The 53,301-nt window shown below is 71.5% G+C and carries 54 protein-coding genes and 1 riboswitch (1 of these 55 only partly in view); of the genes, 27 read left to right on the top strand and 27 right to left on the bottom strand.

Annotated features, from left to right (window positions below; all coding sequences use genetic code 11):
• A protein-coding gene (locus ABDJ40_RS20005) for a S1/P1 nuclease (RefSeq protein ID WP_347612295.1) crosses the window boundary here: on the bottom strand, positions 1-155 show its 5' end (the start). It extends 922 nt beyond the left edge of the window; 155 of the gene's 1,077 nt are visible here — the first part of the coding sequence; the start codon lies at positions 153-155; the stop codon falls past the left edge of the window.
• 223 nt (positions 156-378) lie between these two features.
• Here ABDJ40_RS20005 and ABDJ40_RS20000 point away from each other — a divergent pair, with 223 nt between their 5' ends.
• From ABDJ40_RS20000 to ABDJ40_RS19975, 6 genes are all read left to right on the top strand, one after another.
• The gene (locus ABDJ40_RS20000; protein WP_269631287.1) at positions 379-735 is read left to right on the top strand and encodes a YciI family protein; all 357 of its coding nucleotides are present in this window, start codon (positions 379-381) and stop codon (positions 733-735) included.
• Positions 736-837: 102 nt separating this feature from the next.
• Entirely contained in the window at positions 838-1,263 is a 426-nt protein-coding gene (locus tag ABDJ40_RS19995; protein WP_269631286.1) for a YciI family protein, read from the top strand.
• On the top strand, positions 1,260-1,787 hold the full coding sequence (locus tag ABDJ40_RS19990; RefSeq protein WP_347612294.1) for an SRPBCC family protein: 528 nt from the start codon (positions 1,260-1,262) through the stop codon (positions 1,785-1,787). Before ABDJ40_RS19995 ends, ABDJ40_RS19990 begins: the two co-directional genes overlap by 4 nt.
• Positions 1,788-1,798: 11 nt before the next feature.
• Positions 1,799-2,206 carry a VOC family protein gene (locus ABDJ40_RS19985; protein ID WP_269631284.1) on the top strand — a complete coding sequence of 136 codons (408 nt, stop codon included), beginning with the start codon at positions 1,799-1,801 and terminating at the stop codon, positions 2,204-2,206.
• A 16-nt stretch (positions 2,207-2,222) separates the two neighbouring features.
• Positions 2,223-2,648 (top strand): VOC family protein, encoded by a 426-nt coding sequence (locus ABDJ40_RS19980; RefSeq protein ID WP_269631283.1) that lies wholly within the window; start codon positions 2,223-2,225, stop codon positions 2,646-2,648.
• The gene (locus ABDJ40_RS19975; RefSeq protein WP_347612291.1) at positions 2,645-3,982 is read left to right on the top strand and encodes an RNA polymerase sigma factor; all 1,338 of its coding nucleotides are present in this window, start codon (positions 2,645-2,647) and stop codon (positions 3,980-3,982) included. The genes ABDJ40_RS19980 and ABDJ40_RS19975 overlap by 4 nt, the downstream gene beginning before the upstream one ends.
• Here the strand turns inward: ABDJ40_RS19975 and ABDJ40_RS19970 are convergent, their stop codons facing one another.
• On the bottom strand, positions 3,983-5,818 hold the full coding sequence (locus ABDJ40_RS19970) for a S8 family peptidase (protein WP_347612289.1): 1,836 nt from the start codon (positions 5,816-5,818) through the stop codon (positions 3,983-3,985). It abuts the gene before it with no gap.
• 58 nt (positions 5,819-5,876) lie between these two features.
• Positions 5,877-5,974: riboswitch (cyclic di-GMP riboswitch) on the bottom strand.
• Between the two features lie 128 nt (positions 5,975-6,102).
• The gene (locus ABDJ40_RS19965) at positions 6,103-7,893 is read right to left on the bottom strand and encodes a M14 family metallopeptidase (RefSeq protein ID WP_347612454.1); all 1,791 of its coding nucleotides are present in this window, start codon (positions 7,891-7,893) and stop codon (positions 6,103-6,105) included.
• A 154-nt stretch (positions 7,894-8,047) separates the two neighbouring features.
• On the opposite strand from ABDJ40_RS19965, the gene ABDJ40_RS19960 reads away from it, so the two are divergent.
• Positions 8,048-8,884 carry a class I SAM-dependent methyltransferase gene (locus ABDJ40_RS19960; RefSeq protein ID WP_347612287.1) on the top strand — a complete coding sequence of 279 codons (837 nt, stop codon included), beginning with the start codon at positions 8,048-8,050 and terminating at the stop codon, positions 8,882-8,884.
• Positions 8,885-8,899: 15 nt separating this feature from the next.
• Here ABDJ40_RS19960 and ABDJ40_RS19955 read toward each other — a convergent pair whose 3' ends face one another.
• Both ABDJ40_RS19955 and ABDJ40_RS19950 read right to left on the bottom strand, forming a co-directional pair.
• A complete protein-coding gene (locus ABDJ40_RS19955; RefSeq protein ID WP_347612285.1) occupies positions 8,900-9,250 on the bottom strand; it encodes a translation initiation factor Sui1 in 351 nt (116 codons plus the stop codon).
• Positions 9,251-9,260: 10 nt separating this feature from the next.
• On the bottom strand, positions 9,261-9,860 hold the full coding sequence (locus ABDJ40_RS19950; RefSeq protein ID WP_269631277.1) for a DUF2242 domain-containing protein: 600 nt from the start codon (positions 9,858-9,860) through the stop codon (positions 9,261-9,263).
• A gap of 258 nt (positions 9,861-10,118) precedes the next feature.
• Here ABDJ40_RS19950 and ABDJ40_RS19945 point away from each other — a divergent pair, with 258 nt between their 5' ends.
• Positions 10,119-11,243 carry an ABC transporter substrate-binding protein gene (locus ABDJ40_RS19945; RefSeq protein WP_347612283.1) on the top strand — a complete coding sequence of 375 codons (1,125 nt, stop codon included), beginning with the start codon at positions 10,119-10,121 and terminating at the stop codon, positions 11,241-11,243.
• Positions 11,244-11,274: 31 nt separating this feature from the next.
• Here the strand turns inward: ABDJ40_RS19945 and ABDJ40_RS19940 are convergent, their stop codons facing one another.
• Positions 11,275-11,763: a GNAT family N-acetyltransferase gene (locus tag ABDJ40_RS19940; RefSeq protein WP_269631275.1), complete on the bottom strand. Its 489-nt coding sequence runs from the start codon at positions 11,761-11,763 to the stop codon at positions 11,275-11,277.
• Positions 11,764-12,052: 289 nt separating this feature from the next.
• Here ABDJ40_RS19940 and ABDJ40_RS19935 point away from each other — a divergent pair, with 289 nt between their 5' ends.
• Positions 12,053-12,529 carry an Lrp/AsnC family transcriptional regulator gene (locus ABDJ40_RS19935; RefSeq protein ID WP_269631274.1) on the top strand — a complete coding sequence of 159 codons (477 nt, stop codon included), beginning with the start codon at positions 12,053-12,055 and terminating at the stop codon, positions 12,527-12,529.
• Here ABDJ40_RS19935 and ABDJ40_RS19930 read toward each other — a convergent pair whose 3' ends face one another.
• The 8 genes from ABDJ40_RS19930 to ABDJ40_RS19895 all read right to left on the bottom strand — a co-directional run bounded on the left by ABDJ40_RS19930 (position 12,530) and on the right by ABDJ40_RS19895 (position 23,771).
• Positions 12,530-13,870, bottom strand: coding sequence for an NAD(P)/FAD-dependent oxidoreductase (locus tag ABDJ40_RS19930; protein WP_347612278.1), 1,341 nt, complete (start codon positions 13,868-13,870; stop codon positions 12,530-12,532).
• A 107-nt stretch (positions 13,871-13,977) separates the two neighbouring features.
• Entirely contained in the window at positions 13,978-14,766 is a 789-nt protein-coding gene (locus ABDJ40_RS19925; protein ID WP_347612276.1) for a substrate-binding periplasmic protein, read from the bottom strand.
• Positions 14,767-14,792: 26 nt separating this feature from the next.
• Positions 14,793-15,608 (bottom strand): hypothetical protein, encoded by an 816-nt coding sequence (locus ABDJ40_RS19920; protein ID WP_347612274.1) that lies wholly within the window; start codon positions 15,606-15,608, stop codon positions 14,793-14,795.
• Entirely contained in the window at positions 15,605-16,327 is a 723-nt protein-coding gene (locus ABDJ40_RS19915) for a GNAT family N-acetyltransferase (protein ID WP_347612272.1), read from the bottom strand. Before ABDJ40_RS19915 ends, ABDJ40_RS19920 begins: the two co-directional genes overlap by 4 nt.
• Positions 16,328-16,396: 69 nt before the next feature.
• Entirely contained in the window at positions 16,397-19,474 is a 3,078-nt protein-coding gene (locus ABDJ40_RS19910; RefSeq protein ID WP_347612270.1) for a ligand-binding sensor domain-containing diguanylate cyclase, read from the bottom strand.
• A 74-nt stretch (positions 19,475-19,548) separates the two neighbouring features.
• A complete protein-coding gene (gene lnt, locus ABDJ40_RS19905; protein WP_347612268.1) occupies positions 19,549-21,999 on the bottom strand; it encodes an apolipoprotein N-acyltransferase in 2,451 nt (816 codons plus the stop codon).
• Between the two features lie 18 nt (positions 22,000-22,017).
• The gene (locus ABDJ40_RS19900) at positions 22,018-22,662 is read right to left on the bottom strand and encodes a hypothetical protein (RefSeq protein ID WP_347612266.1); all 645 of its coding nucleotides are present in this window, start codon (positions 22,660-22,662) and stop codon (positions 22,018-22,020) included.
• Between the two features lie 23 nt (positions 22,663-22,685).
• Positions 22,686-23,771: an SGNH/GDSL hydrolase family protein gene (locus ABDJ40_RS19895; protein ID WP_347612264.1), complete on the bottom strand. Its 1,086-nt coding sequence runs from the start codon at positions 23,769-23,771 to the stop codon at positions 22,686-22,688.
• Positions 23,772-24,047: 276 nt separating this feature from the next.
• Between ABDJ40_RS19895 and pxpB the strand changes: the two genes are divergently transcribed.
• From pxpB to ABDJ40_RS19860, 7 genes are all read left to right on the top strand, one after another.
• The gene (gene pxpB / locus ABDJ40_RS19890; protein ID WP_347612262.1) at positions 24,048-24,728 is read left to right on the top strand and encodes a 5-oxoprolinase subunit PxpB; all 681 of its coding nucleotides are present in this window, start codon (positions 24,048-24,050) and stop codon (positions 24,726-24,728) included.
• Positions 24,721-25,686: a 5-oxoprolinase subunit C family protein gene (locus tag ABDJ40_RS19885; protein WP_347612259.1), complete on the top strand. Its 966-nt coding sequence runs from the start codon at positions 24,721-24,723 to the stop codon at positions 25,684-25,686. Before pxpB ends, ABDJ40_RS19885 begins: the two co-directional genes overlap by 8 nt.
• A 26-nt stretch (positions 25,687-25,712) precedes the next feature.
• The gene (locus ABDJ40_RS19880; protein WP_347612257.1) at positions 25,713-26,483 is read left to right on the top strand and encodes a LamB/YcsF family protein; all 771 of its coding nucleotides are present in this window, start codon (positions 25,713-25,715) and stop codon (positions 26,481-26,483) included.
• A 33-nt stretch (positions 26,484-26,516) separates the two neighbouring features.
• Positions 26,517-27,227 carry a DUF969 domain-containing protein gene (locus ABDJ40_RS19875; RefSeq protein ID WP_347612256.1) on the top strand — a complete coding sequence of 237 codons (711 nt, stop codon included), beginning with the start codon at positions 26,517-26,519 and terminating at the stop codon, positions 27,225-27,227.
• Complete coding sequence (locus ABDJ40_RS19870; protein ID WP_347612254.1) at positions 27,224-28,234, top strand: 5-oxoproline transporter, DUF979 family subunit; 1,011 nt, start codon at positions 27,224-27,226, stop codon at positions 28,232-28,234. The genes ABDJ40_RS19875 and ABDJ40_RS19870 overlap by 4 nt, the downstream gene beginning before the upstream one ends.
• Positions 28,235-28,248: 14 nt before the next feature.
• Positions 28,249-28,908, top strand: coding sequence for a pyroglutamyl-peptidase I (gene pcp, locus ABDJ40_RS19865; protein WP_347612252.1), 660 nt, complete (start codon positions 28,249-28,251; stop codon positions 28,906-28,908).
• A 141-nt stretch (positions 28,909-29,049) separates the two neighbouring features.
• Entirely contained in the window at positions 29,050-29,868 is an 819-nt protein-coding gene (locus ABDJ40_RS19860) for an alpha/beta fold hydrolase (protein ID WP_347612251.1), read from the top strand.
• 2 nt (positions 29,869-29,870) lie between these two features.
• Here the strand turns inward: ABDJ40_RS19860 and ABDJ40_RS19855 are convergent, their stop codons facing one another.
• From ABDJ40_RS19855 to ABDJ40_RS19845, 3 genes are all read right to left on the bottom strand, one after another.
• A complete protein-coding gene (locus ABDJ40_RS19855) occupies positions 29,871-31,430 on the bottom strand; it encodes an oleate hydratase (protein ID WP_347612249.1) in 1,560 nt (519 codons plus the stop codon).
• 120 nt (positions 31,431-31,550) lie between these two features.
• Complete coding sequence (locus ABDJ40_RS19850; protein WP_347612248.1) at positions 31,551-31,733, bottom strand: oxidoreductase-like domain-containing protein; 183 nt, start codon at positions 31,731-31,733, stop codon at positions 31,551-31,553.
• Between the two features lie 33 nt (positions 31,734-31,766).
• A complete protein-coding gene (locus ABDJ40_RS19845) occupies positions 31,767-32,627 on the bottom strand; it encodes a LysR family transcriptional regulator (RefSeq protein ID WP_347612246.1) in 861 nt (286 codons plus the stop codon).
• A 77-nt stretch (positions 32,628-32,704) separates the two neighbouring features.
• Here ABDJ40_RS19845 and ABDJ40_RS19840 point away from each other — a divergent pair, with 77 nt between their 5' ends.
• From ABDJ40_RS19840 to ABDJ40_RS19830, 3 genes are read left to right on the top strand one after another with little or no spacing between them, the layout of a single operon-like run.
• A complete protein-coding gene (locus ABDJ40_RS19840) occupies positions 32,705-33,688 on the top strand; it encodes a DMT family transporter (protein ID WP_347612245.1) in 984 nt (327 codons plus the stop codon).
• A 24-nt stretch (positions 33,689-33,712) separates the two neighbouring features.
• Complete coding sequence (locus ABDJ40_RS19835) at positions 33,713-33,982, top strand: helix-turn-helix domain-containing protein (RefSeq protein WP_347612244.1); 270 nt, start codon at positions 33,713-33,715, stop codon at positions 33,980-33,982.
• Complete coding sequence (locus ABDJ40_RS19830) at positions 33,979-34,512, top strand: GNAT family N-acetyltransferase (RefSeq protein ID WP_347612242.1); 534 nt, start codon at positions 33,979-33,981, stop codon at positions 34,510-34,512. The genes ABDJ40_RS19835 and ABDJ40_RS19830 overlap by 4 nt, the downstream gene beginning before the upstream one ends.
• 15 nt (positions 34,513-34,527) lie before the next feature.
• On the opposite strand, the gene ABDJ40_RS19825 is transcribed toward ABDJ40_RS19830, so the two are convergent.
• Together ABDJ40_RS19825 and ABDJ40_RS19820 are read right to left on the bottom strand one after the other, a co-directional pair.
• Positions 34,528-35,682, bottom strand: a complete 1,155-nt coding sequence (locus ABDJ40_RS19825) for a radical SAM protein (protein ID WP_347612241.1) — start codon at positions 35,680-35,682, stop codon at positions 34,528-34,530.
• A complete protein-coding gene (locus tag ABDJ40_RS19820; RefSeq protein WP_347612240.1) occupies positions 35,675-36,076 on the bottom strand; it encodes a hypothetical protein in 402 nt (133 codons plus the stop codon). Before ABDJ40_RS19820 ends, ABDJ40_RS19825 begins: the two co-directional genes overlap by 8 nt.
• A 253-nt stretch (positions 36,077-36,329) precedes the next feature.
• Between ABDJ40_RS19820 and ABDJ40_RS19815 the strand changes: the two genes are divergently transcribed.
• Entirely contained in the window at positions 36,330-36,995 is a 666-nt protein-coding gene (locus tag ABDJ40_RS19815) for a TetR/AcrR family transcriptional regulator (protein WP_347612238.1), read from the top strand.
• Positions 36,996-37,088: 93 nt separating this feature from the next.
• Positions 37,089-37,499, top strand: a complete 411-nt coding sequence (locus ABDJ40_RS19810; protein ID WP_347612237.1) for a VOC family protein — start codon at positions 37,089-37,091, stop codon at positions 37,497-37,499.
• Positions 37,500-37,518: 19 nt separating this feature from the next.
• On the opposite strand, the gene gcvA is transcribed toward ABDJ40_RS19810, so the two are convergent.
• Positions 37,519-38,445: a transcriptional regulator GcvA gene (gene gcvA / locus ABDJ40_RS19805; RefSeq protein ID WP_347612235.1), complete on the bottom strand. Its 927-nt coding sequence runs from the start codon at positions 38,443-38,445 to the stop codon at positions 37,519-37,521.
• 201 nt (positions 38,446-38,646) lie between these two features.
• Between gcvA and ABDJ40_RS19800 the strand changes: the two genes are divergently transcribed.
• Positions 38,647-39,420 (top strand): SDR family NAD(P)-dependent oxidoreductase, encoded by a 774-nt coding sequence (locus ABDJ40_RS19800; protein ID WP_347612233.1) that lies wholly within the window; start codon positions 38,647-38,649, stop codon positions 39,418-39,420.
• Between the two features lie 16 nt (positions 39,421-39,436).
• Here the strand turns inward: ABDJ40_RS19800 and rtcA are convergent, their stop codons facing one another.
• The 4 genes from rtcA to ABDJ40_RS19780 all read right to left on the bottom strand — a co-directional run bounded on the left by rtcA (position 39,437) and on the right by ABDJ40_RS19780 (position 44,302).
• Positions 39,437-40,483 (bottom strand): RNA 3'-terminal phosphate cyclase, encoded by a 1,047-nt coding sequence (gene rtcA, locus ABDJ40_RS19795; protein WP_347612232.1) that lies wholly within the window; start codon positions 40,481-40,483, stop codon positions 39,437-39,439.
• A gap of 142 nt (positions 40,484-40,625) precedes the next feature.
• Positions 40,626-40,790, bottom strand: a complete 165-nt coding sequence (locus ABDJ40_RS19790) for a DNA polymerase beta superfamily protein (RefSeq protein WP_347612231.1) — start codon at positions 40,788-40,790, stop codon at positions 40,626-40,628.
• Positions 40,791-40,815: 25 nt separating this feature from the next.
• Positions 40,816-42,033, bottom strand: a complete 1,218-nt coding sequence (locus ABDJ40_RS19785) for an RtcB family protein (RefSeq protein ID WP_347612229.1) — start codon at positions 42,031-42,033, stop codon at positions 40,816-40,818.
• 694 nt (positions 42,034-42,727) lie between these two features.
• Positions 42,728-44,302, bottom strand: coding sequence for a vWA domain-containing protein (locus ABDJ40_RS19780; protein ID WP_347612228.1), 1,575 nt, complete (start codon positions 44,300-44,302; stop codon positions 42,728-42,730).
• 206 nt (positions 44,303-44,508) lie between these two features.
• Here ABDJ40_RS19780 and rtcR point away from each other — a divergent pair, with 206 nt between their 5' ends.
• The 3 genes from rtcR (at position 44,509) to ABDJ40_RS19765 (ending at position 48,110) form a co-directional block, all read left to right on the top strand.
• Positions 44,509-46,131, top strand: coding sequence for an RNA repair transcriptional activator RtcR (gene rtcR, locus ABDJ40_RS19775; RefSeq protein ID WP_347612225.1), 1,623 nt, complete (start codon positions 44,509-44,511; stop codon positions 46,129-46,131).
• 281 nt (positions 46,132-46,412) lie between these two features.
• Positions 46,413-47,510, top strand: a complete 1,098-nt coding sequence (locus ABDJ40_RS19770) for a hypothetical protein (protein WP_347612224.1) — start codon at positions 46,413-46,415, stop codon at positions 47,508-47,510.
• A 204-nt stretch (positions 47,511-47,714) separates the two neighbouring features.
• Positions 47,715-48,110, top strand: coding sequence for a hypothetical protein (locus ABDJ40_RS19765; RefSeq protein WP_347612222.1), 396 nt, complete (start codon positions 47,715-47,717; stop codon positions 48,108-48,110).
• 107 nt (positions 48,111-48,217) lie between these two features.
• On the opposite strand, the gene ABDJ40_RS19760 is transcribed toward ABDJ40_RS19765, so the two are convergent.
• Genes ABDJ40_RS19760 through ABDJ40_RS19750 form a run of 3 tightly spaced genes read right to left on the bottom strand, consistent with a single transcriptional unit; the run spans position 48,218 to position 51,500 of the window.
• Positions 48,218-49,504, bottom strand: coding sequence for a hypothetical protein (locus ABDJ40_RS19760; protein ID WP_347612221.1), 1,287 nt, complete (start codon positions 49,502-49,504; stop codon positions 48,218-48,220).
• Positions 49,501-50,550: a fatty acid desaturase family protein gene (locus ABDJ40_RS19755; RefSeq protein WP_347612219.1), complete on the bottom strand. Its 1,050-nt coding sequence runs from the start codon at positions 50,548-50,550 to the stop codon at positions 49,501-49,503. The genes ABDJ40_RS19760 and ABDJ40_RS19755 overlap by 4 nt, the downstream gene beginning before the upstream one ends.
• Positions 50,547-51,500: a phosphatidate cytidylyltransferase gene (locus ABDJ40_RS19750; protein WP_347612217.1), complete on the bottom strand. Its 954-nt coding sequence runs from the start codon at positions 51,498-51,500 to the stop codon at positions 50,547-50,549. The genes ABDJ40_RS19755 and ABDJ40_RS19750 overlap by 4 nt, the downstream gene beginning before the upstream one ends.
• Positions 51,501-51,693: 193 nt before the next feature.
• Here ABDJ40_RS19750 and ABDJ40_RS19745 point away from each other — a divergent pair, with 193 nt between their 5' ends.
• Entirely contained in the window at positions 51,694-52,323 is a 630-nt protein-coding gene (locus ABDJ40_RS19745) for a CDP-alcohol phosphatidyltransferase family protein (protein WP_347612216.1), read from the top strand.
• A gap of 265 nt (positions 52,324-52,588) precedes the next feature.
• A complete protein-coding gene (locus tag ABDJ40_RS19740; RefSeq protein WP_347612215.1) occupies positions 52,589-53,239 on the top strand; it encodes a nuclease-related domain-containing protein in 651 nt (216 codons plus the stop codon).
• The last annotated feature ends 62 nt before the right edge of the window (positions 53,240-53,301 follow it).

Here is a 53,301-nt window from a genome sequence, read left to right as displayed (position 1 = left end):
TTGATCAGCTGGGCGGCGATGTCACCGACGGCCGAGTGGCCCGTGGCACCCCAGGCGTGGGCGGCCTGCTGGGGGCCGACGGCCAGGGCGAGGGCCGCGAAGGCGGTTGCCACGGTGGACAGGGCATTCGGATGACGGGACGGTGCGTACGGCATGGCGAGACTTCCTTGACTGCTTTGACTGCTGACCGCCCCCCAACCTGCCACGGCGTGCCAGGTCCCCCGAGGGGGCCAGGGAAACTTGGGCGGTCCGGCGTTTCCTTGAGGGGCGATTCTCGACCAAGTCCATGCCTGCGCCAGGGGTGGATCCCCGGGGCGGCCGATGGCGTGGCGCAGGACGCACAATGCGCCATCCTTCTTTCATCCAGAGTACGCGCCCATGAGCTACATGCTGCTGATCCTCGAACCCCACGGCCAGCGGGCCGATCGCGGCCGGGATGCCGGCGAGCAGGTCTACGAGCGCATGCTGCAGTTCGGTGCCGAGCTGCAGTCCCGCGGCCAGCTGCTGGCCAGCCAGTCGCTGTCGGGCCGCAGCAGCCGCGTGCAGAAGCGCGACGGCAGCCTGAGCATCACCGACGGCCCCTTTGCCGAGAGCAAGGAACTGGTCGGCGGCTTCTTCCTGCTGGACGTGCCCACGCGTGAGGCCGCGCTGGAGATCGCCGCGCGCTGCCCGGCGGCGGAGTGGGCAACGATCGAGGTGCGCGGCGTGGGCCCCTGCTTCGAGGACGCCCTCTGACGGTTGCGCCAAAAAAATTGCTGGCCCGCTGTCGAAATGCGTGGACCGCCTTCGTCGTACAGGCATGAGGCCGCATGGGGCGGCCCGCCACAGGAGACGGACATGCGATTCATGATCATGGTGCGCGCCACCGCGCAGAGCGAGACCGGCGGCACGCCGGACCCCCAGGTGATGCTGGACATGGCGGCCTATCACGAGGCGCTCTCCCGCGCCGGCGTGCTGCTGGACGCCGCGGGCCTCAAGCCCAGCAGCGCCGGCTGGCGCATCGAGCACGGCCCCGAGGGCAGCCGCCTGCTGGACGGCCCCTTCACCGAGTCCAAGGAGCTGATCGCCGGCTACACCCTCATCCAGGTGCGCAGCCGCGACGAAGCCCTGGAATGGGCGCGCCGCTTCCCGGCGCCCTTCGGCGAGGGGCAGGCAGGCTGCATCGAGGTCCGGCCGCTGTATGACCTGGACGACTTCGCCGAGCTGGAAGGCATCCAGCGCTTCAAGGCCCTGGAAGCGGAGCGCCAGGGAGGCCAGGCATGATCAAGATGATCGGACTCATCGTCCTGCTGCTGGCCGGCGTGCTCGTGGCGGCGGCCTTCCGGCCCGACCACTTCCGCGTCGAGCGCCGCCTGCGCATCCAGGCCCCGCCCGATACGGTCTACGGCCTGATCCAGGACCTGCACCAGTTCAACCGCTGGAACCCCTGGCTGCGCAAGGAGCCGGGCGCCCAGGGCGAGTACAGCGGGCCGGCCGCCGGCATCGGCGCCCGCTACGGCTGGCAGGGCAAGGAGCTGGGCCAGGGCAGCATGGAGATCACCGGCCTGCAGCCCGGGCGCGAGGTGCGCCTGCGCCTGGACTTCATCAAGCCCTTCGAGGCCCACAACCAGGCCCTCTTCCAGATCCAGCCGCAGGCCGACGGCAGCTGCGAGCTGAGCTGGGCCATGGAAGGCCCCAGCCCCTACCTCAGCAAGCTGATGGGCCTGATCTTCAACATGGACCGCATGGTCGGCACGGATTTCGAGCAGGGCCTGAAGAACCTGCAGCAGATCGCGGAACAACACTGAGAGGCCCCCGCATGCAGATCAAGTTCAGCCCCCTGCTGGTGCAGGACCAGGACGAGGCCCTGCGCTTCTACACGCAGCAGCTGGGCTTCGAGCCCTGCGCCGACATCCCCATGGGACCCTACCGCTTCCTCACCGTGCGCTCGCCCGAGGGCCTGGCCGGCGTGGAGCTGGTGCTGCAGCCCCTGGGCTTCGAGCCGGCGCGGGTCTACCAGCGTGCCCTCTATGAAGCCGGCATGCCCGCGGCCGCCTTCACCACCGCCGACATCGCGGCCGAGTACGAACGCCTGCGCGAGCGCGGCGTGCGCTTCCGCGAGCCGCCGCGTCCCATGGGCCCGATCATCGGCGCCCTGTTCGAGGACGGCTGCGGCAACCTCATCCACCTGGTCCAGCCGCTGGTGACACCAGAGAGCAAGACCTGACCCCCAGGAGAACCCCATGCATCGCCAGATCTTCGTCAACCTGCCCATCGCCGACATGGCGCGCTCCCGCGCCTTCTTCGAGGCCCTGGGCTACAGCTTCAATCCGCAGTTCAGCAACGAGCAGGGTGCCTGCCTGGTGCTGGGCGAAAACCTCTACGCCATGCTGCTGATCCATCCCTTCTTCCAGGGCTTCATCGACAAGCGCATCGCCGATGCCCGCGAGAGCACCGAGGTGCTGGTCTGCCTCTCCTGCGACAGCCGCGAGGAGGTCGACCAGCTGGTGGCCCGCGCCATCGCCGCGGGCGGCCGTGCGCCGCGCCCGCCGCAGGACCACGGCTTCATGTACGGCCACAGCTTCGAGGACCTCGACGGCCACCTCTGGGAGCTGGTGCACATGGTGGATGCCAGCCAGGTGAACGCTTCGCAGGGCACCGCGACGTGAGCGAGGCGGCGGCGCTGACCTCGCGCATCGCGGCCATCTGGCGGCTGGAGTCGCCGGCCGTGATCGGGGCGCTGCGCCGCCTGCTGCGCGACCTCGATGAAGCCGAGGAGATCGCCCAGGAGGCCCTGCTGGCCGCCCTGGAACACTGGCCGCGCGAGGGCGTGCCGGACAAGCCCGGTGCCTGGCTGATGACCACGGCCAAGCACCGCGCCCTGGACCGCCTGCGCCAGCGCCGCATGCAGGAACGCCACCACGAGGCCCTGGCCCAGGACATCGAGGCACGCCAGGAGCATGTGGTGCCCGACCTCAGCGAGACCCTGGACGCCCGCCGCGCCGATGACATCGGCGACGACCTCCTGCGCCTGATCTTCACCGCCTGCCACCCCCTGCTCTCGCCCGAGGCGCGCGCCGCCCTGACGCTGCGTCTGCTGGGCGGCCTCAGCACGGCCGAGATCGCCCGCGCCTACCTGTGCCCCGAGCCCACGGTGGCCCAGCGCATCAGCCGCGCCAAGCGCACGCTCAGCGAGGCCCAGGTGCCCTTCGAGCTGCCCGGCCCCGCCGAGCGCCTGCAGCGCCTGGGCGCGGTGCTGGAGGTGGTCTACCTGATCTTCAACGAGGGCTATGCCGCCAGCTCCGGCAGCGACTGGCTGCGCAGCGACCTGATGGGCGAGGCCCAGCGCCTGGCCCGCCTGCTGGCTGCGCTGATGCCGCAGGAGCCGGAAGTGCTGGGTCTGATGAGCCTGCTCGAGATCCAGGCCTCGCGCCAGGCGGCGCGGCTGGACGCGCAAGGCGCGCCCGTGCTGCTGATGGACCAGGACCGCCGCCGCTGGGACAGCCTGCTGATCCGCCGCGGCCTGGCCGCGCTGGCCGCGGGCGAGGCGGCCTGCGCGGCCCTGGGCCAGGCGCCGGGCTACTACCTGCTGCAGGCGGGCATCGCGGCCTGCCATGCCCGCGCCACGCGGGCCGAGGACACGGACTGGTCCCTGATCCTGGCCCTCTACACCCGGCTGCTGGAGGGCTGGCCCTCGCCCGTGGTCGCGCTGAACCGCGCGGTGGCGCTGAGCCGGGCGCCCGAGGGCAGCGCGGCGGAAGCCCTGGTCCTGGTCGACGCCCTGGGCGCGCAGGCCGCCATGCAGCGCTACCCCTGGTGGCACAGCGTGCGCGGCGACCTGCTGCAGCAGCAGCGGCGCGGCGAGGAGGCGGCCGAGGCCTTCGAGCGGGCTGCGGCGCTGAGCCTCAATGAAAAAGAGCGCGCTCTGCTGACGCAGCGCGCGCTCGAAGCGAGGAGCAAGGACGAGAGAAAGCGAGGACCGGCCCGCAGGCCGGCCGCGTGACTAGAGACTCAGGCTGAGGGCATAGCCGCCGGTCGCACCGGTGCTGCGCAGCACGCGCAGGTAGACGTTCACGTCCTTGCTGCCCGAGTTGGTGATCTGCAGCATCTGGGTGACGCCCGGCACGCCGGTGCTCAGCAGCAGCTGCGTGCCGCCGGCCGTGTAGGCCCCGAGGCCGAAGCCCGAGGCGCTGCCGGCGCTCAGCGTGACCTTGAGGGTCTTGCCGGCGGGGACGCTGTAGCGGTAGTAGTCGTTGTCGGTGTTGCTGGCGATGCTGCCGCTGATGGCCGCGCGGCTGGCGCTGATCACCTGGGCGGCGCCCAGGCTGTCATTGGGCTCGGCTTCCTTGATGGAGACGGGCGCCGGCGCAGGAGCAGGCGTCGGCTCGGGGCTCGGAGCCGGGGCGGGTGCGGGGGCCGGCGTGGGTGCGGGGGCGGGGGCGGCACCCGAAGCCTGCGCCAGGGCCGCGTTCACGGCCGCGTTCGCGTCAACGAGGCCGGCGCCACAGCCCATGCAGGCCGCCGGGAAGGCGCGGGCGCTGCTCTTGAGCAGGCTGGCCACTTGGTCGGGCGTGAGGTTTCTGTTGGCCTGGAGCATCAGGGCCACGACCCCGCTGACCACCGGCGTGGCCATGGAGGTGCCCATCATGCCGGCATAGCTGTCGCTGCCCGGCGTGGTGGCGCCCGTGTTGTAGGTGGACAGGATGGCGCCGTTGCTGTCGCCGCCCGGCGCGGCCAGCGTCACCTTGCTGCCGAAGTTGGAGTAGGACGCCCGCGCACCGGTCTTGCCGGTGGCCGCCACGGTGATCACGCCGCTGCAGCTGGCCGGCGAGAAGTTCGCCGCGTCCTGGCCGCTGTTGCCCGCGGCCACCACGACCACGGCGCCCTTGGCCCGGGCGGTGTTGATGGCGTTCTGCGTGGTGATGTCGCAGCTGCCGGCGCCGCCCAGCGAGAGGTTGATCACCTTCGCCGGATTGGCATTGACCGGCACGCCGCTGACGCTGCCACCGGCGGCCCAGACCATGGCATCGGCGATGTCCGAGGTATAGCCGCCGCACTTGCCCAGGGCGCGCACCGGCAGCAGCCGGGCCTTGAAGGCCACGCCGCTCACGCCGATGCCATTGCTGCCCGTGGCGCCGACGATGCCGCTGACATGCGTGCCGTGCCAGGAGCTGTTGCGCGCGGCACTGCCGGAGCCGCAGGCGCCTGCCGCGACGAAGTCGCCGGGGTCGCTGGCATCGGCGTCGCGCCCGCCGCCGTCACCGGCCACGGTGGTGTTCAGGATGAAGTCGTAGCCGGGCAGCAGGCGCGGCGCGAAGTCGGCATGGGGTCGTACGCCGGTGTCGATCACGGCCACGGTCACGCCATCGCCGCTGGACTTGTTCCAGGCGTCGGGGGCGCGGATGCCGCCCACGGCGTCGAACAGGCTCCACTGCTGGGCGTACATCGGGTCGGTGGGCGTCAGCTGCGGCTGCAGCAGGCGGTCGGGCTCGACGTACTCGATATTGGCGTCACCGCTGCGGAAGCTGGCGGCCAGGGCCTCGATGTCGCCCTTGCCCAGGCGACGGCTGAGCTTGAACACCTGGGCGCCGCTGGCCATCTGGCGCAGGGGGGTCAGCTGCACGCCATGGCGGTTGCTTGCGACCTGGGCGGCCAGGCGGGCGTTCTCGGTGGGGAAGGCGCCCTTGCCGGACTTGTACTTGACGATCAGGCGGTCCGTCTGGGCAGCCTGGACGATGAGGCCATCAGGGCCGACCTGGGCAGCCTGGAAGGCGGCCTGGGAAGAACCGGTGCCGGCCAGCAGGGCCAGGACCAGGGCGGAGAACAGGGGTGAGTTCATGTGGTTTCGCCTCGGAGTGCATCCATCGAGGCCAGTTCCCTGCCGGGGCGGCGGGGCAGCTGGCAACCCCGCTACCGTGGCCGGCGCCTGAAGGGCGTCGGCTGTAGGCCGGAGGCTTTGCGTCCCGCGCTTTCGCGCGGTTTGCCGATCACGGGGGAATCCCGTAGGCGCAACAGTAGGCGCTGGCGGCGCCGCTGAAAAGCGCTGCCACGCAGGTCGCGCGGCTTCCTGCGACTTTGTGCGCGCCCGGTGCCCCTGGGCGCGACGAAACGGTGTCCGGAGACTCAGCGCAGCGGCTGGTCCAGGCGCATCACCGGATACAGCCGGTAACGTTCATCCCAGGACGTATGCCGGCGCGCGAAGAAGGCGAGGCGGGCATGCGGGTCGGCGGCGAAGGCGGCGTCTTCGGCCAGGCGGCGCTGGAACTCGGCGGCCAGCTGCGGATCGGCCGCCAGCTGGGCCCGGGCCACGTCCTCGGCCACGTAATCCTCCATGTACTCCTTGGTCTCGAAGGCGTTGTTGAAGAAGCCCCAGGCCAGCAGGGAGTCTGGCGCCTGCGGTTCCAGCAGGGCCATCAGCAGGCGCACGCCGGGCTGGGCCGCGGGCACGAACAGGCTGCCGGCGGGCAGGTCGCGCGGCTCGGGGCGCCACTGGCCCTTCACCTCCAGGCGCTGGTGGCCTTCCACCGACTGCGCTCCGAAGCGCGCCTGCTCGGCCCTGAAGACCTGCACCGGCAGCGCCGGGCGCGCCGCGGCCAGGCGCTCGAAGCGCAGGCCGTGCAGGCGCAGCCTGGCCGCCACGGCCTCGGCATGCGCCGCGGGCACCAGATAGCCGGCGCCGGGCACCGGCAGGCTCAGGGCGGGGACGATCTCGTCGCGCAGGGGCACGTGCCAGATCTCGGGGCGGTGCTCGTCGTAGCGGGTCATCAGGGCGCCGGAGATGTCCGAGGGCGTGCGGGTGTAGGCATAGCCGCGGAAGTCGATCATGCGTTGCTTCGGGCTGGTCTCGAAGGCCAGGGGCTGCTCGCGGCCGGCCAGGCGCATCGCGCGCGCATCCGCCGCCCGGGCCTGCGCCAGCCAGTCGGCGCCGTGGCGGGCCATCAGCGCCAGCGTGGCGACCACAGTGTTGCGGGTGATGCGCACGCGGGTCGGGTAGTCCTTCCACGAGTGCGTCTCCACCAGCATGCCGAAGCGGTTGCGCAGCCAGAAGTAGCCGGTGGAGAAGCGCGGCGGCGGCACGCCATCGGCAAAGCCGGAGGCAGGGTCGTCCATCTTCTCGAAGGACATGTAGAAGGGCTGCGGCAGCGAGCCCTGCGCCGCCAGCGCCTCGATGACGCCGTCGCGCAGGCGCTGCCCGCTGGCGCGCAGGGCCTCGTCGCCCGCATGCACCGGCTCGACCTGGATGGAGACGTCGTGCTCGAACTGCGCGCCGTCGGTGACGTGCAGGTCGATGGTGGCCAGCGGGTCCCAGGCCTGGACCAGGCGCAGCATGGCCTGCATCTCGGGCGCATCGGCCTTGGCGTAGTCGCGGTTGAGGTTGTAGTTCTCGGCCGTGGTCCGCCAGCCCATGGCCTCGGGCCCGCGCTGGTTGGGGCGGTTCCAGGCGCCGAAACGCTCGTGGCCGTCGACATTGAAAACGGGCACGAAGACCAGCACCTGGCGCTTCAATGCGCCCGGCGCCGCCTGCCCTTCGAGCACCTGGCGCAGGGCAAGAAAGCCAGCGTCCTTGCCGTCGATCTCGCCCGCGTGGATGCCGCCCTGGATCAGCGTCACCGGCAGGCCGCGCCGGCGCGCCTCGGCCGGGCTGAACACCCCCTTCTGGCTGACGACCAGCGCCCACATGGGCCGCCCTTCCGGCGTGCTGCCGAAGCGCGTGCAGCGCACCGCGCGGGGAAAGTGCTGCTGGAAGGCCTGGCACAGACGGCCCACTTCCTCGTAGCGGCCGGTGCGCAGGTAGCTGCTGCGCTCGGCCTCGGTGCCGAGCGGGGGCGCGGCGCCCGCCAGGCCAGCCAGGGCCAGCAGCGGCAGGAGCAGGGCGTGGCGCACGGTGGGCAGGGGCAGGCGGGACAGGCGCATGGTCGACGGGGGGAGGGAGACAGGCAAGGCCTGGCACTGTAGCCAGCCCTGCCCAGGGGCGCTGCTGCGGATGGCCCGGGGTGCCTTCCGTCACCCCCGCCCCCCGGCTTGCATACTGCGCCGGCCCCAAGACTTCGTCCGATCGGAGGACTCCATGAGCCTGACTCGCCGCGGCTTTGCCGCCCTCGCCTGCCTGTCCATGATGACCACGGCCTGGGCCGGCAGCCCTGCCGCAGACAGCCCCGACACCGCGCTGCAGGCCGCCATCGCCGGCTCGCAGCGCACGCCCGCCTTCACCGCCCGCGACGGTGCCCGTCATCCCTACGAGACCCTGCGCTTCTTCGGCATCCGGCCCGAAATGACGGTGGTCGAGCTGAGCCCCGGCGGCGGCTGGTACACCGAGATCCTCGCGCCCTACCTGCATGGCAAAGGCCAGCTGATCCTGGGCGCCGACGACCCGCAGTCCAGCAACGCCTACCGCCAGCGCAGCGGCCAGCGCCTGAAGGAGAAGCTGGCCGCCGCGCCGGCGGTCTACGGCAAGGTGCAGATGAATGTGTTCGAGGTGCCCGGCCGCCTGCAGTACGCCGCGCCCGGCTCGGCCGATCTGGTGCTGACCTTCCGCAATGTGCACAACTGGATCGAGGCCGGCGGCGAGCCCGCCGTCACCGCGGTCTTCCGCAGCGCCTTCGAGGCCCTCAAGAAGGGCGGGACCTTCGGCGTGGTCGAGCACCGCCGCCCGGCCGCCCAGGCCCAGGACGAGAAGGCCAGCAGCGGCTATGTGCACGAGAGCTACGTGATCCGCATCGCCGAATCCGTGGGCTTCAAGCTGGCCGCGCGCAGCGAAGTCAATGCCAATCCCAAGGACACGGCGGACCACGAGAACGGCGTCTGGGCCCTGCCGCCCACGCTCACCAACAAGGACAAGGACCGCGAGCGCTACACCGCCATCGGCGAGAGCGACCGCATGACCCTGCGCTTCGTGAAGCCCTGAGCCCGCGCCCCGGCCTCAGCCGCCGGCCCGCTTGGCCGGATGGCCCTGGGCGATCAACCAGGCGGTGACGCGCTCGGCATGGTCGCCCTGGATCTCCAGGACGCCGTCCTTGCACGTGCCGCCGCTGCCGCAGGCGCTGCGCAGCTGCTTGCCCAGGGCCTGCAGCGCGGCGTCGTCCAGGGGCAGGCCCTTGACCAGGGTGACGGTCTTGCCGCCCCGGCCCTTGCTCTCACGCCAGACGCGCGCGATGCCATCGCCCGAGGGGCGGGTGGCGGGCTTGCCGCAGCGGCAGGCCGCCAGCGCCGCGCGGCACTGCGGGCAAGTGCGCCCCAGCTCGGTGGAATAGACCAGGCGGCTGCCGCTCATCACGGCCTCTTCAGCGCTGGCGCATCACGGCGGCGCTGGCCGCGCCGGAGCCCTCGCCCGTCTGCTCGCTGAGCATGCGGTGCATGAGCGCGAAGAAGCGGTCGTAGAACTCACCGGCGGGGATGGTCTCGGAAGCCACCTTCACCATGGAGTCCTGCGACGCCGCCAGCGGCACCGAGATCGATCCGATCGCGCTGACCCCGATGCTGGTGGAGTTGGCGCTCTTCTTGATGGCGTAGCGGTCCTGCTGCGCCGAGACGAAGGCCGTGGCCAGCTGGGCATTGCGCCCGTCGGGCACGCAGACCACGTTGAAGTTGATCTCCACGTGCACCTCCCCCTCGGGCTGGAAGCGCTTGGTGCCGCTCACCGCGCCCGCCTTGCCGGGGTTGATCAGGTAGCCCTGGCTCAGCAGCGCACGCCGCGCGGCCTCGCAGGTGTCCTCCATGGAGGCGTCGAAGAGGCGGGAGAAGGTCTCCTCGGCCTGGAAGCGCTCGTTCTGGTAGACCGAGACCTTGGCCGGCTCACGGCCCGGCACGGAGATCGCACAGCCGGCCAGCAAGCAGGCTCCGGCCAGACTGGCCAGAGGGGTGGCTGTCCAAGTTCTGCTCATCGATCGTTCTCCCTCACTGGCCCTCGGCACACGGTTCACAGGGCCGGCGCAACGGGCGCCGGCTCCGGTCCCGCATTATCCCGGTCCCGCAGGGCCCGGCACGGGAAGACACCCCCTGCGCCAAGGGCTGTCCGGCCGGAGCGGCACCCGGGCGGCGCCAGCGCGGCCGTGGCAAAGCACCGCTTTGCGCACGCAGATGGGCGGGCCTCGGCCCAGCTCAAGGCCGGCGCGGAGCCGCAGGCGCACAATGCGGCCGTCATGCCTGATGCCACCGTGCCTTCGCGACGCCTGAGCCTGGCCGCCCTGCTCGGCCTGGGCCTGGGCCTGGGGTTCGGGCGCCACGCCGGCGCCTCGGCCGAGGAGGAACTGCGCATCGGCAGCTCGGCGGCGCTCAGCGGCCCGGCCGCCCAGCTGGGGCTGCGCTACCACGCGGGCATCCGGGCGCAGCTGGACATGCTCAACCAGCAGGGGGGCGTGCAGGGCCGCAAGGTGGTGCTGGACCTGCGCGATGACGGCTATGAACCCGACCGCGCCGAAATCAACACCCGCCAGTTCGTCGAGGACCCGCGCGTGCTGCTGCTGTTCGGCTACGTGGGCACGCCCACCAGCCGCGTGGCCCTGCCCTACCTGAAGCGCCACGGCATCAGCTTCCTCGGCGCCTACACGGGCGCCAGCATGCTTTACGAGCCTGGCCCGGGCCGGATCTTCAGCGTGCGCGCCAGCTACATGGACGAATCCGTCGCCCTGGCTCATGCGATGAGACAGGACGGCGTGCAGCGCTTCAACGTGCTGCTGCAGGCCGACCTCTTCGGCCGCGCCGGCCTGGAGGCCATGCGCGAAGCCGCGCTGCCCCTGAAGCTGCAACTGCAGGCCTCGGCCACGGTCCGGCGCAACTCGACCCAGGTGGACGAGGCCCTGGACGCCCTGATCACCCGCGAGCCCGCCGAGGCGGTGTTCATGATCAGCACCTACGAGACCTGCGCCGCCTTCATCCGCCAGGCACGCAGCCGCGGCTACAAGGGCCGCTTCTACGTGCTGTCCTTCGTGGGCCTGGAGCCGCTGAAGGAATCCCTGATGGGCGACATGCGCCAGATCCGCGTCTCCCAGGTGGTGCCGGATGCGCACGACACCAGCCTGCCGGTGGTGGCGGCCTACCAGAAGGCCATGCTGGCCCGGGGCGACCGCCAGTTCGACTCCCTGAGCCTGGAGGGCTACGTGGCCGCCCGCGTCCTCACCGAGGGGCTGCGCCGCATCCGGGGCCCCATCAACCGCGACAGCCTGCAGCACGCCCTGGCCGGCCTGGGCGAGCTGGACCTGGGCGGCTTCAAGCTGCGCTACCAGGAAGAGTCGCACCGCGGCAGCTCGCTGGTGCTGATCCGCTGAGCCGCGGCAGGGCCGGCGCCCAGTCCGGCGCTCAGTCCGGACGCTGCACTTCCCAGACCCCCACCCAGTCCTGGCGCTCGTCGGCACGGTGGCCGACCAGGCGGAAGCCCGCCTTGGCCAGCACGCGCTGGGAAGGCAGGTTCTCCGGCAGGACCTCCGCCCGCACCACCTGCACGCCCGAGGCCCAGGCCTCCTCCAGCATCAGTCGCACGGCGGCGGTGGCCAGACCCTGGCCCTGCTGGCCGGGGGCGACGTGGTAGCCGATCTCCACGCGCCCCTCGCAGGGTGCGCCCTTGAAGCTGATGTTGCCCAGGTAGCGCCCGTCGCTGGGCCGGCACATCATGCAGCTGACCGCCCAGCAGGGGGCGCAGCCCTCCGCCAGCAGGGCCAGGGCGCGGCGGTGCACGCGCTCGGGCGGCAGGGCGCCAGGCTCCACGCGGTCCAGCCATCCGGCCGGCCATTGCCCGGCTTCGAGCAGGCGCAGCTCCTCCAGGCTCAGTCGTTCAAGGGTCAGGTCCATGGCGGCATTGTGGGGCCGCGCGCCGGGCCGTCGGCAGTGCCGCGGGACATGCGCCTGCCCCAATGGCCAAGGCCCCAGCACGCTCGTGACGCCTGGGGCCTTGACTGCAGGGGGTGGGGCCGTCGTGGGCCTGGCCTGCTCCGCGGGGGTCTTGCCCGGGCGGTGGAGGGCTGCTGTTTGCAGTGATTCCAGTGTAGGAAGCGCGGCCGGGCAGAAAATTGCGAAGATGGCTTCAATCCCATTCCGTTTGGCATTAAATTGCCCACATTAAATCATTTGAGCAATTTGCATGGAATTAGACCGCATAGACCGCCAGATCCTGGACATCCTCCAGCAGGAAGGCCGCATCGCCAACCAGGACCTCGCCGACCGCGTGGGCCTCTCACCCTCCCCCTGCCTGCGCCGGGTGCGCGCCCTGGAGGACAGCGGCCTGATCGCCGGCTACCGCGCCCTGCTGGACGCCCGCAAGCTGGGCCTGAGCCTGATGGCCCTGGTGCACATCTCCATGGACCAGCACACGCCGGAGCGCTTTGCCAATTTCGAGGCCTCGGTGCGCGTGCTGCCCGAGGTGCTGGAATGCCTGCTGATCACCGGCCAGGCGGCGGACTACCAGCTCAAGCTCTGGGTGCGCGACATGGACCACTTCCAGAGCCTGCTGCTGGGCAAGCTCACCCGCATCGCCGGCGTGACGGGCGTGCATTCCAGCTTCGTGCTGCAGCATGTGATCAGCCGCACGGCGCTGCCGCTGGATGCGGCCCAGGCCTGATCAGGCCGGGGAGCGCCCGCCCGGGGCGCCTGCCGCCGGCTCCACCACCACGCGGGCATAGCGCTGGAAGCTCCAGTAGGCCCAGGCCCAGTCCATCAGCACCACCAGGCGGTTGCGGAAGCCGATCAGGAAATAGATGTGGACGAAGAGCCAGAACAGCCAGGCCGCATAGCCCGAGAACTGCAGCCAGCCCAGGTCGGCCACCGCGGCCTTGCGGCCGATGGTGGCCAGGGCGCCGTAGTCGCGGTAGCGGAAGGGCCGCAGTGCCGACTCGCGGCCGCGCAGGGCCGCGAGGATGCTGCGCGCCGCATGCGCGCCCATCTGCTTGGCCGCGGGGCTGACGCCGGGCACGGGCCGCTGGCGGCCATCGGGCTCCAGGCTCTGGGCTGCGGCCAGGTCGCCGATCACGAAGACCTCGGGGTGGCCGGGAATGCGCAGGAAGCCATCGACCTGCACCCGGCCGGCGCGGTCCAGCGGCACCTCCAGCAGACGGCCCAGGGGCGAAGCCGCCACGCCGGCGGCCCAGACCACAGTGCGGGCCTCGATGCGCCGCGGCTCGGCGCCGTCCCCCTGCTGGACGCTCACACCCTCGGCATCGATGCCCACCACGCGGCAGCGGGTCTGCACCTCCACGCCCAGGCCGCGCAGCTGCGCCTCGGCCTTGGCGGACAGCGAGCGCGGCAGCGCCTGCAGCACCCGCTCCGAGCCCTCCAGCAGCAGCACGCGGGCCTTGGAGGGGTCGATGCGGCGGAACTCGTCGCGCAGGGTGTGGTGGGCGATCTCGGCCAGGGTCCCGGCCATCTCGACCCCGGTGGGCCCGCCGCCGATCACCACGAAGCTCAGGTGCGCCGCCTGCCGCGCCGGGTCGGGCTCCAGCTCGGCCTGCTCGAAGGCCTTGAGCACGCGGGCGCGCAGGCGGAAGGCATCCTCCAGCGTCTTGAGCCCCGGGGCGTGCGCGGCCCACTCGTCATGACCGAAATAGCTGTGCGTGGCGCCGGCCGCCACGATGAGGAAGTCGTAGCCCAGCACCTGTCCGTCAGCCAGGCTGACGCTGCGCCGGGTCTTGTCGATGCCGCTGACTTCCGCCATCAGCACGGTCACGTTGCGCTGGCCGCGCAGCATGTGGCGGATGGGCGCCGCGATGGAAGGCGCCGACAGCCCCGCGGTGGCCACCTGGTACAGCAGCGGCTGGAAGAGGTGGTGGTTGCTGCGGTCGACCAGGGTGATGTCGACCGGCGCCCCCGCCAGGGCCCGCGTGGCGGCCAGGCCGCCGAAGCCGCAACCGATGATGAGCACCCGCGGGCGGGTGGACGAGGCGATGCTTTGAGGCTGGCTGTCCATGCCGATCATTGTGCGCCGCAACAATCACCCCGGCCGGCGCTGGGGCATGCAGCAATGGCATGGAGAGCTGGGCGGCCGGCATGGCCTGCGCGCAGCGCGCACGGCACTCAGGGGCTGCCGGCCTGGCGGGCGCGCAGCTGGCCGATGCGCTGCCACAGCTGGCGCGCCAGCGCGGGGTGCTGCTGCTCAAAGCGCTGCGTCAGGATCAGATGGAGCTCGAAGCTGCTGAAGGGCCTGGGCAGGGCCTCGATGGGGGCCTCCAGGCCCTGCTGGCGCAACAGCTCGCCCTGTGCCTCCTGCACGATGGCCAGGGCCACGCGCCCCTTGGCCAGCTTGCGCAGCAGCTGTTCGGCCGAGGTGGCCTTGTCGTCGATCGGTGCCGCGCTGCGGGCCAGGGCCCCGCCGTAGGAAAAGCCCAGGCGCACGCCCACCGGCGCGCCCTGCAGCTGGCTGAAGCGCTCGCCGTCCCAGTCCGCCGGGCTCCCCACGCGGCGGTAGACCAGGAAGCGGCCGGCAGCCAGGGCCTGGCTGCCGTCGGGCTGATCCCCGCGCATGGGGTAGCGGGCCCAGGCCAGGCGTTCGGGATCGAAGACGCCGATCAGCGCCTCCGCCTGGCCCGCCCGGGCGTCGAGCAGGCAGCGCGAGCGCGGCGCCACATAGGACTGCAGGCGCAGGGGCAGCCCTTGCAGGGCCTGGGCCAGCAGGCGCTGGCTGCTGCCGGAGCCGTCGGGCGCGGTATAGGGCACGAAGGGGCTGTCCGAGGTGCACAGGCGCAGCACGGGCCAGGGTGGCGGCGGTGCCGATGCCGGCGGCGCCGTCTGGGGCACGGCCCGCGCCCAGCTGCTGCCCAGCAGCAGCAGGCACAGAACCCATCCAACGGCGGCAAAGGGCGGCATAGGCGCTCCGGGAAGCTGGGGCCAGTCTAGCCCCGGGCGGGCGTCCTGGCCTGCGGCTGTGCCTGCGCCCAGCCCTGCCAGTCGCGGGCCCGGGCCAGGATGTCTACAGGCCTGCCCTGCAGCGCGTGCAGGGGAATGGCGATGTCCGCACCGTCGCCATCCCAGCGCATGGAGCGGGCCGTCCAGCGCGCGCCAGCGCCCAGCCTGCGCAGGACCAGGGCACGCCGCTCGCGGTACAGGGCCAGCTGCAGGCGGCTGCCGTAGAGATCGAGGGCCTGGATGTCGGTCCAGGCGATGGGCGGCCAGTCGCGGCTCAGGTCCTGCAGGCCCTCGGGCCCCAGGATCAGCAGCGGCCCGCCCCGGGGCCGCCACAGCAGCCAGCGCAGCAGGCCCCAGGCCAGGGCCAGGGCGACGGGCCCGCTGCCGAGCCACGCCGCGGGCCCCAGCAGCGACTGCAGGATCTGGTGGCCCATGAACATCACCAGCCCCGTCAGCAGCAGGGCCGCGAGGCCGGCCAGACGCCTCAGGGTGCCGCGCGGCCGCTCGTGCAGGACCATGCGGGCGGGCTCGCTGCGCGGCAGGGGGGCGGTGTCCTGCCACTGCCGGGCGTCGGGCGCCAGGCTCTGGCGCCACACCGCCCGGCACAGTCCCAGGCACAGGCCGCTGCCCAGCATCCAGGCGATGAAGCGCAGGCTGAAGCCCAGGGGCTGCCCGCGCCAGGTGACGACGTGGTCGAAATGCCCCTGGTACAGGCCGCGCAGGCCGATGAAGCCCAGGGCCAGGCCGAAGAACGCGAGGGTGGCCAGCCCCACGGCGTCGCGGGCGGGGGCGGCGCTGCTCATGCGGCCTTCTCGATCACCGCCACCTGCACGTCAGCACGCCATCGGAAACCCAGGCTTTCGTAGAGGGCGATGGCGGCCTCGTTGCTGCGCCAGGCATGCAGGAAGGGGCGTTCGCCGCGGGCCTCGATCTGCCGGGCCACGGCGGCGGACAGCTGGCGGGCCAGGCCCAGGCCGCGGAAGTCCGGGTGCGTGCAGACGCCGCTGATCTCGGTGTGGCCGGCCACATGCATGCGCTCGCCCGCCATCGCGGCCAGCCGGCCCTGAAGGCGAACGCCCAGGAAGCGGCCCATGCGGTGGGTCTGCGCCAGGAAAGGGCCGGGCTGGGTCAGCTCGGCCAGGGCCAGCATCTCGGCTGCGTCGGCATCGCCCAGGGGCTGGATGGCGGGGTGGGAAGGCTCATCCGCGAGCGAGCGCGTGGCCAGCATCTGCACACCCAGGGCCTCCTTGAGCACGCGTGCACCGGGCGGCAGGCACAGCGGCGGCGCCTGCAGCAGGTACAGCGAGCCCTGGTCCGGCAGCAGTCGCGCCAGCGCGGCCAGGGCCTCGGGGCGGTCATCCGCGGTAGCGGCGAAGAGGTGGATCTCGGGGCGATAGCGCCTCGCCAGCGCATCGCCCAGGGCCAGGTCTTGCTGGGGACCGGTGAGGCTGTGCCACACCGGCCGGTCCAGCAAGGTGGCGGCCGGCTGGGCATCGAGGGGCGGGAAAGAGGCCTGGGGCATGTCGAGCAACTCCTGAAGCCGGCGGGCGGCGCGAGGAGCCTAGCAGAAGCGATCCCGGCCCGGGATGGCTCAGCCCCCGAAGCGCACCCGGCTGCGGCGCACCGTGAGCCCGGCCGGCGGCTGGCCCAGCCACCAGTCCTTGGGCAGGTGCAGCGGCGTCAGCCCGTCCGCGCGCTCGATGCCCACATGGCCGTCCCGGCCCTGCGCCTTGGCGGCATAGAGGGCCGCGTCAGTGAGGCCCAGGCTGGCGTCCCAGTCCCAGGCACGGGGCTGCGAGGGGTCCAGCGGGAAGGCCGTCCAGCCCAGGGACACGGTGACCGGGATCTGCCGGCCCTCGCCGATGTCGAAGAGGCGCTCGCGAACCGCCGTGCAGGCCCGCTCGGCCAGCTCGGCCGCGCTGCCGCGGTTGCTGTCACGCACCAGCACCAGCACTTCCTCGCCGCCCCAGCGCACGAGGGAGTCCGTGCCGCGGAAGACCTTGCGCAGGCGCTCGGCCAGCTGCACCAGCACGGCGTCGCCGGCACCGTGGCCGTGGACGTCGTTGACGCGCTTGAAGTGGTCCAGGTCCAGCAGCATCAGCAGCAGGTCGCTGTCGGGCCCGGGCTCCTGGCCCTCGGACTCGAAGCGGCGCAGGCACAGATTGAGGTCGTCCTCCAGGCGCAGCGCCAGGTAGCGGCGGTTGCGCAGGCCGGTGAGCGTGTCGGTCAGGCTGGCCTCGCGCAGCTCCACCGTGCGCGCATCCACCAGCGCCCGCAGTTCGACCTCGCGGTGGCGCAGCCGCCGGGTGCGCCACTGCACCCAGCTCCAGATCGACAGCAGCAGCAGCACGCCGGCGCCGGAGCGCGCCCACCAGGTCTGCCACCAGGCGGGCAGCAGCTCGATGGGCAGGTCCAGCGAGGCCATGCGGCCCGCGCCCTGCTGGGGCATGGCACGCATCTGCAGCACATAGCGGCCGGGCTTGAGCGGGCCGAAGCTGGGGCTGCGGGCGCTGGCGTCCACGCGGGTCCACTCGGTGTCCTGGCCCAGCAGGCGGTACTGGTAGCGCAGGCGCTGCGGGTCGGCATAGTCCAGGCCCGCGAACTCCACGGTCAGCGTGCGCATGCCGGGCTGCAGGGTCAGGCCTTGCTGCAGGCTTTGCGGATGGAAGGGCTGGCCGTTGAGGCGCAGGCCGCTGATCACCATGGGCACCTCGCCCGTGGGCGGGGCATAGGCCTCCGGCTGCACGCGCAGCAGGCCGCGGCTGCCGCCGAACAGCAGGCCGCCGCCGGGCAGATCGCAGCTGGCGAAGAACCAGAAGCTGCCGAAGAAGGCACCCTCGGCCGGGCCGAAGGCGTCGATGCGGTCGGCCCGCGGGTCATAGACGTAGAGCTGGCTCCAGATGCGCCCCTGGCTGTCTTCGTGCAGATTGCCACCGAAGACGCCCTGCACCTCGTGGCGCTCGCTGATGCGCTCGAAGCGCGAGCGGCCCTGGGCGTCCAGGCCGACGCGGCGGTGCAGGCCGCTGACCGGCGTGTCCACCCACAGCGTGCCGTCACGCGACCACAGCAGGCCCATGACGATGGGGCTGCCCAGCGCCTCCTTGGGCGACTGCGCCAGCGGCACAAGGCCGCCAGCCCCCTCGACGAACAGGCCCTGCTGCCCGCCGACCCACAGCGCCTGGGTGCCCGGCTCCTCGCGCAGCACGTAGATGCCGCCCTTCAGCGCCTCGCCGCCCGCCAGCGTGACGCGCTGCAGCGCGGGCGCCTCGGGCGATGCCAGGCGGTACAGGCCCTCCTGCATGCCCAGCCAGACCTCGCCCGTGCGGCGGATCAGCAGCTGCTGGGCACGTGCGCCGTCCAGGGGCCAGTCGCGCAGCAGGCGGCCGTCCAGGCTGCGGTGCTCCAGGCGCCCGGCCGAGGCCAGCCACAGGCTGCCGTCCGGCGCCTGGTTGAGGGCATCGACCACGCTGCGGCGCTCGCGCGGCCAGGCGCCCAGCGTCGCCAGCGCCTGACCGGGACGGCCGTCCAGGCGCACCACGGGGCCCAGCTGCGTGGGGGCCAGCACCTCGCCGTTGTGCAGGCGCAGCAGGGCGCGCACATCCAGCTCGCTCAGGGGGCTCTGGGCGTCGTTGTCGGGCCCGCGCACGGCGAGCGCGGGATGGTCCTGGTGGCGCTGCAGGCCCAGGCCGTAGCCGCTCACCCACATCACGCCCCAGCGGTCGCGCAGCAGGCCGCTGATGTCATTGCCCGCCAGGCCGCGCAGGTGGCGCGGGTCATGGCGCAGCCAGGCCTCGATGCTGCCGCGGTTGGGATCCAGCCAGTACAGGCCCTTCTTGCCGCCGACCCAGATGCGGCCGTCCTCGGCCTCGGCCAGGGCCTGCACCGGGGCCTTGAGGTCCTGCACCCAGCGCGCCTGGCCCTGCTCCACCACGCCCAGGCGCCCGTCCTGCGTGCCGAACCAGACGCGGCCGGCGCGGTCCTCGGTCAAGGCCAGCACGGTGGCCTCGTCCTGCGGGCCGGGCAGATCGACAGGGACCCAGCCCGCCCCCTGGCGGCGCGCCAGCCCGCGCCAATGGCCGGCCCAGACCGTGCCGTCATGGCCGACGACCAGCGCGGTGACACGCTGCTCCTGCTCGCCCTTGATGCTCAGCTCGTGGCGCTCGAAGCGCCGCTCGGCCGGCAGGTAGCGCTGCAGGCCCTGCCCCAGACTACCCATCCAGACGCTGCCGTCGCCGTCCTCGGCCAGGGCGCGGATGGGCACATGGGCCGCCTCGCGCCCCTCGGCGCTCCCCAGGGCCTGCACGCGGTCCTGCTGGGGGTCGTAGACCACGAGGCCCTGGAACTCGGTGCCGATCCACATGCGACCGTCGCGTGCAGGGGCCAGGGCCCGCACCCAGCCGAGGTTGCGGCGGGCGGCGGTGGGGCCCTCCTGCTCGACGGGCCGCAGGCGGTAGCCGTCGTAGCGGGTGAGGCCCTTGATGGTGGCGACCCAGATGAAGCCGCTGCGGTCCTGAGCCAGCGTGGGCACCGTGTTCTGCGGCACCTCGACGCTGCGGAACTGCGCATCGAGCACCTCGCCGGCCCGGGCAGGCAGCACCAGCAGACCGGCCCACTGGAGGCCCGTCCACAGGAACAGCAATGCGGACAGGCGCAGAACAGCTCGGTGCATGGAAGCGCATGATAAGCAGGCTCTGTGCAAGCCCCGCGTCACGCCCCCGCGCAGTGCGCAGAAATTCGCAGGGCTCAGGCTCCCAGCAGGCGCAGGACCAGCCAGGCCGGCAGGCCGAGGTACAGCAAGGCCAGCCCCGCGGACTCCAGGCCCTGGCGCATGGACAGCGCACCGGCAGGGCGCCACAGCAAGCCCAGCCAGGCCAGGGTCTCGATGCCGGCTCGCACCACCGCCGAGGCCATCAGCACCCCGACCGCCCAGGCCGCCCACCACAGGCCGAAGGCGCCCAGATAGGCCGCCAGGCCGTAGCTGCGGTACTCCCCCAGGAAGCCGCCGTAGGCAATGTGCTGGTGCAGGGCGAAGGCCGGCAGCGCCAGCAGCAGGGGCAGGCCCAGGAACTTCCAGGCTGGTCGGGCCAGGCGGTGACGGCGCAGGCGCTGGCGGGCCAGCGCGTAGCGCGCCGCCCGGCTGTCCTCGCCGGGCGCGGCCAGCGGCGCCCCGGCCGCGCGCAGGGCCTCGCGCAGGTCATGCGGCCGCCCCAGCAGCAGGGGCCAGGTCTTGCCCTCGTCCGTCAGCAGGTCCAGGCCCGGGCCGGGCCAGGGCAGGCGCCAGCCCTGAGCCTGGCGCAGGGAGGCCAGCGCGCAGCACAGGCGCTCGCCGCCGCGCCGGGCCAGCACCAGCGTGCCACCGTCCAGTGCCAGCCGGGCCGTGCAGGCCTGCAGCAGGCACCAGGCCGCCGCCTCCGGCGCCAGCACCAGGGCGGCGACCAGGCGCAGCTGCAGCAGGGACTGGGTACGCAGGCCCTCGTCCAGCAGCAGGGCCAGCCCCAGCCCCAGCACGCTCACCCGCGACAGGCCCCGCAGCGCAGCAATGCCGGCGCGCCAGGCCGGCGACACCACCCACACCCGCAAGGGCCAGACCAGCGGCGCGGCCGGCGGTGGCGCCCAGCCCCGCAGCGGCCGCCAGCGCGCCAGCAGCAGGCCCGCCAGGCTGAGCAGGCAGAGGGCGCCGACCCAGTCACCCCAGCGCACGAGCAAGGTCGGCGCCGGCTCGGGCACCGGCAGCGCACCGACGACCAGGGCGCGCTGGCCGAAGTCACCCGCGGCATGCACCGTGCCGCGGGCATCGATGACGGCGCTGTAGCCATTGGTCGTCACCCGGAACTGCGGCAGGCCGGTCTCGATGCTGCGGAAGGCCGCCACGGCCTGGTGCAGCCGGGCGCCCAGGGGGTCCGCGCTGAACCAGGCGTCGTTGGACATCGTCAGCAGCGCCCGCGCCCCCAGCCGTGCGCCGGAGATGGCCAGCGAGGGATCGACGTCATCCCGGCAGATCAGCGGCTGCACCGGCAGCTCGCGGCCATCGCGCAGGCGCAGCGGGAACACGCGCGCCCCGCTGCCGGGCTGCCAGCGCCCCGCCCAGGGCAGCCAGCGCTGCAGCAGCGGACCGTCCAGCCAGGCCGGCACCTGCTCGGTGAAGGGGAAGAGCCGGGTCTTGCGGTACAGCCCCAGCAGGCCCTGCTGCGGCTGCAGAAAGGCCGCGGCGTTGTACTCGCCCGCCGGGTCGCGGTCATAGGTGCCGAAGACGAAGGGCACGCCGGCGGCGTTGACGATGGAGGCGATCTCCTGGTCCAGCTGCGCGCCGGCCTCGCTCTTGGGCTGGCCGAAGGTCGTGGGGTAGATGGTCTCGGACCACAGGACGGCGTCGGCATGCTGGCGCTCGACGGCGTCGTAGCTCATGGCGTAGTGCACATCCAGCACCTCGCGCACCACGGCGTAGCTGCCCCGGGATTGGCGGCGGCCCTCGTAGTCCGCGATATTGGCCTGGACCAGGCCCACGCGCAGCAGGGGCAGGCCGGCGTCCAGGCGCGGGGCCTCGCGGCTGGCGCCATAGCCCAGCAGGCCCAGCGGCAGCAGCAGGGCCAGGCCCAGCGGGGCGAGCATCGCGCGAGCTCGGGTCTGCCTGGCCGGGCCCACCTGGCTCAGCGCCTGAGCCAGGGCCTCGTGGACCAGCAACAGCATCAGCGTCAGGCCGGCCGTGCCGCCCAGGGCCGCGGCCTGGCGCAGCTGGCCCGCGGGGTAGAGGCCATGGGCCAGCGTGTCGCCCAGCAGCTTGGGGCACAGCCACTCGACCCCGACCCACGCCGCCGCGGCCGCCCAGGCCCGCAACCAGGGCTGCCGTCGCCCGTCCAGCGCCTGGCGCACCAGGGCCCAGGCGATCAGCTGGGGCTGCAGCAAAGGCGCGATCAGCAGCAGCACGGCCTGCCCCTGGAGCTGCGGCCACTGCGCGTAGTGCGCGATGGCCGTGCCGAACCAGGTGAAGGCGGCCAGCACAAAGGCCAGGCTCAGCACCCAGGCCCGCAGCAGGCGCCGGCCCCAGCCCGCGGGCTGGTCCAGCCACCACAGCCAGGGCAGCAGGGCCACGAAGCCCAGGCCCCAGCTGCCCCGCGCATAGAACGCCAGCAGGACGGCGCCCAGGCCCACGGCCAGGGTCGCGCGGACCCAGGCCTTCGATGTCAGTGCATGCATGGAAATCCGCGAAAAGGATCAAGGCGAGCCGGAGGCCTCGCGGCCGGGCTCCTGCGGCCTCGGAATGACGACGAAGCGAATGGGAAAGCCCGGCGGCGCGAGGGCCGGCGTAACCACCCGGTCCGCAGGCACGGCGATCGGGCGCCCGGCGGCGTCATGGACGGGCCGGTCCGGCGCGAACATCAGGATGGCCTCGATGCGCTGCCCGTCGTCGGTGGCCTGGTGGTGGCGCACATAGCCGTCGGGCAGCACATAGTCCTCGGGCACCGCAAGGCCCACGATGGGCGGCCGCGTGCCCGGAGGCTGGAAGGCGCCCAGGCCGGTGCGCACGCCCGCCTTGTGCAGGCGCTCGATCACCTCCTGCATGCTGGGCGCGCTGCCGGCCGGCACGTGGTCGGCCAGGTCATCGCTCACGGCCGGACCCGAGGTGCCCACCAGCAGCCAGGGGTGCGGCGCGGCGCTGGCCGCGGAGGCCGGCACCGCGCTGGCAAGACCTGACCCCGCTCCACCCGGGGCGGCAGGCCCCGCGGGCGCTTCCGGCGTTCCGGGCGTGCCTGCGGGCCACAGCAAGGCCAGGGCGGCGGCCAGGCACAGCAGGGCCAGGCCGACATAGGCCAGCGGCGCCAGCCGGCGCCAGGCGGGCGGGGCCTGCTTCGCTGCCATGAGCCAGCCTGTGCTGTGCCGGCTCAGGGCGCGGCGGGGTTGGACACCGACAGCGCCCAGCCCATGCGCTCATGCCCGTACTGGTTCCAGATCGGGTTCTTGCCGCCGCTGAAGCTGGTGTAGCGCGGGGCGCCCGAGCCCGTGGTGCCGCCGAAGAGGCCGGCCGTCACCGTGCCGCCGTTGTAGGTCGGGTGGGTGTCATCGGACTGGATGTAGTCGTAGCTGCTGCTGGCCGAGACGAAGTGCGTGTTGGCGTCGCGCAGGGTGCTCCTGTAGGTGGAGGTGATGCGGGTCACATAGGCCGCCTCGGTGTCACCGGGCACGTAGCGGATGGCATCGGAGTCCACCTGCCCGTCGCCGTTGCTGTCGTAGTCGGCGGCCATGTACTGGGCGAAGTTGTCGGCGCACTTGAAGCCCTTCTGGCGGGCGTACTCGCACATCCAGTAGTTCATCTTGGTCAGGGCCGGCAGGAACTTGTCCCGCAGGTTGACGGTGGCGCCGGTGGCGGCATCCTTGCAGCTGCTCTGCACGTTGTCGGCAGCGTAGCCGGGGTAGTGCAGGTTGGAAATGATCTTCAGCTTGGTGCCCGCGTAGGCGTTGGCGTTGATGTAGTCCATCGCCTTGGCCACATAGGTCTTGCAGTTGGCCAGGCCGTTGTCCAGCACGCTGTAGTTGCAGGTGCCGGTCTGGCCCTTGAAGGCGGTGCGGGCCTGCAGGCCGTCGTTGCCGCACATCTCGAAGGTGACGACGCGGGTGCTGCTGGCCTGCATGTAGCTGGCCTCGCCCACGATCTTGTTGTTGTAGACGTCCGAGGCCACGGCGCCGGACTTGGCGCGGCGCACGCTCTCGATGTCGGCGTTCCACAGGGCGGACAGGTACTCCGCATCGACGGTGGGGGCCGAGTACTTGGCGGCATTGAGCGTGGAGCCGTTGTAGCCGGCGTAGATGGAATCGCCGTAGGCCACCACGCGGTACTTGGTACTGGTGCCCGCGCGGTCGATGGTCCAGGACACGTTCTGGTTGAGCGTGCTCGCCGCCGCGGGCAGGGCGCCCGCGGCCAGGACCACGGCCGAGACGCAGGCGGCCAGGAGGGAGGGGAACTTCTTCATGTTTGTCTCCATTGGGGTGAGAGTCGACGGCAAGTCGTGCGCGCGAATCCACAGGCTGTCTTGATGCAGCTCGCTGCACGATCCGGCAAAAGCCGGCGAGGCTCCACCCCAGCAAACCCTAGGCCGGGCATAGCGGCTGTGCCAGCGTGGACCAAGGCTGTCGCACAGGTGACAATGCACGCCGCAGTGGGCCCGCTCGCGGGCCGCAGGAATCCGGGGCAGATCCACCTAACCATGTCCACCCACCATGCAGTCCAGTCATCGTAGGCAAGCCCCATGACAGAAGCATTGCAGGCCCGTTGCCAGCCCCTGGGCGAGCGCGCCGTGCTGCTGGACTTCCCCGGCACCCCTGCCACCCTGGAGCTGCAGCGGCGGCTGTGGCGGCTGCGCGAGCAGCTGTTGGATGCGGGCGACGTTGTCGTCGACTGCGTGCCCGGCATGGGCAACCTCAGCTGGGTCTTCGATCCCGACCGGCTCGACGGCGAGGCCGCCTGCGCCCGGCTGATGCATCACTGGCAGGCGCAGCTCGACCAGCCCCTGGCGCCCCTGGACACGGGCCGCCTGGTGGAGGTCCCCGTGCACTACGGCGGCGAGGCTGGCCCTGACCTGGCCGGCGTCGCCCGCCATCATGGGCTCAGTGCGCGCGAGGTGGTGCGCCTGCACAGCGAGGCCGACTACCGCGTCTTCTTCCTGGGCTTCCTGCCCGGCTTCGCCTATCTGGAGGGCCTGCCCGTGGCCCTGCACACGCCGCGCCTGGCCACGCCGCGCAGGGCGGTGCCGGCGGGCTCGGTGGGCATCGGCGGTGCGCAGACGGGCGTCTATCCCTGCAGCAGCCCCGGCGGCTGGCAACTCATCGGCCGCACCGCCCTGCCCCTCTTCGATGCCGACTCGCAGCCGCCCACACTGCTGCAGCCGGGCGACCGCCTGCGCTTCGTGGTGGAGCGCTGCGATGGCTGAGCCCCTCCTCATGCAGGTGATCAAGCCCGGCGTGCAGAGCAGCGTGCAGGACCTCGGCCGTACGGGCTGGCGGCATCTGGGCATCGGCAGCGCCGGGGCCATGGATCCCGTGTCCCTGCAGCTGGCCAACGCCCTGTTGAGGCAAGACCTGACCCTCCCCGCGCTGGAGGTCAGCGGCGGCCCGGTGGAGCTGCGCTTCGAACGCGACGCCGTCTTTGCACTGGCCGGCGCCGACTACGAAGGAATGCTGGACGCCCAGCCCTGCCCCATCGGCTGGCCTCAGCCCGCCCGCGCCGGCCAGACGCTGAGGCTGCAGGGGCCGCGCGCGGGGCGCTTCGCCTATCTGGCGCTGCCGGGCGGCATCGTGGCGCCCTCGCGCATGGGCTCCTTCAGCACCGACCTGGCCGGCGGCTTCGGCGGCCCGCAGGGGCGCGCGCTGCGCGTGGGAGACGTGCTGCAGGCCGCGGGCCGGGCCGCACTGCCTGCGGGACGCCGGCGCGGTCTTGCCGCCTTCACCGCCCCCGCGACCCTGGCGCTGCGCGTGCTGCCCGGCCCCGAGGCCGCGCTGTTCCACCCCGAGGCCATGGCCGACTTCTGGCAGGCCGGCTGGCGCCTGGGTGCGCGCAGCAACCGCATGGGCAGCCAGCTTGATGGCCCCGCGCTGCGCCGCCCCGATCGACCCGACCAGTTGGCCGAGCTTCCCTCGCACGCCGTGCTCCCGGGCGTCGTGCAGGTACCGCCAGACGGCCAGCCCATCGTGCTGATGGCCGACGCCCAGGCGACCGGTGGCTATCCGCGCCTGGCCGTACTCATCGAGGCCGACCTGCCGCGCCTGGCCCAGTGCACCCCTGGCCAGCGCCTGCGCTTCCTGCCCGTGGACGAGGCGCAGGCCCGCGCCGCCCGGCGGCAGGCACGGGACGCCCTGCACTGTCAATGCCAGGCTCTGCAGGAGGGCTGACAGCCGGCGCCCCTGACAATCGCCCCATGCGCCCCGCACCGCCCCCCGCCGCCCTGGACCTCAACGCCGACCTCGGCGAGGGCTGTGCCGACGAGGCGCTGATCCTGCCCTGGATCAGCTCGGCCAACATCGCCTGCGGCGGCCATACCGGCGACGCCGCCAGCATGCGGGCCTCCATCGCCCGCGCCCTCGAGCGCGGCGTGGCGGTGGGCGCGCATCCCAGCTTTGCCGACCCTGCACATTTCGGTCGCCAGCCGCAGGCCGCGACGCCCTCCATGCTGGCCGCCCTGCGCGGCGAGCTGGCGCGGCAGCTGCAGGACTTCCAGCGGGCCGCCCAGCAGGAGGGCGCCAGGCCCAGGCATGTGAAGCCGCACGGCGCCCTCTACAACCAGGCAGCCCAGGACCCCGGCCTGATCGAGCTGCTGCTGGCGCTGCTGCCGCGCGAGGCCCCAGGCCTGGCCCTGGTCGCGCTGGCCCGCAGCCCGCTGGCGGAGGCGGCCCGCCGTGCCGGCCTGCCCGTGCGCGAAGAGGGCTTCGCCGACCGGCGCTACACCGCTGCCGCCACCCTGGTGCCGCGCAGCGAGCCGCGGGCCGTGCTGGAGGCGCTGGACGAGGGCGTCGCGCAAGGCCTGGCCCTCGCCCGGGGCGAGCCCCTGCAGGCACAGGATGGCAGCCCCCTGCGCCTGCGCATCGACACCCTCTGCGTGCACGGCGACGGCCTGGCCGCCCTGCCTCTGGTGCGCGCTCTGCATGAATCCCTGCGTGCCGCCGGCCTGGCCGTGCGCGCTCCCGACTGATGTGCACTCGCCCCTCCCTCAAGACCTGACCCCATGGACCTCGCCCCCTTCCTGCCGCTGGTCGGCATCCCCCTCGTCGTTGCGGGCTTCGCCCTGCGCTTCAACGCGTTGCTGGTGGTGCTGGTGGCGGGCACGGTGACCGGCCTGTGCGCCGGCCTCGAGCCCCTGGCGCTGCTGGAGCTCTTCGGCGAGAAGTTCATGGCCAGCCGCTCGCTGGCGGTGGTCGTGCTGCTGCTGCCGGTGATGGCCCTGGTGGAGCGCCACGGCCTGCGCGAGCATGCGCAGGCCTGGGTGGGCCGCTTGCGCGGTGCCAGCACCGGCCGGCTGCTGATGCTGTACTACCTGCTGCGCCAGGGCACGGCCGCGCTGGGGCTGACCAGCCTGGGCGGCCCGGCCCAGACGGTGCGCCCCCTGCTGGCGCCCATGGCCGAGGGCCTGGCTGTGCAGCGCCACGGCCCGCTGCCGCCGGCCCTGCGCGAACGCATCCTGGCCCACGCAGCGGCCTGCGACAACGTGGCCCTCTTCTTCGGCGAGGACATCTTCATCGCCTTCGGCGCCGTGCTGCTGATCCACAGCTTCATGCAGCAGAGCGGCATCCCGGTGGCCGAGCCCCTGGTGATCGGCCTGTGGGCCATTCCCACGGCCCTGTGCGCGGCGGTGGTGCACCTGGCGCGGCTGTCACGGCTGGACACCCAGATCGCCGCCGCCCTGCCCGCCGAGCCCAGCACCTGGGAGGCCGCATGAGCACCGCGCCCGTGGCGTCCGCCCCTGCCCTCATCGGTCCCGGCCTGACCCTGCCCCTGGTGGGCGTGGTCCTGCTTGCCACGGCCCTGGGCTGCTGGCGCGAGAGCGGCACGCCGCGGCGCTTCTGGCGCGGCCTGTTCTGGGCCCTGTTCGGCCTGCCCTTCCTGCTGGGCGACCTGATACAGGACCAGCTCGGCAAGCCCCTCACCGACCGCCTGGCCGGCCTGCTGGTGCTGGCCCTGGGCCTGATCGCCGGCCTGGGCTACAGCGCCGGCCCTGCCACGCCGCCTTCGCCCAAGGACCAGAAGCGCCGCCAGCAGCGCGCTGCCTTGCTGGGCCACCGGCTCTTCCTGCCGGTGCTGGCCATCCCGGCGCTGACGGTGGTGGGCGTGCTGGCCGGCCCCCACCTGCGCTGGCCTCAAGGGAGCCTGCTGGCCCCGCAACACCTGACCCTCGCAGCCCTGACCCTGGCCTGCCTGGGCGCCCTGCTGCTGGCCTGGCGGGTGACGGGCGACTCGCCACGGCGGGCGCTGCAGGCCTCGCAGGGCCTGATCGAGTCCATCGGCTGGCCGCTGCTGCTGCCGCTGATGCTGGCCATGCTGGGCGGCGTCTTCCTGGCCAGCCACACGGGCGAGGCCGTCGAGACCCTGGCCCGCCGGCTGCTGCGTCCGGACAGCAAGGCCGCGGTGGTGGCCACCTACACCGTGGGCATGGCGGCCTTCACCATGGTCATGGGCAATGCCTTCGCCGCCTTCCCCGTGATGGCGGCCGGCGTGGCCCTGCCCTTTCTGATCCAGGACCAGGGCGCCAATCCGGCGGCCGTGCTGTCCATCGGCATGCTCAGCGGCTATTGCGGTACCCTGATGACGCCCATGGCGGCCAACTTCAACATCGTGCCCGCCGCCCTCCTGAACCTGCAGGACCGCCACGCCGTGATCAAGGCCCAGACGCCCACGGCCCTGCTGCTGCTGGCCTTGCAGACCCTGCTGCTGTACCTGATCGTCTGAGCCGCCCCGCCGCCATGAACGCCCCCGACTGCCTCCTGATCACCGGCTTCGAGCCCTTCGACGGCGAGTCCGTCAACCCCTCCGCCCAGCTGGTGCTGCGGCTGCAGGGCGAGGCGATCGCCCCGGGCGCGCGCGTGGAGGCCGTGGTGCTGCCCTGCGAGTTCGGCGCCGCCCTGCAGGTGCTGGAGGCCCACGTGGACCGCCTGCGGCCGCGCCTGGTCCTGTGCTGCGGCCAGGCGGGCGGGCGCACAGCGCTGAGCTTCGAGCGCGTGGCCATCAACCTGGACGACGCGCGCATCCCCGACAACGCCGGCGCCCAGCCCATCGACCGCCCGGTGCAGGCCGCGGGCCCCGCCGCCTACTTCACGACGCTGCCGGTCAAGGCCATGACCCAGGCCCTGCGCGGCGCGGGTGTGCCGGCCGAGGTGTCCTACACGGCCGGCACCTTTGTGTGCAACCACGTCTTCTACGGCCTGATGCACCTGGCGCAGCGGCGCCCCTGGCTGCGCCAGGCCGGCTTCATGCACCTGCCCTACCTGCCCGAGCAGGCAGCGCAGCATCCGCATGCGGCCTCCATGGCGCTGGACACCATGGGCGCCGGCCTGCGTCTGGCCCTGCGTACCGCCCTGGCGACGACCCAGGACCTGCAGGTGAGCGAGGGCACCCTCTGTTGATTCCGCCCGCCGGCCATCGGCCCTGCGCCCCTGATTGACGGGTCTTGCTCCTGATCGGGGTCTACTCCTAAGCTTGCCGAAAACAGCACGACGCCAGCGGCCCCTCGCCACGGCAGGGCCTGTGCGTCCAGGGAGCACGGCATGGTCGATCCTTCTCGCAATCACCTGAGGCTGCTGGGCCAGGGCGGGCCCACCCTGGTCTTCGGCCATGGCTTTGGCTCAGACCAGGCCGCCTGGAGCCGCGTGGCCGAGGCCATGGCCTCCACGCACCGCGTGCTGCTCTTCGACCACGTCGGCTTCGGCCGCTCGGACCGCCTGGCTCATTGCGACCAGCGCCACAGCTCCCTGGATGGCTATGCCCAGGACCTGCTGGACATCCTGGAGGACCAGGACCTCGGCGACGTGGTCTATGTGGGCCATTCCATCGGCGGCGTCATCGGCCTGCTGGCCAGCCTGCGTGCACCGCGGCGCTTTGCGCGGCTGGTGCTGCTCAACACCTCGCCGCACTTCATCGACGAGCCCGGCTACCGCGGGGGCTTCCAGCGCCGACAGATCGCCGAGCTGCTCGCACGCATGGACGCCGACTACCCGGCCACCGCCGCCTTCCTGGCCCCCGTGGCCATCGGGCCGGACAACCCAGCGCACCACATCGAGGCCTTCGGCCGCGGCCTCCATGCCCTGGATCCGCTGATCGCCACCCGCTTCGCCCGGCTGACCTTCTACGTGGACTGCCGGGCGCGCCTGGCAGAGGTGCGCCACCCCTGCCTGGTGCTGCAGAGCACGCACGATACCTTCGTGCCGGTGGACGTCGGCGAGTACCTCCACCGGCAGCTGCGGGGCTCGACACTGCAGTTGCTGGAGAACTCGGGCCACTGCCCGCACATCACCCATCCGCAGCTGATCGAGCAGGCGCTGCGCGCCTCGCTGGAGCCTCGCGAAGCGGCGGCGCTGCGGGCCTGAGCTCAGCGCAGGGACTTCACCAGCGAGTCCATCAGCACCTTCAGCGAACGGTCATGCCGCGTGATCGGCGGCACGGGGCGCTGCACGCCCAGCAGCTGGTAGACGGCCATCTGCGCCGCGCGCACCGAGTACTCGACGGTGAAGACCACGTCGTCCGCGATCTCCACGAACTGGCTCACGAAGGCCACATTGCGCGAGCCCGGCGGCACCGGCAGCGGCCGGTCGGCGTGGGCGCGAGGCATGAACATGCTGGTGATGTAGGGCATGCGGCAGGGGATGCACACGGCGCGCTCCAGCACCTCGAGGTCGAGGTTCAGGTGGCCGCGCAACTCCTGCAGGATCTCCGCCCCGCTGCATTCGCTCATGGGCTTGGCCACGAAGTCGCCGATGCGGTCCGGCTGCAGCGCATAGCCCCAGAACACCTGCAGGCCCTCCGGCTGGCCGCGGAAATGCGGCTGGTGGTAGAGCACCACGGACATCTGCCAGGCCGAGTCCTTGAAGGTCACGAGGCCGCCGGTACCGGCGCGGTTGCCGGTGAAGGCCTCCATGTGATCGAAGAAGGCCGGCTGCGCGCAGGTGACGGTGAAGGACAGCCAGTAGGACTCCGCCAGGCGGCTGTTGAAGGCCGAGGGATTGCCGAACTGCGGCCGGCCCTCGGCGAGCTTTTCCCACAGGGCCCAGCCCTGGCTGTCCGCCTTGGTGAGGCGCGGCGCGGGCGCGCTCATGCTGCCCACGCTGGAGGCATCGGTCATGGAGGCGTTCTGCACGAAGACCAGGTCCTCGGGTGCGATGCTGACGGTGCGCTCGCCCTGGGCGTCGCGCAGGGTGAGGGCGCGGGCCACGGTCTGACCGTCCGCCTCGTCCAGGGCCACGTCCGTCGCGGTGGTGCCGTGCACGAAGTTCACGCCGCGCTGCCGCAGCCAGGTCTCCAGCGGCCGCACGAGGGAGTCGTACTGGTTGTAGACCGTGCGCTTGACGCCGCCCAGGGTCTCGATGCGCGGGAACTCGTTCATGAAGCGGTGCAGATAGCGCTTGAACTCCACCGCGCTGTGCCAGGGCTGGAAGGCGAAGGTGGTCTGCCACATCCACCAGAAGTTGGTGTCGAAGAAGGCGGGCGAGAGCCAGTCGCTGATCTTGCTGGTGCCCAGGGCCTCCTCGCTGGCCTCGGTGAGGCGCAGCAGCTCCAGGCGGTCGGCGTTGCTGAAGCCCATGTGGCTGACGTCCAGCTTGTGGCGGCGGCGGTCCACCAGCCGGGCCTTGGAGTGCGCGGGGTTCTGCTCGTTGAAGCGCACGGTCTCCTCGAAGACCGAGAGCTCGGGCTGGTCCAGCGAGGGGATGGACTTCATCAGGTCCCACAGGCACTCGTAGTGGTCCGTGGTGAGCATGCGGCCGCCGCGCAGGCTGTAGCCCTGCTCGGGGCGCCAGGCGGCGTCCAGGCTGCCGCCGCTCTGGGGCTGGCTTTCGTAGATCGTGATGTCCGTGCCGGGCACACCGGCGTCGCGGATCATGAAGGCGGCGCCGGCCAGTGAACCGATGCCGCTGCCGAGGAAATGGGCTTTCATTGGAATGCTCCCTGTGAAGAAATGGATGCGGCCCATTCTTCGCAGGAGGGTTCGCGGCCCCTTGACTCAGATCATTTCGAGGGGCGGAGTGAGAGCCCTCTCTAATGTTCACATGACGCGTCAGGCCTGCGGATGGCGGGCCTGCCAGGCGCGCAGGGCCTGGCGGTAGGCATCCATGGCGAGGTCATGGGCGTCGAAGATGCAGGGGTCGCAGCCATTGCCGCAGCAGTCCTCCAGCGCGGGCGGCTCGGGGGGCTGGGGCTTGGGGTCTTCGTCGACGGAAGCAGGGTCAGGCGGGTTCATGGCGGCGAATTCTCGCGCAGCGCCCAGCGGGGCTCAGCGCCCCGCCTGGCGCAGCGTCTGCACCAGCATGCGGTGCAGGCTGTCCACGGCCTTGTTGCCCTGCGAGGCACGGCTGCGGTAGACGGCCACCTCCATAGGCGCCAGCGGGCCCAGGCCGTGCTGCTCGCCCAGCACCTGCAGGTGCGGCGGCGCGCTGCACTGGGTCAGCACCGCCACGGCCAGGCCACTCTCCACCGCGGCGATCTGGCCGGCCAGGCTGGAGCTGTTGTAGACGATCCGGTAGGGGCGCCCCTGCAGCGCCAGCGCATTCAGGGCGCTGCGACGGCCGGGGCTGGCGGGCTCGTAGACCGCAATGGGCAGGGGGCTGCGGGTCCAGACATCGAACTGCGTGGAGCCCACCCACACCATGGGCTCGTGGAACAGCAGGGTGCCGCGCCGGGCGTTGTCGCGCGAGACCAGTGCCAGGTCCAGCTCGCCCCGGCCGACCCGGGGGATCAGCGAGGTGGACTGCTCGCAGTCCAGCTGGATCTCGACCCCGCCGTGGCGCGGCGCGAAGCGCTTGAGCACGGGCGTGAGGTATTTGCTGGCGTAGTCGTCCGGCACACCCAGGCGCACGAGGCCGGTCAGGGCTTCCTCGTGCAGGGCTGCCTGCGCCTCCGCGTGCAGGTCCAGCATGCGGCGGGCGTAGCCCAGCAAGACCTGACCCTCGTGCGTGAGCTGCAGCTGGCGCGGCCCACGCAGCAAGACCGGGTGACCCAGGGCCGCCTCCAGCTTCTTGATCTGCATGCTGACGGCGGACTGCGAGCGGTGGATCTCCGGCGCGGCGCTGCTCAGGGAGCCGGCGTCCACGGTGGCCACGAAGCACTTGAGCCAATCGATCTGGAGGTCGCGCATGCTTTCGATAAGCGCATGGATGGTTCACGAATTATGCGCTTTTCAACAATCACAGCCGCACCCACAGTGAGGCCATCATGAGCCTGCTGACCCCTGCCCTGCCCGCCGGACCCCGGCCCCATGCCGCCACCCCCGGCGCGCTGGACCTGCGCGCCACCGCCACCATGCTGATACTGTGCCTGCTGTGGAGCCTGCAGCAGGTCTCGCTGAAGGCGGTGGCCGGGGAGCTGAGCCCCATGCTGATGATCGCGCTGCGCTCCTGCATCGCCCTGGCGCTGCTGGGCCTGCTGATGCGCCACCGCGGCGAGCGCCTGGCCCGCGAGCGCTGGCGTGCCGGCGCGCTGGCGGGGCTGCTGTTCGGGCTGGAGTTCCTGCTGGTGTCCGAGGCCCTGCAGCGCACACAGGCGGCCCATGTGATCGTGTTCCTCTACACCGCCCCCATCTTCGCGGCCCTGGGCCTGCACCTGCGCTGGCCGGCGGAGCGCATGGGCGCCTGGCAATGGGCCGGCGCCCTGCTGGCCTTCGCGGGCATCGCCTGCGCCTTCCTGGGTCCGCGTGCCGGGGCGCCGGGACACGCCGGCGGCCAGGCCCTGGCAGGCGATGCCCTGGCCCTGCTGGCCGCCCTGGCCTGGGGCGCGACGACCGTGACGCTGCGCAGCACCCGCCTCGTCGAGGCGCCGGCCACGGAAACGCTGATGTACCAGCTGATGGGCGCGGCCCTGCTCCTGCTGCCCGCGGCCCTGCTGAGCGGCCAGGCGCAGTTCGCCTGCACGCCGCGGGTGCTGGCCCACCTGGGCTTCCAGAGCCTGGTGGTGTCCTTTGCCAGCTTCCTGACCTGGTGCTGGCTGCTGCGCCGCTACCTGGCCTCACAGCTGGGCATGTTCTCCTTCCTGACACCGCTGTTCGGCGTGCTGCTGGGCGCGGCGCTGCTGGACGAGACGCTGGAGGCCTCCTTCCTCGCCAGCAGCGTGCTGGTGCTGGCGGGCATCGGCCTGGTCAGCGCGCAGGGGCCGCTGCAGCGGGCCTGGCGGCAGGCCAGGCCAAAGCGGCGGGCCCACTGAGCCGGCAGCGGCCACAATGGCGGCATGGCACAAGGCAAACGCATCTCCGTCGACATCCACCCCGCCGCCCTCCAGGCCATCCAGGCCCTGGGCGCGGCCGCCCGCCAGGCCCGGCTGCAGGCCGGCGAGGGCCAGGCCGCCGCGGCGGCCCGGCTGGGCGTGCATGTGCAGACCATCGGCCGCATCGAGTCCGGCGAGCCCGGCGTGGCGATCGGCCACGTGCTGGGGCTGCTGGCGCTGTACGGGCTCACCGCCGCGCCCCTGGCCGCTGCGGCAGGCGAGGCCGGCGCATGAGCGGCACGCCCCTGGGCGGCCTGCAGATTCCGCGCTTCGAGACCGAACGCCTCTGGCTGCGTCCTTTTCGCGAGGCGGACTTCGACGGCCTGGCGCGCTTCTTCGCCAGCCCGGTCTCGGCCACCTACGGCGGCCCCTGCTCGCGTGAGGAAGCCTGGCGCAAGTTCGCCGCCTACCTGGGCCACTGGGCCCTGCGCGGCTACGGCCCCTGGGCGCTCGAAAGCAAGCGCGATGGCGCCTTCGTGGGCCTCAGCGGCCTGTGGAATCCCGAGGGCTGGGTGGAGCCGGAGATCACCTGGGCCCTGCTGCCCGAGGCCCAGGGCCGGGGCTATGCCACCGAGGCCGCCCGCGGCGCACTGGCCGCGGCCTATGGCCACTTCGGCTGGCGCACCGCCGTCAGCGTGGTGGCGGAGGGCAACAGCGCCTCCAGCGCCGTGGCCGAGCGTCTGGGTGCGCAGCTGGAGCGGCGCATTCCCTTCCGCGGCGGTCAGGGCCTGGTGTACCGGCATCGCGGGCCGGACGAAGTCTGAGCGCCTCGGCCTGCGTCACGCCTGCGCCGCACGCCCCTGTGCCAGGGCGGGGCCCCTCGGCATGAGCCCTCTGGACGGCAGCGGCGGGACCGGCACGTGCACCTCGGCCGGACGTACGCGCGCCGCCACCTCGTCATACCAGTAGGCCGCGGGCTGCGCGCCCTCGGCGAGGGCCTGCCAGGTGCGCTCCAGGGCCTGCACCAGACGCCGGCTGGCGCTGCTGTGCAACCAGCGTGCGGCCAGGGCCTTCAGCGGGGCCTCGTGCACAGAGCCCAGCCACAGCGCGCGCGGCAGCTCGTGCGTCAGCGGCAGCAGCTGGCCGTCGGACTGCAGCACCAGCACTGGCGCCAGGGCCGTCAAGCCTGGCGCCGGCCAGGCGGGCACCAGCCGTTCGCGGTGGGCCAGGATCTGGTCCTGGCTCAGCGCATCCACCTGTACCCGCACGCCGCTGCGGGTCTGCAGAGCCTGCGCCAGCCGCTGCGCCTCGACGATGGCCGCGAGCAGCTCCTGGCCATCGGGCCGCGCGCCGGCCAGCGTCTCGCGGGCGCGCCCGTGCAGCGTCAGCGGATGCACCTGCACGCCTTGCGCGCCGTGCGCGGCGGCCAGTCCCACGACGTCCTCCAGCTCGTCGACGTTGTGCTGGGTCAAGGTGAAGATGAAGCCGAAGGGCGTGCCCGTGGCGCGCGGCTGGGCCAGCAACCGCAGGGTGCGCGCCAGCGCGCCGGCCTGTCCGCGCAAGGCATCGTGCGTGGTCTCGCGGCCATCGACGGAAATGGCCAGGCGGTCCAGATGCGGCGCGATGGCCGCCCAGCGCTGCGGGCTCAGCAGCAGACCGTTGCTCGTGAGGCTGGTCAGCATCCCCAGGCGGCGGGCGTGCTGCAGCAGGCCCGGCAGCGCCTCGTACAGCAGGGGCTCGCCCCCGGAGACCGCCAGCTGCCGGTAGCCCAGCGCCGCGGCGTCGTCCAGCACGGCCCGCAGCAGCGGCAGGGGCAGCTGCTGCGTCTCGCGCGGGCCGGACGAGGTGTAGCAATGCGCGCAGGCCAGGTTGCACAGCCGCGTGGGATGCAGCTGGATGATGGGCGCCACACCCGTGGGCCCACCGCAGCCGGCCTGCAGCGCCGGGCGGGCGATGGCGCCCGGCGCTGTCCAGGGGGCGAAGTTCTCAGCCACCCAAGGCCCCGCGCGCGCCGAGCTGGCTGATGCCACCTTCCAGCACATTGGCGGGCTGCACCACATGGCCGAAGTCCAGCTGCATGCGGATCAGGTCCGGCCAGGGCGTGCCGTCGATCAGGATGCGCGGCGGCTTGACCTCGCCGCCATGCGTGCGATGCCACTTGAGCCAGAAGAGCAGGTCGTTGCCGCACATGGGCACGTCATCGCCCGCATAGCTCAGCGAGAGCCGCATGCCCGTGGCGTTGGCGCCGCCGTAGACCGTGGCCTCCTCGATGCGGGCGGGGGACTTGTCCATGGCCTGTGCGATCTCCCGCACGGACTCCTCGGTGAGCTGGCGAGCCTTCCAGGCGGCCAGCAGCTTCTCCGAACCGCGTTGCTTGTCGATGTTCATGATGGGGACTCCCTTGATGAGGGCATAGGCGGCCACGCAGGACGCGCGGCTTGGCCTTCAGACTCTAGGAGCCCCGCGCCCCGAAGCAGCCCACGACCTAGGGAGACCCGGCCCCGAAGGCGCACCAACCTAGGGGGATGCCGCGCCGCGGGGTTCCCACAGCGAACCCCTGTGCAGGCCGCGTGGCCCCTGCGCCCGGCAGACGCCGGCCCGCACTAGACTGTGGACGGCCCTTGTTCCGCTGACTCCGCCCATGAGCTCCACGCCGCCCCTGCTGCCTCGCAAGTCCCCGCGCCAGCGCCGTTCGCAGCTGACCGTCGCCAGCCTCCTGGAGGCCGCGGCCCAGCTCCTGGAGACGCAGGGCCTGGAGGGTTTCAACACCAACGCGGTGGCGGAGCGTGCAGGCGTGGGCATCGGCTCGCTGTACCAGTACTTTCCGTCCAAGGACGCCCTGACCCTGGCCCTGCTGGAACGCGAGGCTGCCCGCTTCGAGGCCGATGCCCTGGCCGCGCTGGAGGTGCCCGACGGGCCCGCCGCCCTGCGCCACCTGATCCGGGCCTCTGTGCGTCAGCAGCTGGAGCGTGCCGAGCTGGCCCGGCTGCTGGACGAGCAGGAGGGCCGGCCCGAGCTGCGCGCCCATCTGGACAAGGGGCGCTTCGGCCAGCTGATCAACACGCTGCTGCAGCGCCCGGGCCTGCCCCCGCAGGCGGACGCTGCCCTCGCCGCGGCGGACGTCGCCGCCCTGATCCGCGGCCTGGTGGATGGCGCGGGCGAGCGCCGCGAGACCGATCTGGCGCATCTGCAGTGCCGCGTGGAAGCGGCGGTCTTCGGCTACCTGGAACGGGCCGCGGCCGCTGCGAGGGGCCTGCAAGGCCGTGAATGCGAGTCGGGCATGCGAGCCGGCGCCGCCCCGGCCTGATTCCACCGGCCGGGTAGGTGCGGCCGGGATGCGAGTACCGGGCCGGGGAGCCGCTCCCTAGCATGGGCGGACTTTTCAATGCACGGAGATTCCATGTCCCAGTCCCGCCACCAGGCCCCCGCCACCCAGACCCTCAACCACCTCAGCTTCCCTGCCCCCGACCTGGAGGCCACCACCGCCTTCTTCGAGCAGCAGCTGGGCTGCACCGTGCGCCGCATGGGCGCCTTCAACTTCCTCAAGCACCAGGGATTCGACATCGTCATCGAGGACGGCCGCCTGCACGGCCTCAGCGCCGTCGACTGGCCGCACAACTTTCACATCGGCTTCGAGCTGCCGACCCGCCAGGCCGTGGTCGATCTCTTCGAGCGCTTCACCGCCCAGGGCGTTCGCTTCACGCAGACCCTGCACCACGCCATGCGCGGCACGCGCTTCTTCTGCGAGGCCCCGGGCGGGCTGGTGATCGAGGTGAACACGCGGGAGGATGCGCAGGTGCCGCTGGAGTGAGCCCCTGCCGCGGCAAGCTTCAGGCGAGCGGCCGGGCCGCCTCCTCCAGCAGCCAGTCGCGAAAGGCCGCGAGACGGGGCAGGCCGGCGCATTCGCCGCGGTAGACCACGTAGTAGGACAGCGGCGAGCGGTACGGCACCTCGGGGAAGAGCCGGACCAGCCGCCCCGCGGCCAGGTCGTCCCGGACCATCACGCTGCGGGCCAGCGCCACGCCCTGGCCCTCCGCCGCGGCCTGCAGCACGGCGGCCGAGTTGTTGATGCGCAGGGGGCAGCGCGACAGGCGGGTGCGCACACCAGCGGCCTCCAGCCAGCTCGCCCAGCCGGGGAAGCCAGCGTGGTCGTCCATGGATTCATCGTGGATCAGCGTCTCGCGCAGCAGGTCCTCGGGCTGGCGCAGGCGGTCCTGCGACTGCAGCAGGCGCGGCGCGCAGACGGGGAACAGGTCTTCGTCCAGCAGCTTCACCGCGCTCAGCCCAGGCCAGTGGCCCAGGCCGTAGCGCACGCCGATGTCCACCCGCTGCGCGAGGAAGTCCACCGCCTTCAGCCGGGTTTCCAGGCGGACGTCCGTGTCGGGGTGGCGCTGCTGGAAGCGCTCCAGGCGCGGCAGCAGCCACTTGGCCGCGAAGGCCGGGCTGACCGTCAGGGTCAGCACCCCGTGGCCCGCACTTTCCCGCAGCCGCTCCATGCCCATGGCCAGGCGATCCAATCCGGCGCGGATGTCCGGCAGCGCGCGCTCAGCCGCCTCGGTGGGCTGCAGGCGGGCGCGGCCGCTGCTGCCGCGCAGGAACAGCGGCGTGCCCAGCCAGTCCTCCAGCGAGCGCACCAGCTGCCCCACGGCCGCGGGCGTGACATGCAGCTCACCGGCCGCCAGCGCAAAGCTCTGGTGCCGCGCCGAGGCCTCGAAGGCCCGCAGGGCGTTGAGGTGGACCAGGGTCTTGCCGTTCATGAAGATTTTCTTTCCCGTGCGGACAGATTATCTCGCTTGTCACCCTGAGGGCCGACGCGAAGAATCCATTCCGACGACTGAGCACGCCTCCAGCAGGCGACCGGGTCGTTCCGTCAGTCGGCGGGTCCGGGCTGGATAGCTTTTCTTTCTCATCCGCTCGCGCCCCGTCGGTGTCAACTCCAAGGACAGAAGAGGTTTGCGATGAGTGATGCATTTCAAGGCAGGAAGCTGCTGGTGCTGGGTGGGACGAGCGGCATGGGTCTGGAGACCGCACGCCTGGTGCTGGGCCAGGGCGGCAGCGCGGTGATCGTCGGCCATGACGCCGGCAAGGCGGAGGCCGCGCGGGCGCAGCTGGCCACGCTGGGCCCCGTGCAGGCCATCACGGCGGACCTGGGCAGCGACCAGGGCGTGGCCGCCCTGCTGGAGGTGCTGCGCAGCCGGCATGCCGACATCGACCTGCTGGTCAATGCCGCCGGCGTCTTCTTCCCCAAACCGTTCCTGGACCACGAGGCCGCCGACTACGAGCGCTACATGGCCCTGAACAAGGCCTTCTTCTTCATCACCCAGGCCGTGACGCGGCAGTGGGTGGGCCAGGGGCGGCCGGGCGCCATCGTCAACATCGGCTCCATGTGGGCGCGCCAGGCCATCGCGGCCACGCCCTCCTCGGCCTATTCCATGGCCAAGGCCGGCCTGCATGCGCTGACCCAGCACCTGGCCATGGAGCTGGCGCCGCACCGCATCCGCGTCAACGCCGTCTCGCCGGCCATCGTGGAGACGCCCGTCTACGAGCGTTTCATCCCCAGGGACCAGGTGGCCGCCACGCTGCAGGGCTTCCACAGCTTCCACCCCATCGGCCGCGTGGGCCAGCCGCAGGACGTGGCCGAGGCCATCGCCTTCCTGCTGTCCGACAAGGCCGGCTGGGTGACGGGGGCGGTGTGGGATGTGGACGGGGGGGTGATGGCGGGGAGGAATTGAGGCCCGCCCGCCCTCGCTAGAGCGCCCGGGCCTGGACCTGCCAGGCGCTGCCCTCGTGTCCGACGGGCGTTGCCGAGAACCGCACCGGCAGGAATCGCTCGATCACCTCGAAGTTCGTCCTCGCATGCGGCGTCAGCTCGGTGCAGGTGTAGGACGCCTGGCCGCCGCGCTGCCACAGGGCCAGGGCCAGCGGCAGGGCCCACTGGTCCGCCAGGTGCGGGCCCAGCGCCGCCTCACCGGCCTCGTAGGCCCGCAGCTCGTTCGCCACGGCCTGCGCCACCTGCTCGCTGCTCACCCCCTTCTCGCCAAAGGCCGTGAAGACTTCGGTGACGTGCTCGTACTCAAGGGTCGCGATCAGGGCGTTGCCCGGCCCTTCGTTCTGCCGCGTGGCGACCTCGCGCAGCTGCGCCTCGGGCCAGTCCAGGAGCGCGCACAGCTGCTGCAGCTCGCGGCGCGCGACGGAGCGCGGCAGGGCGGGCGCGAAGCACTCGGCGTGGGACTCGCGCAGGGCACCGCGCTCGTTCACGTCGAAGGGCTGGAGCAGGTCCCGCGCCGGCCGGATGAGGGCCTCGATCTCGCCTCCGCCGGCGGGATAGAAACCCAGGCGGCGCAGCACGAGGTCGGCCTCCGCGCCCAGACGGCGCAGCAAGGGCGCATAGCTGCGGGCCAGGAAATGGAAGGGCGGCGCCATGGGGTTGTGCGTGCCGCCGCCCAGCTTCACGCGGCTGGGCGCCATGGCCATCATCAGCGCCGGCCAGACGGTCTGCAGCACCAGGGTGCAGCTGCCCGCCGTGCCGACGTTGAAGGCATAGTCCCCCGCCCGCACCGGGCCCGGCACGAAGCGCAGGGACTGCGAGTTCAGTTCGGCGCCCTGCACTTGCGCGCCGCACACCTCGGTCGCTGCGTTCACGCAGGTCAGGTGCTGGCGCATCAGGCCGGGCTTGGGGCGGCCGGCACGAATGCGGCTCAGCTCGAAAGCCTGACCGGTGCACATGGCCAGGGCCAGCGAGGTCCTCAGGATCTGCCCACCGCCCTCGCCGGTGGAGCCGTCGATTTCAATCATGGTCTTCTCTCTTCTTTTCGTTCAGACGCCAGTCCCGCCCGGACCGTCGACATGCAGGACCGTCTCCTGAAGGTACCGGTCCAGCGGCCGACCGTCGGCCCGGGGGCCCTGCTCGGGCTGGTGGCTCAAGATATGAGCCAGCTCAGCCTCGATGACGTCGTGCAGCACGGTCCAGCGCGGGCTCTTCCAGCACCTTGGCGTCGCTGGCCAGCTCGGCAAAGCGCATGGGCGGCACGCCGCGCCCCTCGCGTATCCAGCGCGCAGCCAGAAGCGGCCGGATCACATACAGGTACTTCTTGTAGCGCACCTGCTCGCCGTAGAGGTGCTCGCGCTCATCCCTTCACGCACACCACCTGCTTCAGCGTGTGCACCACCTCCACCAGGTCGCTCTGCGCGGCCATGACGGCGTCGATGTCCTTGTAGGCCATGGGGATCTCGTCGATCACGTTGGCATCCTTGCGGCATTCCACGCCCTCGGTCGCCTTGACCTGGTCCGCCACGGTGAACAGCTTCTTGGCCTTGGTGCGGCTCATGACGCGGCCCGCGCCGTGGCTGCAGCTCTCGAAGCTCTCCGGGTTGCCCAGGCCGCGCACGATGTAGCTGCGGGCGCCCATGCTGCCGGGGATGATGCCCATCTGGCCTCGCCTGGCGCTCACGGCGCCCTTGCGGGTCACGAAGACGTCCTGCCCGAAGTGGCGCTCCTGCTGCACATAGTTGTGGTGGCAGTTCACCGCCTCCACATGGGCTTCGAAGGGCTTGGGAATCACCGATCGCACCGTGGCGATCAGGTGGGCCATCATCACCTCGCGGTTCTTCATCGCGAACTTCTGGGCCCAGGACACGCCACGCACGTAGTCGCCGAAGTACTGGGCGCCTTCCTCGAAGTAGGCCAGGTCCTGGTCGGGCAGATTGCGCTGGTGGCGCTCGGCGTCCTTCTTGGCCAGCTCGATGAAGTGGGTGCCGATGGCATTGCCCACGCCGCGCGAGCCCGAGTGCAGCATGAACCACACGAAGCCCGCCTCGTCGAGGCAGACCTCGATGAAGTGGTTGCCCGTGCCCAGCGTGCCCAGGTGCTTGTGGTTGTTGGTTTTCTTCAGGCGCGGGTGCAGCTCGCACAGCGCCTCGAACTCGTCCACCAGCGTGGCCCAGGCCTGGTCCACCAGGGCGGGCGGGTGCTCCCAGCTGCCGGCGTCGCGGCCGCGGTGCTTGGGCGTCAGGCCGTGCGGCACGGCACGCTCGATGGCCGAGCGCAGCGCGGCGAGGTTGTCCGGCAGGTCCTCGGCACGCAGCGTGGTCTTGGCGGCCATCATGCCGCAGCCGATGTCCACCCCCACCGCGGCCGGGATGATGGCCTTCAGCGTGGGGATCACCGAGCCGACGGTGGCGCCGATGCCCAGGTGGACGTCGGGCATGGCGGCGACGTGCTTGAAGACGATGGGCAGCTTGGCAGCATTGCTCAGCTGCTGCATGGCCTCGGGCTCGACGGGCACGCCCTTGGTCCACATCTTGATGGGGACGCCCCCCTCGGGCTTTTCGATCTTGTAGTTCATGACTTCCTCTGTTCTTCTTCGTTCATTGTCTGTTGGTGGACGCGACGGGATTCGAACCCGCATCAATGCAGCAACCAGCACCTGCATCCTCAACCGTGCTCGCCCACCCACTTGCCTGCTGCACCTGGTCTTACCCAGGCTGCCGGCATGACCCACATTTTTGGCAGTGGCGCTCCCTTCTGTGCCAGCGCGCCCGAAATCAAAAGCGATGCCCTGTGGCGACAAGAATCGGTGAAACGTCGTGCTCTACCGCTGAGCTACGGTCCCCCTGATACGGGACCGGCGGGACTCGAACCCGCGACCACGAGCTTCGAAGGCTGTAGTTCCACCTGCATTCGCCGCAGGGCATCTCAAACAAAAAGGCGCGACAAGGGACGGCAAGACACTGCCACTGGTTGCCCAGCTGGGGACTTGAACCCCCGGCGTACCGGATGTAGTCCTGCCTGCATTCGCGCAAAACCTGTGCCCCCGCGTGGCGACGAACGGTGGGTGAGACACGTTCTGGATGGAGTCCCACCGGCATTCGCCACGCGACGACGCGTGTTGTGTTGATCGGTCAGCGCCCCGGGCGACAAGAGTTGCAGGAGCGGCCTACGGGGTCTCCGTTGCGGGCTTGCGGGCCCGCGCGGCCAAGGGGCGCTGTACTCCTGCAGGCATTCGCCCGGGACACCTTCCAACCTTGATTGCCGTGGCCTTACTGCGCGGCCAGCGGCATCCTTTCAATTTCGCCGACCCAGTGCTCGGCGTCCATCGTGCCGGCGGCGAAGCGCGCCACCATCGTGAACACCGCGTCCGAGAAGCCGCCGACATTCAGGATGTCGCGCCGCTCCGCGGCCTGCGTGCTCGCCGACGGCTGGATGTCGATGCACACCAGGCGCGCCTGCGGGTTGCGCTGCTTCAGCACCTCCCACTCGCGCAGGGTCTGCGTCGCGCCGTGGCGCCGGGCATCGACCCAGGACTCGTTGTCCGAGACCAGGATCACCACATCGACCGCCGCGCGCTCCTGGTTCAGCAGGGCCAGCGGCGCGCTGCAGTTCGTCCCACCACCGCCGATCCGGGCCAACGCCTGGGCATTGCTCATCACCGAATCGCGAGCGTTCAGCGACAGCTTCACCACGTCCTGCTCGAAGGGCAGCACGCGGGCCTGCCGGTTCTTGCGCAGCACGGCGGCGGCGACCAGGGCCGCCAGGTCGATGCAGCGCGTGGTCGAGGTCGCCGAGCCGCGATGGCCGGTGACGGGTGAGCTCATCGAACCCGATACGTCGGGGCACACCACCACACGGCCGGCAAGCGCCGGCACATTCGCCAGCGACAGCTCCATCGCGTCCTGCAACGCCTCGCGCACCGACGCTGGCACGGTCTCGCCCGCCGCCTTGAAGGCCGACAACAGCTGGTAGGGCATCACCTTGGCCTTGGCCACGGCCTGCGCATCGCTCAGCTTGGCGGCCACGGCCTCGGCCATGCCGGGCAGCTCGAACACGCCGTGCCGGGCGAAGGTGTTCAGGTTCTGGCGCACCATCTGCCACGAGCCCTGGCGAGCGATCTGCGCCCACTGGGCAGCGCTCAGCGCCAGCGCGGTCAGCATCTGGAACGGCACCTCGGGCACCTCGGCCGCTACGCCCCGAGCGCTGTCGCGCTTGAAGCGTTCGAAGGCCTGGGTGATGGGCGGCAGCGCCGCTTCATCAAAGGGCCGGCCGATCAGCCAGGCGAACCAGGCGGCACGCCAGGCCTCGGCGGGCTTGGGGTGCACCATCTTCACCACGTCCGCCAGCGAAGGCGTGTTGCCCACGGCAGCGTTCAGCAGCTGCTTCTCGGTAGCCGTCAGCAGCCACTGCTGCACCAGCTTCTTGGGCCGCGAGCCCAGGGACTTGCGACCCACCGCGCCGCTGCGCAGGATCTGCACGAAGTTGCGCAGCATCTTGCCGTTGTCCACCACGCGGGAGAACACCTGGCTCAGCAGGGCCACGTCACGCTGGGCCAGGCTGGCGGCCAGCAGGGCCGGCAGGTCCTTCATGTGGCCGGATTGACGCCCGTAGATCGCCGCCTTGGCCACGAAGGCAGGCTCCAGCTGCTGCGTCAGAGCCAGCACCTGCTCGAGCTGGTCCTCAGCCGAGGCGTAGAAGGTTCGGCTCAGGCAACCCGTCGCGGCCAGCTGCGCCAGCTGATGGCGGGGGCTGAAGGCATAGGCCGGCGCCTGCTGCGCATTGCGCGCCGTGGCGGCGGGCAGCAGCGCGCCCTTGATCGTGTGGAAAAGCTGGGTGTTGACCATGAGGTGCTCCTCTTCTTCATTCAACGTCTTGTTCGTACCTTCTTCATTGCAACGGACGTGCCAGGTCTTGCCTCCAGCGGACCGAAGCATGGCAAGCCGTTGATTTCATTGGAGAAAAAATTTCCAGCCCGTTTCCCGGGGCCGGCACCCCCAAGATCCCACCCCCGGATTGCTAGACTATCAGCTAGCCATTTATCTTTTGAGCCATGCCCAAGAAAACCGTCGTCATCGGCTTCCTCGGTTCCCAACTGGACGCCGGCCAGGGCGCGGGCCGCTGGGAGAAGTGGCGGCCGACGGTCTCGCTGGTCCAGCATGAGGACATGGTGGTCGACCGCATCGAGCTGCTGTATTCGCGCCAGCACACCGCTCTGGCCCAGCAGGTGCAGCGCGACGTGAGCACCGCCTCGCCGGACACGGTCGTGAAGCTCGTGCCCATGGACGTGGCGGACCCCTGGGACTTCGGTGAGATGTACGCGGCGCTGTACGACTGGGCGCGCGCCTACCGCTTCGACCCGGCGCACGAGCAGTACTGGGCCCACATCACCACCGGCACGCATGTGGCGCAGATCTGCATGTTCCTGATGGTGGAGTCCCGCTTCATCCCCGGCGTGCTGCTGCAGACGGCCCCGCCGCGCAGGCAGCGCCAGGGCGACCCGGGCCGCTACACGCTGATCGACCTGGACCTCTCCCGCTACGACGTCCTGGCCCGGCGCTTCAGCCAGGCGCAGGCGGAGGCGCAGGACTTCCTCAAGAGCGGCATCGCCACGCGCAACAAGCGCTTCAATGCGCTGATCGAGGAGATCGAGCGCGTGGCTGTGCGCTCGCAGGCGCCCGTGCTGCTGACCGGCCCCACGGGGGCAGGCAAGTCCCACCTGGCGCGGCGTATGTTCGAGCTGAAGAAGGCGCAGCACCGGGTGGAGGGCGAGTTCGTCGAGGTGAACTGCGCCACCCTGCGCGGCGACAGCGCGGCCTCCACGCTCTTCGGCCACAAGAAGGGCGCCTTCACCGGCGCCGCCACGGACCGCGCCGGCCTGCTGCGCACCGCGCACCAGGGCGTGCTCTTCCTCGACGAGATCGGCGAGCTGGGGCTGGACGAACAGGCCATGCTGCTCAAGGCCGTGGAGGAGAAGCGCTTCTTCCCCATGGGCAGCGACCGCGAGGTCAGCAGCGACTTCCAGCTGATTGCCGGCACCAACCGCGACCTGCGCGTGGACGTGGCCCAGGGCCGCTTCCGCGAGGACCTCTTCGCCCGCATCAACCTCTGGGCCTACACCCTGCCCGGCCTGGCCCAGCGGCCGGAGGACATCGAGCCCAATGTCGATCACCTGCTGGCGCGCTGCGCCGCCGAGATGGGACACGCCGTGCGCTTCAATGTGGAGGCCAAGTCCCGCTACCTGCAGTTCGCCCGCAGCGCCGAGGCCTTGTGGAGCGGCAACTTCCGCGACCTCAGCGCCAGCATCACCCGCATGGCCACGCTGGCCGAGGGCGGGCGCATTGCGGCGGGGCTGGTCGATGCGGAGATCCAGCGCCTGCGCTGGCTGTGGGAGCCGGCGGGCGAGGCGCCTGCGCGCAAGGGGCAAGGCTCGGGCGAAGTCGACCTCACCGCCCTGCTCCCCGATGCGACCCTGGCCGCCATGGACCTCTTCGACCAGCTGCAGCTGCAGTCCGTGCTGCAGGTCTGCCGGGACTGTGCCACCCTTTCCGAGGCCGGCCGCCGCCTGTTCGACCACTCGCGCATGCAGCGCAGCGTGGTCAACGACGCGGATCGGTTGAGGAAGTATCTGATGCGGTTTGGCATTGGCTGGGATGAGGTGAAGGCGCTGCCGTGAGGCCGCCGGCCATTTCCCTTGACCGGCTTGCGGGCTGTTTGCGTCAGTTCTTCATCTGATACTGATCTCATCCTTCCGCACGACACCCCCGTGTTGATGCGGGTTCTGACTGATTTCCTCAGCGGATCTTCCGGCCCTTCGGGCTTATGGATCAAGGCAAGCGTCCGGCCTGAACGGCCTGTGCGCAGACACAATGGGGGCGCTCAGGGAGTCATGCACCGGCGCATCAGGCCAGGGGCTGACGAGCACATCAACAGCACCCCCACTATTGGGAGCCCCGCATGCGTCGCCTCGCCACAGCCCTTGCCATCCCGCTCCTGCTTGCCGCGCAGGCCGAGGCCTTCCAGCTTTCCCCCGAAGGCACCTCCTTCGAGAAGCGCCTGGCCCAGAAAGGCCAGCCCACCGGCGAGCGCCTCCTCGGGAAGCTGGCCAGCTGGGGCGTCAGCACCTTTGGATCGCCTGTGCATGAAGAGATCTCCAACCGGGCGCTGGATTGCGAAGGCGATGAAGACATCTGCGCCGACGTCAACTGGGACCCGGCGCAGGCCTACGTCCTCGCGGGCGTCCGCTGGAACGACGATCCGCCGTTCAGGTTCGAACAGAGCTTCGGAAAATACAGCGGATGCGCGCCCGGCCAGACCGTCCGCCTCGTCGTCCAGCCGGAATGCTGGGCACGCGTCTTCCGGGACGGCAAGCTGCGCGCTCAGCGCGGCGAGGCCCTGAATGCCAGGACGGCGCCCCTGCTCGTGCGCTCCCACTTCGGGGACCTGCAGTTCCTGCACGCAATGGGCGCGGCGGACGGGGAGCTGCCCGAGGTGACCCAGCGCCGCATCCTGATGTGGGCCGAGTTCACCTGGAAGGTCGCCACCCTGAAGATCCGGGGGGATGCGATCGTCGCGAAGCAGGAGATCGCCGGCATCCCCGAGGTGTTCGGCGCCAACGGCTGGAGCGTCCAGGACCTGTTTGCGCTGGGCAATCCCAATATACGCAAGCCCGCCTATCTGGCCGCGGTGGCCTTCGGAAGCCTCCTTCACACGGTGCAGGACTCCTTCTCCAGGGCCCACGTGAGCCGGCGCCAGCCCGCCTACCAGGGGACCTGCCCCGGCGCGGCGAGTGCCTACCCCGCCCCCGGCTTGATCGAGGAGTTCCATTCCTACTCGCACCAGGACTCCGGCCTGCACTCACAGGCAGACGTTCGCGCGGCCTTCGCGGTGAACCTCTCCTCCGGCAAGCCCACCGCGGTGGACCTGGGGCGCGCCCTGGCCGAGTTCTATGGGCGCCAGGCGGACTGGAGTGAGGTAGCACCCTACATCCAGTGCCTGTTCCAGCTCGCTCCGGACGCACGGCCGGCGTCGCCGGGTGACTACGCCGCCCAGTAGGCGAACAATGCACGCGAACGATGCAGGTGGACGATCCAGGCGTCCGCTGGGCGGCCGTGCATGCGCCCGGCATAAGACGCCGGGCTGATGCCGATCTCGCCTTGGGGGGCCCTCGGAGGTCGAGGCTGACTTGTGTAGGCTTCCCTCCTGAGGACCCGAGCGCCGAGCCCCCGGCCCGGCTCGGGCGACCGGACAGGAGGACCCATGCTTCGCTGGATCGCCGACCACTACCGCCGAAAGTACGCACAGCTCGTCCAACGCAACAACCACGACCGGCGGGACTTGCCCGCTTGGGGAGATCCGGTTTCGTGGGTGGACAAGGTCCCGGCCGCGGTTCAGCTGGGAGTCATGCCCATCGTCGCCCTGGGCTGCGCCGTGCTGGGATGGCGTGTCGGCGGCGTGGGCGGGGTGATCCTGCTGGGCCTTCTTGGCGTCCCCATCGGCCACCTGGTCGGATGGATCATCGGGCACCTGCTGACGGCGGTGGCGCAGACCAGCCTCCATGCGGCCGCGCTCCTGGCGGCGCTGCTGGCCATTGGCACGCCCATCGGCCTGGCCGTCCTGGCCTTCAAGCGGCTCTGGGGGCTGGGCATCGACTGAGCCGGTACCCGGGGCCCCCGGGCATGCCTGGCCGTTGAAGGCCTGCACCCGGGAAGCTGCCAGCAAGGAGCGCCTCGCACCAGGCCTCGCCCTCGAAGCCGGCAGGTTCAGCCCGCTCGCCGCCCCCAACGGGCGCCCATCCCCATCACACCCAGGGACGAGCCCAGCAAGTACGCCGCCACCCCCTGCGCCAGGCTCAGACCCGCCTGGGCCGATGCCAGGCCGGCCAGCGCTGCCAGCACGCCGAAGGCCAGCAGGGTCGCCCAGCGGGGCAGCTGGTTGTAGCGAGCCAGCAGGGCCGGCCGCTGCAGCTGCAGGGCCTGGCGGGTGAGGTGGTCGCGGTAGCCCATCATGAAGAGGCCGAAGGCTGCGCCCAGGGCCAGGCTGGCCAGAGCCTGCAGCAGCAGGCCGCCCGCGCTGGCCGCCGTGGGCAGCAGCAGGCAGGCGCCCACCAGGGCCAGCGTGGCCGGCGCACCCTGCAGCCAGGCCAGGCGCGGCGCCCAGCGCCGCCACTGCACCAGCGCGTTGCTGAGCATGGCCGCGGCATAGACCAGGGAGATCAGCAGCCAGGCCCGCTCCATCGCGCCCGCCTGGGCCAGCAGGTCGCGCAACAGGAAGGGCGCGGCGCTGGCCAGCACGCAGTAGTTGGCATAGACCAGCACGCCTGCGGCCCACAGCATCCATTCCGCCTTGGCTGGGGCGGCAGGCGTGGAGCCGGCTGCGGATCCGGGCGCAGACGCAGAGGCCGCTGCCGCTGCGGGCGCTGAGCTCGGCGCTCCTGCTGACCGGATCGCAGCATCCACGCCCGGCTCCTCTCCCTGCACCGCGCCCTGCACCACACGCTCTTGCGCCACCAGCAGCTGCCAGCCGCTGAAGGCCACCAGCACCACCATTGCCAACAGCAGCACCTGCGCGGCCGCACCGCCAGGCGGCATCAGGCTGAAAGCGCCTGGGGCCAGCAGCATGCCCAGGAAGCGCAGCAGGGAGATGCTCAGGTCATTCGCCACCCGCCCGTCCAGGCCGGCCTGCTGCACCGAGCGCTCGTCGAAGCGCTGCATCAGCGCCCCGGAGGCGAAGGACAGCGCCCAGACCACCAGGGCGTAGACCCAAGGGCTGCGCAGGGCATCGCTCCCGGCCGTCAGCAGCAGGGCGGCGTAGACCGCACAGCCGAGGCCCACACTCAGGGGCCGCAGCGCGGCGCTGCGCTGGCGCGTGGCCCAGGCCAGGCCCAGCAGCGCCGCCAGCGCGCCGCCCAGCAGCACCAGCGAGGTCCACATCGCCTCCTGCGGATGGCCCCAGAAGCGATGCTGCGGGAAGACCGTGATGCAGGCCGTGTTGGCAAATGAGAAGGACAGGAAGGCCGCATTGCGCGCCCAGCGCCCGCCCCGGCTCATGCGGAGGGCGCGGCGCCGGGCCGCGGGTCGACGTGGAAGTCCAGCACCCGCATGTAGCAATGCCAGAACGGCGCCTCGTGATAGGGCAGGCCATGGACCGTGACGAAGGCGCGCACATGGGGCGCGGCGCGGTGCAGGTGGTGGCGAGGCAGGTGCGGGAAGAGGTGGTGTTCCAGCTGCTTCTCCAGGCCGCCGAAGACAAAGTGCGTCCACCAGCCGCCGGTGTAGTTCCGCGTGGTTCGCGACTGCAGACTGAGCACGTCCAGCTGCCGCGCCTGCTCGGGCGTGAAGGTTTCCAGGTCGTAGTGATTGCCCGCGAAAGCCGAGTTCAGGTAGAGCATGCCCACATGCGTGTGCAGCAGGAACAGCAGCACGCCCAGCCAGGACCCCGTCAGCAGCACGAAGAAGACCAGCTGCGAGCCCAGGCCCAGCAGGACCGCCAGCAGCTCGGCCGCAAAGCGCTCGCGGTGGTGACGCCAGCAGTAGTAGCCGTCGCGCAGGGCCATGAAGATCAGCGTGGCCGGCACATAGACGCCGCGCAGCCGCGTGAACAGGAACAGGCCCAGCCAGGCTGCCAGGCGCGAGTGGTAGCGGCGCGTGGGGTCCCAGCGCTCGCGCTGGTCCCAGTCCTCGCCCAGCACATTGGTGCGGGCATGGTGGCGGTTGTGGCCATGCCGCCAGCCGCTGGGAAACTCGCCCAGGATGCCGGCGGTCAGGGCCGCAAAGCGGCGATTGGCTTGGATGCCCGGCCAGCTGCCGCCATGCGCGGCGTCGTGCATCAGCCAGCCGTTGCGGTAGAAGAGGAAGCTGCCCAGCACGAAGAGCGGCAGGCCGGCCCAGGCCGACCAGGCCTGCGCCGCCTCACGCGCAGCGAAGAAGGCCAGGACGCTGCCCAGCAGGTTGAAGAGCAGCTCCGCCACGGCCCGCCCCGGCTTGCGCTCGAAGCAGCCCGCGGCCTCCAGCTGGGCGCGCAGGAGGGCCAGGTCCGCACCGGCAGGGCCGGGAGCGCCTTGCGCGGGGGTCAGGTCTTGTGTGTCAGGCTTCATGCGCTCACCTGCATCAGCAGCCAGAACCAGGGGGCGACGAAGATCAGGCTGTCGCAGCGGTCCAGCACCCCGCCCTGCCCGGGCAGCAGGGTGCCGGTGTCCTTCACGCCCACGTCGCGCTTCCAGCAGGAGACCAGCAGGTCGCCCACCAGGCCCAGCAGCACCATGGCCAGCGCCAGCAGCACGCCGGCCCAGGCCGGCAGGCCCAGCAGCCAGGGCGCCAGCCCGAAGCCCAGCAGGGCGCAGACCAGCGCGGCAAAGGCCAGACCCTCCCAGGTCTTGCCTGGGCTGATGGACGGCGCCAGCGCGCGGCGGCCCCAGCACTTGCCACCCACGTACTGCATGGCATCCGAGAAGATCACCAGCACGAAGAAGAAGCCGCCCTGCCCCTGCCCGCCCAGGGGCCGGGCCGCCGGCGCCTGCAGCACCAGCAGACTGACGAAGAGAAAGAGCGTGGTGCAGGCATTGAGCACCAGCATGAGCCCGCCCACGCGGGTGATGAAGCGCTCCGGGCCGCTGGCCAGCATCTGCAGCGGCCCCAGCAGCAGGCCTGTGTAGACCAGGCACAGGCCCAGCGCCCAGGGCATCAGGCCTGCGGCGGCCAGCGCGTGGGCCGCCAGGCTCAGCAGCGCAGCCAGGCCGCCGTGCAGGCGCTGCTCGGCGGACGTCAGCGGCAGCAGGCGCAAACCCTCGCGCAGCAGGATCAGCGAGGTCAAGGCGCAGACCAGCCAGGTCAGCCCTGTCCCCAGCAGCACGGTCAGCGCCGCCATCAGAATGACCGGCACCCAGGATTGCACCGCCTGCTGCACGCGGCGCTGCGTGCGAAGGGCGGGGTGCAGGTGCGTCACCGCCGTGGCGGTGGAGATGGCGGCCAGGCCGCCTCCCACCAGGATCCAGAGGTCCGCAGGGGCGGGCGAGAGCTGCCAGAGCGCAGGGAGATCAGTCTTCAAGGGGCGGAGCAGAAATCGGCAAAGGTGCGATCATGCCTGCCCCGCGGCCACGACCGGGCGCGTCTGCGTGAGCGAAGCCCGCGTTTGCGGGGCAAGTTGCCCAGGCGCCGGCTACGGCGCGCTTACGTTCACCAGCCTGATGTTCACCGGCCTTGCGTTCCCCAGCCTTGGTTCAACTGCCCTCCGCCCTTTCATGCAAAAGCACGCCGCCCTCCTCCCCCACACGATCACGCTCGCCTCGGCCGCCGCGGCCAGCACCGGCCTGCCGTACCTCGGCTGGGCACCGGTGGAGCGCGCCGTGGCCGTCGCGATGCTGTGCCTGGCGCTCTGCCTGCTCTGCGATGTGCTGGATGGCAAGCTGGCGCGGGCGCTGGGGGTGAGCTCGCCGCTGGGCGCGCAGCTGGACAGCCTGGCCGACCTGCTCGCCTTCGGCCTGCTGCCCGCCTTTGCCCTGGCCAAGGTGCTGAACCCGGCGGGCACGCCCTCGTGGGGCGTGGCGGCTCTGTGCGTGGTGTACGTGCTGGCCGCGCTGCTGCGCCTGGCCCGCTACAGCCAGCGCGGTCTCGTGCGCACCCGCTTCGGCGAATGCTTCCAGGGCCTGCCCAGCTCCGTGGCCGCCATCCTGCTGATGGCCGGCGTGGTGCTGCGCCAGTTCTGGCAGGTGCCGGCCCCCGCCCTGGCCGGCCTGACGCTGGGCCTGGCGGTGGCCATGAACCTGTCCTTCCCCTTCCCGAAGCGGGGGATCGGCTTCTACCCCTGGCTGCTGCTGGTGCCCGGGCTGCTGGGAAGCGCCTGGTACCGGATGCTGGGCGCCGGCCTGTGAACGCCTGGCCGGCCTGCCGGCCCTGCCATCGCGGGGTCATGTCTTGACACAAGGCATTCGCAACACCTTGGACGCTCATTCAGCAAGCCAGACGCCACACTGATACCGAACTCATACGGTGCCGCAAGAACCCAGCACTGGCGCGGCTTCTGACGGTTTGCATCAGCGCAAACCCCGGCCCTTACGAGCCATCCGATGTGACATTTGCCCGGCGTGCCCGGCAGACGCACGGCCAAAATGGCTCGCACTCAGGGAGTCATGACACATGCTGATCAAAACAGCGGATGACAAGCAGCGCCGTTTGCGGCTGCTGGAGGACCTGCAGTCATCGCCCTTGCTGGACATGCGCCAGCGCGACTGGCTGCAGGACGAGCGGATGCGGTGCCAGCGCGGCCATCAGGGCGAGCGCGAGGCGGCGCATCACATCGATCACTGGAGCAAGGACAGCCCCAACAGGGCGGTGCTGCACGACCTGCGTTTCGTCGTGGAAGGCGAGACCGCGCAGATCGATCACCTGGTGGTGGACCGGATGCTGCACTTCTACCTGTTCGAGACCAAGTGCTTCGGCGGGGATGTGGAGATCAACGAGCAGGGCGAGTGGAGCGTGGCCTATGCCAAGGGGCGGCGCTATGGCGTGCCCTCGCCGCTGGAGCAGAGCCGGCGGCACGAGCGCATCCTGGACAAGCTGCTGGAGCGCCTGGACATCACCGGCCGCGGCAGCCTGAAGCCGACCTATCACCACGTCGTGCTGCTGCACCCCAAGGCCACCACGCTGGACAACGCGATCCTGAAAGAGATCAACGCAAAAAATGTATGGTCCGCCCCGCGGTTGCAAGGCTCAAGTTTCAGGCGGAGTCAGCTCGCACAAATGTATTCGGCCTCTCGCAAGTGGGCTGCTGTTGCAGCCAGGCCGTGATGAGATTCGCACGCGACGTTCCCAATAAATGGGCCGGGCTGATAGCCCGTTTTTTTGGCCGG

The organism is Roseateles flavus (assembly GCF_039872765.1).
GTDB classification, from domain to species: Bacteria; Pseudomonadota; Gammaproteobacteria; order Burkholderiales; family Burkholderiaceae_C; genus Roseateles_B; species Roseateles_B flavus.
The sequence above is the reverse complement of the archived record's forward strand: the minus strand, read 5'-3'. Positions and strand labels throughout refer to the sequence as shown.

What these genes read in the sequence shown, in the direction of transcription:
- ABDJ40_RS20000 (WP_269631287.1), top strand. Translation starts at nt 379, where the DNA reads ATGAGCTACATGCTGCTGATCCTCGAACCCCACGGCCAGCGGGCCGAT.
- ABDJ40_RS19995 (WP_269631286.1), top strand. Translation starts at nt 838, where the DNA reads ATGCGATTCATGATCATGGTGCGCGCCACCGCGCAGAGCGAGACCGGC.
- ABDJ40_RS19990 (WP_347612294.1), top strand. Translation starts at nt 1,260, where the DNA reads ATGATCAAGATGATCGGACTCATCGTCCTGCTGCTGGCCGGCGTGCTC.
- ABDJ40_RS19985 (WP_269631284.1), top strand. Translation starts at nt 1,799, where the DNA reads ATGCAGATCAAGTTCAGCCCCCTGCTGGTGCAGGACCAGGACGAGGCC.
- ABDJ40_RS19980 (WP_269631283.1), top strand. Translation starts at nt 2,223, where the DNA reads ATGCATCGCCAGATCTTCGTCAACCTGCCCATCGCCGACATGGCGCGC.
- ABDJ40_RS19970 (WP_347612289.1), bottom strand. Translation starts at nt 5,818, where the DNA reads ATGAACTCACCCCTGTTCTCCGCCCTGGTCCTGGCCCTGCTGGCCGGC.
- ABDJ40_RS19965 (WP_347612454.1), bottom strand. Translation starts at nt 7,893, where the DNA reads ATGCGCCTGTCCCGCCTGCCCCTGCCCACCGTGCGCCACGCCCTGCTC.
- ABDJ40_RS19960 (WP_347612287.1), top strand. Translation starts at nt 8,048, where the DNA reads ATGAGCCTGACTCGCCGCGGCTTTGCCGCCCTCGCCTGCCTGTCCATG.
- ABDJ40_RS19955 (WP_347612285.1), bottom strand. Translation starts at nt 9,250, where the DNA reads ATGAGCGGCAGCCGCCTGGTCTATTCCACCGAGCTGGGGCGCACTTGC.
- ABDJ40_RS19950 (WP_269631277.1), bottom strand. Translation starts at nt 9,860, where the DNA reads ATGAGCAGAACTTGGACAGCCACCCCTCTGGCCAGTCTGGCCGGAGCC.
- ABDJ40_RS19945 (WP_347612283.1), top strand. Translation starts at nt 10,119, where the DNA reads ATGCCTGATGCCACCGTGCCTTCGCGACGCCTGAGCCTGGCCGCCCTG.
- ABDJ40_RS19940 (WP_269631275.1), bottom strand. Translation starts at nt 11,763, where the DNA reads ATGGACCTGACCCTTGAACGACTGAGCCTGGAGGAGCTGCGCCTGCTC.
- ABDJ40_RS19935 (WP_269631274.1), top strand. Translation starts at nt 12,053, where the DNA reads ATGGAATTAGACCGCATAGACCGCCAGATCCTGGACATCCTCCAGCAG.
- ABDJ40_RS19930 (WP_347612278.1), bottom strand. Translation starts at nt 13,870, where the DNA reads ATGGACAGCCAGCCTCAAAGCATCGCCTCGTCCACCCGCCCGCGGGTG.
- ABDJ40_RS19925 (WP_347612276.1), bottom strand. Translation starts at nt 14,766, where the DNA reads ATGCCGCCCTTTGCCGCCGTTGGATGGGTTCTGTGCCTGCTGCTGCTG.
- ABDJ40_RS19920 (WP_347612274.1), bottom strand. Translation starts at nt 15,608, where the DNA reads ATGAGCAGCGCCGCCCCCGCCCGCGACGCCGTGGGGCTGGCCACCCTC.
- ABDJ40_RS19915 (WP_347612272.1), bottom strand. Translation starts at nt 16,327, where the DNA reads ATGCCCCAGGCCTCTTTCCCGCCCCTCGATGCCCAGCCGGCCGCCACC.
- ABDJ40_RS19910 (WP_347612270.1), bottom strand. Translation starts at nt 19,474, where the DNA reads ATGCACCGAGCTGTTCTGCGCCTGTCCGCATTGCTGTTCCTGTGGACG.
- lnt (WP_347612268.1), bottom strand. Translation starts at nt 21,999, where the DNA reads ATGCATGCACTGACATCGAAGGCCTGGGTCCGCGCGACCCTGGCCGTG.
- ABDJ40_RS19900 (WP_347612266.1), bottom strand. Translation starts at nt 22,662, where the DNA reads ATGGCAGCGAAGCAGGCCCCGCCCGCCTGGCGCCGGCTGGCGCCGCTG.
- ABDJ40_RS19895 (WP_347612264.1), bottom strand. Translation starts at nt 23,771, where the DNA reads ATGAAGAAGTTCCCCTCCCTCCTGGCCGCCTGCGTCTCGGCCGTGGTC.
- pxpB (WP_347612262.1), top strand. Translation starts at nt 24,048, where the DNA reads ATGACAGAAGCATTGCAGGCCCGTTGCCAGCCCCTGGGCGAGCGCGCC.
- ABDJ40_RS19885 (WP_347612259.1), top strand. Translation starts at nt 24,721, where the DNA reads ATGGCTGAGCCCCTCCTCATGCAGGTGATCAAGCCCGGCGTGCAGAGC.
- ABDJ40_RS19880 (WP_347612257.1), top strand. Translation starts at nt 25,713, where the DNA reads ATGCGCCCCGCACCGCCCCCCGCCGCCCTGGACCTCAACGCCGACCTC.
- ABDJ40_RS19875 (WP_347612256.1), top strand. Translation starts at nt 26,517, where the DNA reads ATGGACCTCGCCCCCTTCCTGCCGCTGGTCGGCATCCCCCTCGTCGTT.
- ABDJ40_RS19870 (WP_347612254.1), top strand. Translation starts at nt 27,224, where the DNA reads ATGAGCACCGCGCCCGTGGCGTCCGCCCCTGCCCTCATCGGTCCCGGC.
- pcp (WP_347612252.1), top strand. Translation starts at nt 28,249, where the DNA reads ATGAACGCCCCCGACTGCCTCCTGATCACCGGCTTCGAGCCCTTCGAC.
- ABDJ40_RS19860 (WP_347612251.1), top strand. Translation starts at nt 29,050, where the DNA reads ATGGTCGATCCTTCTCGCAATCACCTGAGGCTGCTGGGCCAGGGCGGG.
- ABDJ40_RS19855 (WP_347612249.1), bottom strand. Translation starts at nt 31,430, where the DNA reads ATGAAAGCCCATTTCCTCGGCAGCGGCATCGGTTCACTGGCCGGCGCC.
- ABDJ40_RS19850 (WP_347612248.1), bottom strand. Translation starts at nt 31,733, where the DNA reads ATGAACCCGCCTGACCCTGCTTCCGTCGACGAAGACCCCAAGCCCCAG.
- ABDJ40_RS19845 (WP_347612246.1), bottom strand. Translation starts at nt 32,627, where the DNA reads ATGCGCGACCTCCAGATCGATTGGCTCAAGTGCTTCGTGGCCACCGTG.
- ABDJ40_RS19840 (WP_347612245.1), top strand. Translation starts at nt 32,705, where the DNA reads ATGAGCCTGCTGACCCCTGCCCTGCCCGCCGGACCCCGGCCCCATGCC.
- ABDJ40_RS19835 (WP_347612244.1), top strand. Translation starts at nt 33,713, where the DNA reads ATGGCACAAGGCAAACGCATCTCCGTCGACATCCACCCCGCCGCCCTC.
- ABDJ40_RS19830 (WP_347612242.1), top strand. Translation starts at nt 33,979, where the DNA reads ATGAGCGGCACGCCCCTGGGCGGCCTGCAGATTCCGCGCTTCGAGACC.
- ABDJ40_RS19820 (WP_347612240.1), bottom strand. Translation starts at nt 36,076, where the DNA reads ATGAACATCGACAAGCAACGCGGTTCGGAGAAGCTGCTGGCCGCCTGG.
- ABDJ40_RS19815 (WP_347612238.1), top strand. Translation starts at nt 36,330, where the DNA reads ATGAGCTCCACGCCGCCCCTGCTGCCTCGCAAGTCCCCGCGCCAGCGC.
- ABDJ40_RS19810 (WP_347612237.1), top strand. Translation starts at nt 37,089, where the DNA reads ATGTCCCAGTCCCGCCACCAGGCCCCCGCCACCCAGACCCTCAACCAC.
- gcvA (WP_347612235.1), bottom strand. Translation starts at nt 38,445, where the DNA reads ATGAACGGCAAGACCCTGGTCCACCTCAACGCCCTGCGGGCCTTCGAG.
- ABDJ40_RS19800 (WP_347612233.1), top strand. Translation starts at nt 38,647, where the DNA reads ATGAGTGATGCATTTCAAGGCAGGAAGCTGCTGGTGCTGGGTGGGACG.
- rtcA (WP_347612232.1), bottom strand. Translation starts at nt 40,483, where the DNA reads ATGATTGAAATCGACGGCTCCACCGGCGAGGGCGGTGGGCAGATCCTG.
- ABDJ40_RS19785 (WP_347612229.1), bottom strand. Translation starts at nt 42,033, where the DNA reads ATGAACTACAAGATCGAAAAGCCCGAGGGGGGCGTCCCCATCAAGATG.
- ABDJ40_RS19780 (WP_347612228.1), bottom strand. Translation starts at nt 44,302, where the DNA reads ATGGTCAACACCCAGCTTTTCCACACGATCAAGGGCGCGCTGCTGCCC.
- rtcR (WP_347612225.1), top strand. Translation starts at nt 44,509, where the DNA reads ATGCCCAAGAAAACCGTCGTCATCGGCTTCCTCGGTTCCCAACTGGAC.
- ABDJ40_RS19770 (WP_347612224.1), top strand. Translation starts at nt 46,413, where the DNA reads ATGCGTCGCCTCGCCACAGCCCTTGCCATCCCGCTCCTGCTTGCCGCG.
- ABDJ40_RS19765 (WP_347612222.1), top strand. Translation starts at nt 47,715, where the DNA reads ATGCTTCGCTGGATCGCCGACCACTACCGCCGAAAGTACGCACAGCTC.
- ABDJ40_RS19760 (WP_347612221.1), bottom strand. Translation starts at nt 49,504, where the DNA reads ATGAGCCGGGGCGGGCGCTGGGCGCGCAATGCGGCCTTCCTGTCCTTC.
- ABDJ40_RS19755 (WP_347612219.1), bottom strand. Translation starts at nt 50,550, where the DNA reads ATGAAGCCTGACACACAAGACCTGACCCCCGCGCAAGGCGCTCCCGGC.
- ABDJ40_RS19745 (WP_347612216.1), top strand. Translation starts at nt 51,694, where the DNA reads ATGCAAAAGCACGCCGCCCTCCTCCCCCACACGATCACGCTCGCCTCG.
- ABDJ40_RS19740 (WP_347612215.1), top strand. Translation starts at nt 52,589, where the DNA reads ATGCTGATCAAAACAGCGGATGACAAGCAGCGCCGTTTGCGGCTGCTG.